This is a genomic window from Variovorax sp. 22077, from assembly GCF_052044195.1.
Taxonomy (GTDB): Bacteria; Pseudomonadota; Gammaproteobacteria; order Burkholderiales; family Burkholderiaceae_C; genus Variovorax; species Variovorax atrisoli.
Genome location: NZ_JBQEQC010000032.1, coordinates 1 through 55,844, shown reverse-complemented (window position 1 = coordinate 55,844; position 55,844 = coordinate 1). Strand labels below are relative to the sequence as shown.

The following is a 55,844-nucleotide window of genomic DNA, read 5'->3' as shown; positions in this document are numbered from 1 at the left end:
CGGGGCTCTCGGGCACGGGCGGCTCCTCGAGCATCACCGACCAGTGGGTACCGCTGCGCGAAGCCGGTGCGTCGGCGCGAACCATGCTGCTCGGCGCGGCCGCTGCGCTGTGGCAGGTGCCTGCTGCCGAATGCCGTGCCGAGGCCGGGCGTGTGCTGCACCAGGCCAGCGGCAGGAGCGCCACTTTCGGGGAGCTGGCCCCCAAGGCTGCGCAGCAGCCCCTGCCGACGCAGGTGGCGCTGAAGAAGCCGGCTGATTTCAAGCTCATCGGCCAGCCCGCGCGGCGAATGGACGGCGCCGCCAAGCTCGACGGCTCCGCCACCTTCGGGCTCGACGTGCTGCCGCCGGGCCTGCTGTACGCGAGCATCGCGATGTGCCCGACCACCGGCGGCCGCGTCGCGAGCTTCGACGCCACGGCCGCGCAGAAGCTGCCGGGCGTGCGCAAGGTGATGGCGCTGGAGCCGGTCGGCGCCACGCTCATCGGCACCGGCGCCACGCCGGGCGGGGTGGCCGTCATCGCCGACACCCCGTACCACGCGATGCGCGCCGTGAAGGCGCTCGCCATCGAATGGGACCACGGCCCGGCCGCCAGCCTGTCGAGCTCCGAGATGATCGAGCGCCTCTCGCAGACCCTGCGCACCAGGCCCGGCAACGCCCGGCTGGACGACGGCGACGTGGCCGGTGCGTTCCGCTCGGCCGCCAAGACCATCGAGGCCGAGTACCGTGTGCCCTTCCTGGCCCACGCGACCATGGAGCCGATGAATTGCACCGTGCAGTTCAAGGACGGCAAGGCGACCGTGTGGGCGCCCACCCAGGCGCCGGGTTTCACGCGCGGTGCGGCGGCCAAGGCGCTGGGCATCGACGCGGACAAGGTCGAGCTGCACGTGACCTACCTCGGCGGCGGCTTCGGCCGGCGCTACAGCACCGACTTCGTCACCCAGGCCGCCATGCTGGCGCGCGAGACCGGCGGCGCGCCGGTGCAGCTCTTCTGGTCGCGCGAGGAAGACATGGCGCACGACTTCTACCGCCCCGCCTACGTGGCGCGTTGCAGGGCGGGCTTCGACGCGGCCGGCGCGCTGGTCGCGTGGCAGACCGTCACGGCCGGATCGAGCATGGGCGCCCCCTCGCTCATGGACACCGCCACCGACGGCGCCTGGAACACGGCCTATGCCTTCCCCAACGCGCGCGTCGCCCACGTGCCGGTGGAGTCGGCCATGCCCACGGGCGTTTGGCGATCGGTCGCGCATTCGCAGAACGGCTTCTTCGTCGAGAGCTTCATCGACGAGTGCGCCGCCGCCGCGGGCAAGGACCCGGTGGCGTTCCGCGCCGCGCTGCTCGCAAAGGATGAGCGCCACCTGCGCGTGCTCAGGCGTGTGGCCGAACTCTCGAACTGGAGCCAGCCGCCGGCACCGGCGCCCGACGGCGCGAAGCGGGCGCGCGGCCTCGCGATCCACCGTTCCTTCGGCAGCATCGTCGCGCAGGTGGCGGAGGTGTCCGTCTCGCCGGACCGGCAGGTGCGGGTGCACCGGGTGACCTGCGTCGTCGATTGCGGCGTGGCCGTCAACCCGAACCTGATCCGCCAGCAGATGGAAGGCGCCATCGTCTACGGCCTCTCCGCCGCGCTGCATGGCGAGATCACGGTGGAGAAGGGCCGGGTGCAGCAGAGCAACTTCCACGACTACATGCCGCTGCGCATGAACGAGTGCCCGGCCATCGAGGTCGAGATCGCCGCCAGCGGCGAAGCGCCCGGCGGCGTGGGCGAGCCCGGCACGCCGCCGATCGCGCCGGCGGTGGCGAACGCGGTGTTCGCCCTCACGGGCCAGCGGCTGCGCAGCCTGCCGCTCCGGCTCGCCTGAACAGGGAAAAAGTAAAGAAGGAGCACCCCATGACCACCACGCTCACAGTCAACGGCAAGGCCGTCACCGTCAACGCCGAGCCCGACACGCCGCTGCTGTGGGTGCTGCGCGGCGAGATGCAGCTCGTCGGCACCAAGTTCGGCTGCGGCAAGGCGCTGTGCGGCGCCTGCACCGTGCACCTCGACGGCGAGCCGGTGCGCTCCTGCGTCACGCCGCTGGAGGCGGTCGGCAGCCGCGAGGTCACCACAATCGAAGGCCTCAAGGGCAGGGAGGCCGACGCCCTGCGCAACGCCTGGACCGAAGTCGACGTGGTGCAGTGCGGGTACTGCCAGAGCGGCCAGCTCATGTCGGCCTGCGCGCTGCTCAAAAAGACGCCGAATCCGAGCGATGACGACATTTCTGGCGCCATGAGCGGAAACATTTGTCGCTGTGGCACCTATCCGCGCATCCGCGCCGCGATCCATGTGGCTGCCCGGAAAGCTGCGGGCTGACAGCGAATGCAAAGGTTCTCGTCTTGACGGTCGGGGTGGGACGAGGTAAGGCCTAAGGTCCCAACTGGTTCACACAGGTTAATAAATTCTCCGCAATCATCGAAAAAGTCCAGGAATAAAAATTTTTACGGAAACTGGGGATATGAAGCTTTTGTACGCGGCCGTACCATCCGCGCGGCCCGCTTCCGGCCGTCCCCAGTTTCCACTTTCGATGACCCCCCCAGATCCTTCACGGACCCGAGCGTTGTCCGTGGCCGATACCCTGCGTGACCGCATCTTCGACGGCGAGATCGCACCCGGCTCCCACCTGATGGAAATCTCGCTGGCCAACGAGCTCGGCGTGTCGCGCACGCCCGTTCGCGGCGCCATGGCACGGCTGGCGGACGAGGGGCTGCTCGTCTACCTGCCCAACAAGGGCTTCCAGGTGCGCCGCTTCAACGCCAAGGACGTGTACGACGCCTTCAGCGTGCGCGCCACGCTGGAGGGCATGTGCTGCCGGCTGATCGCCGAGGTCGGGCTCGACGGCAAGGCGCTGTCGGAGCTGACGGCCATGCTCGACGAGCAGCACGAGCTGCTGCACCACACCGGCGAATGGTCCGACGGCCGCGCCGCGCGCTGGCAGGACCTCGACGTGGCCTTCCACCAGAAGCTGCTGGCGCTGGCGGACAACCGCTGGCTCACCGAGGCGGTGCAGCGCGCCAGCCAGCTGCCGATCATCTTCGACAGCAAGCTGCGCCCCCACAACCGGGATGCCTCGATGCTGCTGCACAAGCACGAGCAGGCCCTGCAGGCGTTCGCGGACCATTGCCGCATCGTCGAGGCGCTCGGCCGGCAGGAAGCCGGCGTCGCCGAGGCCGCCATGCGCGACCACATCAACGCCAACCGCGATCTTCTGGTGCTCTACCTGAGCCAGAAGAATCCGAGCCGCACCCGGGCGCTGGCCTGAGGATCCGAACGCCTGATCGCCCGGGCGGTCAGGCCTGCCCCTGTCCTCCGCGCGCGGCCGGCGCCGTGAGGTACGCCCCCGATTCGAAGAGCTGCGCCTCGGTCTCGTCGATGCGCCGGATCACCGGCTTGCCGGCGCGGCTGGCGAGAAGTTCGACCAGCGCCTCGGTCACCGCCACCCCGGCCGCGATCGACGGAAAGAACGACGGGCTGTGGATCGTGAAGAGCAGCGTCTCGTCCGCCAGCAGCGACAGCGGCGAGGCCACGCTGTCGGTGATCGCCACGATGCGGCAGCCCGCCGCCTTGGCCGCCTTCGCCACCTGCAGCGCCTCCCGCGAGTAGGGCGCGAAGCTCGCCACCACCACCGCGTCGCCCTTGGAGAAGGCGCGCTGCTGCATCTCCAGCGAGCCGCCCTGGCCATCGACCAGGTGCACGCTGGCGCGGAAGAGCCGGTACACGTACACGAACGAGAACGCGATCGGAAAGCAGGCCCTGAAGCCTGCCGCGTGCACGGCGGGCGCCTTCTCGATCAGTGCGCAGGCCTTCTGCAGCGCATAGCCGCTTTGCTGGTGCGTGGCTTCGAGGTTGCGGCGCTGCACCTCGAACATCTCACCGGTCAGCGTCTGGTCGCTGGCACGGCCGACTAGCTGCTTGGCGCGGCCGCCGTAGGTTTCGGAGCCCAGGCCCATCTCCGCGGCGAAGGCCTCCTTGAGCTGCGGCCAGCCTTCGAAACCCATGTGCTGCGCGAAGCGCACGAGCGTGGCGGGCGTGCTCTGCGAGCGAATGCCGACGCTGCGCATCGAGCCGGTGACCACCGCGTTGGGGTGGTCGAGCACGTAGCGCGCCACCTCTTGCAGTGCGGGGCTCAGTTCGTTGAAACGCTGGCGGATCTGCTCTTTGGCGCCCATGGCGGTGTGTCTCCTTGGCTGAGTTGGAACAAATGTACCGGAGCAGATGGAACACGGCAGTTGACGGAACAAATGTTCCAAACAATAATTCACCGGAAACGTTAGTTCCAACCACCGAGCCATGACGCACGTCTTCCACCGCCACCTCCGCCAGACCCCGCCCGTTGCCGCGAGCTCCCAGGGCATGTTCATCCGCGACGCCGAAGGCCGCGAGTACCTCGACGCCTCCGGCGGGGCCGCCGTGTCCTCGCTGGGCCATGCGCATCCCGAAGTCATGGCCGCCATGCATGCGCAGATCGACAGGCTGGCCTATGCCCACACCAGCTTCTTCACGAGCGAGGTGGCCGAGCAACTGGCCGACGAGCTGATCGGCTCCGCGCCCGAGGGCATGAGCCACGTCTATCTGGTGAGCGGCGGCTCCGAGGCGGTGGAGGCGGCGCTGAAGATGGCGCGGCAGTACTTCGTCGAGATCGGCCAGCCGCAGCGCACGCACTTCATCGCGCGCCGCCAGAGCTACCACGGCAACACGCTGGGCGCGCTGGCCGTGGGCGGCAACGCCTGGCGCCGCGAGCCCTTCGCGCCCATCCTCGTGCCGGCCACGCACGTGTCGCCGTGCTATCCCTATCGCGAGCAGCGCACCGACGAGAGCGCCGAGCAGTACGGCCAGCGCCTCGCAGCCGAGCTGGAGGCCGCCATCCTTGCCCAGGGCGCCGACCGCGTGATCGCCTTCGTCGCCGAGACCGTCGGCGGCGCCACGGCCGGCGTGCTCACGCCGGTGCCGGGCTACTTCAAGGCGGTGCGCGCGGTGTGCGACAAGTACGGCGTGCTGCTGATCCTCGACGAGGTGATGTGCGGCATGGGCCGCACCGGCTCGCTGCACGCCTGCGAGCAGGATGGCGTGGTGCCCGACCTGATGACCGTCGCCAAGGGCCTGGGCGGCGGCTACCAGCCGGTGGGCGCGGTTCTGGCGCAGCGCCGCATCGTCGATGCGATGTCCCGGGGCAGCGGCTTCTTCCAGCACGGCCACACCTACCTCGGCCACCCCATGGCCTGCGCCGCAGCGCTCGCGGTGCAGCAGGTGATCCGCCGCGACGGCCTGGTCGCCAAGGTGCGGGAAGACGGCATCGCCTTCGGCGCGATGCTGGCCGAGGCGCTGGGCTCGCATCCGCACGTGGGCGACATCCGCGGGCGCGGCTTCTTCTGGGGCATCGAACTGGTGGCCGACCGGGCGAGCAAGGCGCCGTTCGATCCGGCGCTGAAGGTCAACGCCGCCATCAAGAAGGACGCCATGTCGCGCGGCCTGTTGTGCTACCCCTTCGGCGGCACGGTCGACGGCCGCCAGGGCGACCACGTGCTGCTGGCGCCGCCTTTCATCGCCACCCGGCAAGACCTGCAGGAGATCGCCGCGCGGCTCGCGGCCTCCATCGACGCGGTCACGCGCGCCGCGGCGCGCTGAGCGCTCCTTTTTCCCCGCTCGTTTCCCCCCCAACCATCGTTCCGAGGAGCGTTCCATGCCCAAGCTTCGTCCGCTGTTTCCCTTCGCCGCCGTGCTCGTGGCCGCGTTCATGCCCTTCGCCGCGGCGCAGGCGCAGGAGAACGACACGCTCGCCAAGATCAAGGCCAGCGGCTCCATCACCTTCGGCTACCGGGAGTCGTCCTTCGGCTTCTCGTACCTCGACGGCAATCTCAAGCCCATCGGCTACAGCCTCGACATCTGCAACCGCATCGTCGAGGCGGTGAAGAGCGAGCTGAAGATGCCGGCCGTCGAGATCAAGTACCAGGCCGTCACCTCGGCCAACCGCATTCCGCTGGTTCAGAACGGCACGGTCGACATCGAGTGCGGCTCCACCACCAACCTCGTCGAGCGGCAGAAGCTGGTGGCGTTCTCGCCGGACATCTTCCGCTACAACGTACGCATGCTGGTGAAGGCCGATTCGGGCATCAGGAGCATCGCCGACCTGCAGGGCAAGACGGTGGCCACCACCAGCGGCACCACGTCGTTCCGCCTGCTGCGCGAGGCCGACCGCGGCCGCAGCCTGGAGGTGACCAACCTCGCGGGCAAGGACCACAGCGATTCCTTCCTGCTGGTGGAAAGCGGCCGCGCCCAGGCCTTCGTGCTCGACGACATCCTGCTGGCCGGGCAGATCGCGAACGCGCGCAACCCCAAGGACTTCATCATCACCGGCGAGAGCCTGCGCACCGAGAACCAGTCGCTGATGTTCCGCAAGGACGACCCGGCCTTCAAGGCGCTGGTGGATCGCGTGGTCTCGGGCATGATGAAGTCGGGCGAGATTGAGAAGCTCTATGCGAAGTGGTTCATGTCGCCCATTCCGCCCAAGAACATCAACATCAACTACCCGCTGAATGCCGAGACGAAGGAGGCCTTCGCCAATCCTTCCTCCAAGGGCATCTGAGCGCTTGCCGCCGAGTCCATGACCCTCATGCCACGCCTTGCCCTGATCCACGCGCTCTCGCACTCCGTCGCGCCCATCAACGAAGCCTTCGCGCGCGACTGGCCCGAGGCCGTGCGCATGAACCTGCTCGACGACAGCCTCTCGGCCGACCTGGCGCGCAACGGCAGGGGGCTCGACGACGCCATGCACGAGCGCTTCCAGCGCCTCGCGCAGTACGCGGTCGACACCGGCGCGCAGGGCATTCTCTTCACCTGCTCGGCCTTCGGGCCCTGCATCGAGGCGGTGGCGCGGCGGCACGCGGGCATCCCGGTGCTCAAGCCGAACGGGGCCATGATCGACGAGGCGCTGCAGGGGCTGCAGGGCCGGCTCGGCCTCATCGCCACCTTCGCGCCCACGCTGGCGTCGATGCCGCCGGAGTTTCCGCAGGGCACGGCGCTGGAGACCGCGCTGGCGGAGGGCGCGCTCGACGCGCTGAACGCCGGCGACACGCAGCGCCACGATGCACTCATCGCCGAGCAGGCCGCCGCACTGCGCGATCGCGGCTGCACGCGCATCGCGCTGGCGCAGTTCAGCATGGCGCGGGCGCGCGACGCCTGCGAGGCGGCCAGCGGGCTGCCGGTGCTCACCACGGTCGACAGTGCGGTGCGCGCGCTGCGCCGGCGCACTGGTGGCGGCGCTTCAGCGTAGGCGAGAGAACTCGATCACCGAGAACAGCGCGGTCATCGCGATCTGCGCCGCGTCGCTGCGCCCGAGGGTGCGGGTGAGGCCGGTTTCGCGGTCGGTGGCCTCCAGCCCCTGCGCCAGGCGGCGGTAGATGTCCGCCGAGGGCATGCTCGCCGAGGTGCCCAGCGCGTCGCAATACGTGTCGGCGAGCACGGCCGCGAGCTGCTCGCTCTGCGCGTTCGACAGCTTCATGGGATCGCCGGTGAACACCGAGGCGATGCAGTGCATGAGGTAGGCCTGCGTCTCGAGCGAGAACGACTGTTGCCGCACGTAGCACTCCACGGCCGACCAGAAGAGCGGCTCGGAGGTGCGGCGCCAGCTTTCGAGAACCTTTCGCGCCTTGGCCACGAGATCGGCGTGGGTGTCGCCGGGCTCGGTGGGGCGCAGCGCCAGCCCCTGCAGGGTGAGCGCGGCCTCGGCGTCGGCCGCGCCGAGGATGAAGCTCCAGAACTTCCAGCGGGCGTACCACTTCTTGTCGTGCGCGGGGTCCAGCGGTTCGAGCAGCCAGAAGTCGATGCTCTGCACCGCGTCGCCGCGCTGCTCGGCCACGTTGCCGTCGCCCAGGTCGAGCGCCGACATGCCCGACTGCATGCGGTCGGCCTCGATGTGGCCCTGCGCCACGATGCCCGCGCTCGAGCCCGAGCGGTCGATGTCGAGCAGCCGCTGCATCAGCTGCTGCAGCTCGTGGGCCGATGCGCCGGTGGCCTGCGAGACGCGGCGCATCGAGGCGTGCTGTTCGCGCTCCAGGTCCTGCGCGTTCTTGCGGCGGTCCTGGCCGTGATCGTCGAAAGTCGAGGCGTGTTCTTCGAGTCTGTCGCCGGGCGTGAACGTTCGCATTACCAATGACTCCTTCGGCATCGAATGCCTTCGCACACCCTCGACTGTGTGTCAACGCAATGCATCTGAACATCACCGGAACAGGGGAGGCTGAGCCCGAGCTGACCAGCCCCCTCGCGATAATGACCGCACTTGAAAGGAGTCCGCGTGGATATTGTTTTGCTGGCCAAGGCCGCCGTCATGGGCATCGTCGAAGGTCTCACCGAATTTCTCCCCATCTCTTCGACGGGCCACCTGATCCTTGCGGGCTCCCTGCTCGGCGGCTTCGGCGACAACCGGGGCAAGGTCTTCGAGATCGCCATCCAGACCGGCGCGATCTTCGCGGTGATCCTGGTGTACTGGCAGAAGATCCGCTCGACCGTCGTCGCGCTGCCCCGCCAGCCCAAGGCGCAGCGCCTGGCGCTGAACATCTTCATCGGCTTCCTGCCCGCGGTGGTGCTGGGCCTGCTGTTCGGCAAGGTCATCAAGGAGCACCTGTTCATCCCGACCGTGGTGGCCAGCACCTTCATCATCGGCGGCTTCATCATCCTGTGGGCCGAGAAGCGTCCGCCCGGATCGGTGCGCGTCGAGCACGTCGACGACATGACGCCGTGGGATGCGCTCAAGGTCGGCCTGGTGCAGTGCTTCGCGATGATCCCGGGCACCAGCCGCAGCGGCTCGACCATCATCGGCGGCATGCTGCTGGGCCTGTCGCGCCAGGCGGCGACCGATTTCTCCTTCTTCCTTGCCATTCCCACGCTGATCGGCGCGGGCGTCTACAGCATCTACAAGGAGCGCGCGGCGCTGTCGATGGCCGATGTGCCGCTGTTCGCCGTGGGCCTGGTGTTCTCGTTCATCAGCGCCTGGCTGTGCGTGCGCTGGCTGCTGAAGTACATCAGCAGCCACAGCTTCATTCCCTTCGCCTGGTACCGCATCGCCTTCGGCATCCTGGTGCTGGCCACGGCGTGGACCGGCACGGTGGTCTGGGCCGACTGACCCTGCTTCAGCTCGCGGCGCCCAGCAGGGCGCTCGCGGCCCTGGCTTCCTGCCGCACCGCAGCGGCAATGGGTCCGTCGATCGACGGATCGAAGCCGCCCGTGGCACCCAGCGCGGTGATCACGGCGCAGACCCTTCCCGCATAGTCGTACACCGGCGCCGCCACGGCGCTGATGCCGCGCAGGTAGGTGTCCTTCACGCCCGCGCAGCGCGCCTGGCGCACCTCGCGGCGCAACTCGCCGATCGGGTCCTTCGCGTCGAGCTGCGCGCGCATCTCCGGCGTGGCCTCGCCCAGCTCCTGTTCGGCCAGCGCGACCACGCGCGATTCGTCGAGCAGCCCCAGGAAGGCGCGTCCGGTGGCCGACCAGAGCATCGACATCACCGAGCCGGCGCGCACGTTCACCGTGACCGGCAGGCCCGGCTCCTCGAAGCGCACGATGGTCGGGCCCTTGTTGCCCATCACGGCCACGAAGCAGGTCACCTCCAGAGATTCGCGCAGGCGGATCAGGCAGGGCTCGGCCGCGCGGATCGGGTCGGCCTGGCGCATGGCTGCAAGGCCGATCTGGATGGCCTCGGTGCCCAGGTAGTAGTGCTGCGAGGCTGCGTCCTGCAGCACCAGGCCCGCTTCCATCAGGCTCGCGAGGTAGCGGTGCACCTTGGCCGGGCTCTCGGCGACGTGCGCCGACAGCGCGGTCAGGCTGCTGCGCCCGCCCAGGTGCGCCAGCCCCTTGAGCACCGACATGCCGGTCTCGGCGGACTGCACCCGCTGGCGGCGTTCGCGGGCGGGGGCGGCGGGGGAGACAGGCTCGGATTCGTTGGGCTGGGTCATGACGGCTGGATGTTAGGTGCTCGCCCGGTGAGGCCGGGTAAACCCGCGATCCGTGAATTACGCTATGCGTATGATAATTACGCAATACACAAAATCCCTCACGGAGACTCCCTCATGAAGAAGCACATCGCCCGCTGCCTCGCGGTCCTTTCGCTCGCTGCCGTCGCCGCAGGTGCCGGCGCACAGCAGGCCTATCCCGCCAAGCCGATCCGCTGGATCGTTCCTTACGCGGCCGGCGGCGGCTCCGACTTCCTGGCCCGCACGGTGGCGCAGACGCTGTCGACACAGGTCGCTCAGCCCGTGCTGGTGGACAACAAGCCCGGCGGCAACACCGCGCTGGCGGCGGCCGAGACCGCACGCGCGCCGGCCGACGGCTACACGGTGCTGTCGGCCGACAACGGCACGCTGGTGTTCAACCCCGCGCTCTACAAGTCGCTGAGCTACAACCCCACGAAGGACCTGGCGCCCGTCACGCTGATGGGCAAGTTCCCGATGATCCTGGTGGTCGGCGCCAACTCGGGCTTCAACTCGGCCAAGGACTTCATCGCCCAGGCCCGCGCCAAGCCGGGCGGCATCAACTACGCCTCGGCCGGCGCGGGCAGTCCGCACCACCTGGCGATGGAGCTGCTGAAGGTGGAGGCCAAGCTCTTCATGGTCCACGTGCCGTACCGCGGCGCGGCGCCCGCGCTGTCCGACGTGGTCGGCGGGCAGCTGCCGGCCATGATGGTCGACCTGGCCGCGGGCTCCGGCTTCATCAAGGGCGGCAAGGTCAAGGCGCTGGCGGTGGCCAACCCCACGCGCCTGCCGCAGCTGCCCGACGTGCCCACCTTCGCCGAGCTCGGCTACAAGAACGTCGAGGCCGCCGCGCTGGTCGGCGTGGTGGTGCCCTCGGCCACGCCGGCCGACGTGGTGAACACGCTCAACCGCCAGCTGGTCGCGGCCATCAACGAGCCCTCGGTGCGCACGCGCATGGTCGACTTCGGCGTGGAGCCGGTCGGCAACACGCCCGCGCAGTACGCCGCGCTGCTCAAGAGCGAGACCGAGCGCTGGCACAAGCTGATCCGCGACCTGAAGATCACCCTCGACTGAGCGCGCCGCCATGTCCGCAGACACCGCCTTGCCTCCACGAACCTCCGGCTGCCCCGTCGCGCACGGCCCGCTGTCCTCCGAGCGCACGCCCACCGGCTGCCCGGTGAGCCGGCGCGCCGCCGACTTCGACCCCTTCGAGGACGGCTACCAGCAGGACCCGCCCGAGTACGTGCGCTGGGCGCGCGAGCAGGAGCCCATCTTCTACAGCCCCAAGCTGGGCTACTGGGTGCTCACGCGCTACGAGGACATCAAGGCGGTGTTCCGCGACAACATCACCTTCAGCCCGTCGATCGCGCTCGAGAAGATCACGCCCACCGGCGAAGAGGCCAATGCGGTGCTCGCCTCCTACGGCTTCGCGCTCAACCGCACGCTGGTCAACGAGGACGAGCCCGCCCACATGCCGCGCCGCCGTGCGCTGATGGACCCCTTCACCCCCGAGGCGCTGAAGCACCACGAGCCCATGGTGCGCGAGTTGGCGCGCGAGTACGTCGACCGCTTCATCGACGACGGCCGCGCCGACCTCGTCGACCAGATGCTGTGGGAGATCCCGCTCACCGTGGCGCTGCACTTCCTCGGCGTGCCCGAGGAAGACATGGACACGCTGCGCAAGTACTCCATCGCGCACACCGTCAACACCTGGGGCCGCCCGAAGCCCGAGGAGCAGGTGGCGGTGGCGCATGCGGTGGGCAACTTCTGGCAGTACGCCGGCAAGGTGCTCGACAAGATGCGGCAGGACCCGGACGCGCCCGGCTGGATGCAGTACGGCATCCGCAAGCAGATGCAGCATCCCGAGGTGGTGACCGACTCGTACCTGCACTCGATGATGATGGCCGGCATCGTCGCCGCCCACGAGACCACCGCCAACGCCACCGCCAACGCGGTGAAGCTGCTGCTGCAGCACCCGCAGGTGTGGCGCGAGCTGTGCGAAGACCCCGGGCTCATTCCCAACGCGGTGGAGGAGTGCCTGCGCCACAACGGCTCGGTGGCCGCGTGGCGCCGCATGGTCACGAAAGACACGCAGGTCGGCGGCGTCGACCTGCCGGCGGGTTCGCGCCTGCTGATCGTCACCTCGTCGGCCAACCACGACGAGGGGCATTTCTCCGATGCCGACCTGTTCGACATCCGCCGCGACAACGCCAGCGACCATCTCACCTTCGGCTACGGCTCGCACCAGTGCATGGGCAAGAACCTGGCGCGCATGGAGATGCAGATCTTCCTGGAGGAGTTCACGCGCCGGCTGCCGCACATGCGGCTTGCGCAGCAGCGCTTCACCTACGTGCCGAACACCTCCTTCCGCGGGCCCGAGCACCTGTGGGTGGAATGGGACCCGGCGGCCAACCCCGAGCGCGCGAACCCCGGCCTGCGCGACGTGCGCGTGCCGGTGCGCATCGGCGAGCCCTCGGCGCATTCCATCGCGCGGCCGGTGGTGGTGCAGGGCGTGACGCAGGTGGCCGAGGGCATCGTCAAGCTGCGCCTCGTGTCGCCCGATGGCAAGCCGCTGCCGCGCTGGACGGCAGGCGCGCACATCGACGTCGAATGCGGCACGCCCGAACTCTCGCGCCAGTACTCGCTGTGCGGCGATCCCGACGACGCGGGCGCCTTCGAGATCGCCGTGCTCCACGAGCCCGAAGGCCGCGGCGGCTCCGCATGGGTGCATGCGAACGTGAAGGCCGGCGACCGGCTGCGCATCCGCGGACCGCGCAACCACTTCAGGCTCGACGAGTCGCTGCAGAAGGCGATCTTCATCGCCGGCGGCATCGGCATCACGCCGGTGAGCGCGATGGCGCGGCGCGCGAAGGCGCTGGGCATGGACTACGAGCTGCACTACAGCGGCCGAAGCCGCGCGAGCATGGCCTTCGTCGACGAACTGGCCGCGCTGCATGGCGAGCGCCTGCATGTGCACGCCGCCGACGAAGGCCGGCGCAACGACCTGCAGGCGCTGCTCGCGCTGCCGGTGCCCGGCGCGCAGGTCTACGCCTGCGGCCCGCTGCGCATGCTCGAAGCGCTGGAAGACTGCTGCGCCGTATGGCCCGAGGGCGCGCTGCGCGTGGAGCATTTCGAATCCACGCTGGCCACGCTCGATCCTTCGAAGGAGCATGCCTTCGAGGTGGAGCTGAAGGATTCGGGCCTCGTGCTCACCGTGCCGCCCGATCAGACCCTGCTGACCGCGCTGCGCGCCGCCAACGTCGACGTGCAGAGCGACTGCGAGGAGGGCCTGTGCGGCTCGTGCGAGGTGCGCGTGCTCGCCGGCAAGGTCGACCACCGCGACGTGGTGCTCACGCGCATGGAGCGCGACGCCAACACCAAGATGATGGCCTGCTGCTCGCGAGCCTGCGAGGGGCGGCTGGTGCTCGAGCTCTGAAGTCTCAGCCGGCGAGCGGCATCCGCAGTGCTACCCGGGTCTCGCCGGGGCGCGACTGCAGGTGCAGCTCGGCGCCGAGTCGGCGGGCCCGCGTGCGCAGGCTGCGCAGCCCCGCGCCGGCCGTCTGGTCCTCGACCGCGAAGCCGCGCCCGTCGTCGCGCACGCTGAGCTGGAGTTCGGCGCCCGCGCGCGCCACCTTCACGTCCACGCGCCGGCTCGCGCTGTGCTTGAGCGCGTTGGTCAGCGCCTCCTGCAGGAAGCGCATCAGGTCCAGGCTCTGCGAGGGCGGCAGCTCCAGCGTGTCGATGCCCGACACCTCCCAGCGGCAGTCGATGCCGTTGGCGTCCAGCAGCTGCGCGCTGCGGTGGCGCATCGGCACCAGCAGCTCGCCGAGCGCGCGGGCGCCGTGGTCGTCGCCGGTGGCGTCGATGATCAGCCGCAGGTCGTCGCGCAGGCGCTTGAGCATGGCGAGCAGTTCCGGCGCGCCGAGGTTGTCGGGCTTGTGTTCCAGCGTCGCGATGCTGCCCACCAGCATGCCGCCCAGCCCGTCGTGCAGGTCGCTCACCAGGTTCACGCGCTCGCCGATGCGTGCGTGCGCCAGCTCCAGCGCGTGCTGCTGGGCCAGCGTTGCGGCGAGTTCGGCCTTGGCCGCGTTCACCTCCTCGATCAGCTCGGTGTTGAAGTTCTCGATGCGCTTGAGGCTCTTCACGAATTGCGCGGCCAGCGTCAGCGCCATGCCCAGCAGCAGCACGTAGGACGACATCGTCGTGTAGTAGGTGTTGCTGTCGATCACCTGCGTGAACACCAGCAGGTCGTGCGCGCCCGTCAGGGCCGAGATGGCCATGAACGGCGCGAGCGGGCGCATCGGGCTGTCGCGGTGGCGCAGCGCATGAACGATGGAGATGCCGTTCACCGCGATGACGGTGAGGCCGCCCAGCATCGTCCAGATGGCGCGATGCTCGATGAGGTCCGCCACTGGCGCCAGCCACAGGTCGAGCACGCCCGCTGCCGCCAGCAGCAGCGCCGCAAGTTCCAGCCGGGGCATGCGCCGCCCGCAGAAGCGCAGCGCGAAGACGACGTACGACACGCTGAAGACCAGCAGGGTGGAGGTGTTCAGCGCCTGCCACGCGTGGTTGCTCGCAAAGGGCCAGGGGCTGGTCGCGATCTGGTTGTAGCCGAAGACCAGCCACAGCACCGACATCAGCGCGAACCAGCCATAGGCCGTCTCGCGCCGGCGCAGCAGCCACAGCGCGGCGAAGAAGGCCGAGGCCGCTGCGCTCACCGCGAGGCCCAGCACCTGCAGGTCGCGGCGCACCAGGCGCTCGCCGTCGAACTCCGCCTGCATCGCGGCCGGCGTGCCCAGGCTCACCGGCCCCAGCCCCGCCTGGTAGGCGAAGAGGCCGGAGACGCGCACCAGCAGCGTGTTGGTGCCGGGCTTCAGCATGGGCGGCGCCAGCAGCCAGTAGCGCGGCGTGTTCCAGGCGCGCGTGAGCGGCTCCACCAGGCTCTCGTCGCGCGAGATCGTCGTGCCGTTGAGCGAGACCTCGCCGGCCATGTTCAGGTAGTGCAGCAGCAGGCCGGCTTCACGCGCCTGTTCGGGCTGCTCCCATGTCAGGCGATACCAGACCACGCCGTCGAAGCCGGGCCAGCGGGTGGCCCAGCTGTCGGGCAGGGCGACGGGCGTCCAGCCCTCGGCGGGCGGGGCGGTGTCGTTCCAGCCGGTGCCGCGCACGGCCTCCGCGCGCAGCGTGGGAGGGGCGCTGCCTTCTGCGGCGAGGGCCGGGCAGGCCGCCAGGAGAAGCAGGGCGACTGCGCAGCTCAGCGCAGCAAGCCATGCCTGCGCGCCTCGAAGACTGCTTCGGTGCGCGAACTGACGGCGAGCTTGCGGTAGATGTTCTTGGTGTGGCATTCCACGGTCAGTTTCGAGATCGAGAGCGATTCGGCCATGTCGCGGTTGCTCAGGCCCTGCGAGACGAGCTCCAGTATCTTGCGCTCCCGCGGCGTGAGCGCTGCCGGTGCTTCCGCGGAGGACTGCGCCTGCGCGGGCGCATCGGCGGGCGCCTGGTGCGACGACAGCCAGGCGAGGATGTGGCGCGCGATGCTCGGATCGATCGGCGCGCCGCCCTGTTCGATGCTGCGCAGCGCGATGCCCAGTTCGACGTCGTCGCGCTCCTTCAGCAGGTAGCCGATGGCGCCGGCGCGCAGTGCCGCGAAGATGATCTCCTCGGTGCGCCAGGCCGAGATCACCACCGCAGGGATGGCCGGCCGGTTGGCCTGCAGCCAGCCGATGAGCTCGACCCCGCTGCCGTCGGGCAGGCCGATGTCCACCAGCACCACGCCGTAGCCGTGCCCCTCGAGCAGCTGCCGGGCGCCGGCGACGCTGTCGGTCACCGCGATGCGGTTCCTGTCGCAGCCGAGGGTGGACAGTACGTGGCGCAGGCGCTCCTGCATGGCCGGGTCGTCCTCGACGATCAGCGTGGGGCTCAGCGATACGGGTTCGGCGTCTTCGACGGGGAGGGAGGGCATGCGGCGGATTCTTCCGCCGACCTGACGCGGCGAGTGGAACGTATCTATTTATTTTCCCCGTTTGCCGCCGACTGCTGCCGCGCCGGCCGGCACATGATCAGATAGCCCGAATTCGTGACCGGCTCCAGGTGCTCCGCCTCGCCGCGGAAGCCCAGGCGCTCGTAGAACGCCACGCTGCGCGGCGTGAAGGTTTCCAGGAAGCAGGGCACGCCCGCTGCGTCGGCCTCGGCCAGCGTGGGCGCCAGCAGCCGGGCGCCCAGCCCGCGCCCCTGCGCGGCGGGCGAGATGCCGAGGATCGACAGGTACCACGCATGCGCCGGCACCACGGCCGGCGAACGCGCGGCCATGAAATCGACGATGCGGCGGTAGTTGTCGTGGCCCCTCGGGCCCAGCGTGGCGGCGAGGTATTCGCTCTTCGCGGCCGACTCGGCAGCGTCGATGGCCTCGCTGCGCGGCAGCAGCCAGGCCGCGGCGCCGAGCCGGACGTCCTCGGCGGCAAGGAAGCGGCCGGTGCGCGCGGCTTCGCCCAGCGAGTAGGCGAAGTAGTCGGCGAGCACCGCCTTGCGCCGCGGCATGTCGTGCGCGTGGTCGACGGAGATCGCGAGGTAGAACGGATCGACGATCAGTGCGTCGGCCAGCGCGGGCGCTGACGGGAAGTCGGGCTGCATGCGGAATCGGCGGGGTTCGAGGACGGTGCGGGCGATTCTAGGCAGCCGCATCGCACCCGGCTCTCGTCACGGGCCCGGCCGCCTGCTTGTCCTTCGCTCCCGCTCAGCCAAGCCGACCCCGCAGGCGCCGCGACTGCGCGCTCGGCAAAATCGGACGCACTTTCCTCGACGAACAAAGAAACGGAGCAATGCGAATGACGCTGGCAATGAGCTGGAGCGAATGGGCCGAGCACGACGGAATCGCCCTGGCCGAACGGGTGCGCAAGGGTGACGTGACCGCGGCCGAGCTGGCTGCGCAGGCGGCCGAGGGCATCGCGAAACTCGATCCGAAGCTCGACGCGGTGGTCGAGGTCTTCGACGACGTGGTGGCCGATCCGCTGAAGGACGGCATGAGCCCCGAAGGCGTCTTCGCCGGGCTGCCCTACCTGATGAAGGACCTTGGCCCCACGCTGAAGGGGCGGCTGCAGGAGTTCGGCTCGATGATGATGCAGGGCCACCGCCCGGCGGCCGACAGCTTCCTCACGCAGCAGCTGCGCAAGGCGGGCCTCAACATCATGGGCCGCAGCACCACGCCGGAGTTCGGCGTGTGCAGCTCGGCCGAGAACGCCTTCCACGTCACGCGCAACCCCTGGGACCTCGAATACACCACCTGCGGCTCGTCGGCCGGCACCGCGGCGATCGTGGCCGCGGGCGTGCTGCCCATGTCGCACGCCACCGACGGCGGCGGCTCGATCCGCATTCCGGCGGGCGTGAACGGCAACATCGGGCTGAAGGTGTCGCGCGGCGTGTTCTCGCTGGCGCCGGGGCTGTCGGACCTTTCGGGGCTGGTGTCGATCCAGGGCTGCCACAGCCGCACGGTGCGCGACACGGCCGCCTTCGTCGACCACTGCCGCGGCGGCGCGCCCGGCGAGTTCATGCCCTTCTGGTCGCCGGCCGAGCCGTACAGCGAGCTCATCAAGCGCGACCCGGGCCGCCTGCGCATCGCGCTGTCGCACGAGTGGGGCGATTTCCGCGCCACGCCGCATTTCGTGGCCGAGCTGGAGCGCGCGGGCAGATTCCTCGAAGGGCTGGGCCATCACGTCGAATGGGCGCTGCCGGAGGTGGACTTCCGCACCGCCTTCGACGCCCAGACCACCTGCTACATCAGCAACTTCGCGCAGGTGATCGACGGCCACCTGCACCGGCTGGGCCTGGAGCGACCGCCGGCCGAGCTGCTGGAGCCGATCAACATCAAGATCTGGGAAGCCGGGCTGCACACCTCGTACACCGAGCGCGCCAAGATGCAGGCGGTGTTCAACACCACCTCGCGCGCCTTCGGCGACTTCTTCCAGCGCTGGGACATCATCCTCACGCCCATCACCGCGCTGCCCACGCCCAAGGTGGGCACCAGCGAGTACCTCACGACCAGCACGAACCCCTCGGTCCACGACTGGTTCGCCAACCTCTGGCAGAACTTCGCCTACACGCCGCTGGCCAACCTGTGCGGCATGCCGGGCATCTCGCTGCCGATGGCGGCGCAGGAAAACGGCCTGCCGCTGGGCATTCAGGCGCAGGCGGCCCAGGCCAACGACGGGCTCTTGCTGCAGCTGGCCGCGCAGATCGAGCGGGCGCTGGGCGGCAAGTGGAACGCCGGGCGCCGGCCCGGGGTGCACGTCACGCAGGCGTGACGGGGAGCCGCCGGCTGGCGGCTCAGAGCAGATTGCGCAGCGCGGCCTCGATGGCCGCTGCGGTGGCCAGCGGCTTTTCCATCGGGAAGAGGTGCGTGCCGTCCAGCATGGCGATGCGGCCGCGGGTGACCTTCTGCGTCATCGCCATGCCCACGCGCTTCATCTCGGCCGACTGTCGCCCGCCGATGAAGGCCGCCTTGCACTTGAGCGGGTGCGCGCGCAGCAGGGCGCCCAGGTTGTGGGGCAGGGTGTTGTAGATGGCGGTCTCGACGTCGCGGTCGAAGCTCAGCGCGCGGGCGTCGTCTGCGTCGAAGGTGCCGTGGTCGATGTAGTCGTGCAGCACCTGCTCGTCCCACTTCGCGAAGGCCTTCTTGCTGCGGAAATGCTCGAACACGGCCTCGCGGTGCTCCCAGCTGTTCCTGCGCTTGCGGCTGACGGCGCCGGGCGACACGCTCTTCATGAGCGGCGTGCGCTTGACCACGTTGAGCGTGTTCGCGCGCCAGCCGCCGAGGATGGGCGAGTCGATCAGCACCACGCCGCGCGCCAGCTCGGGGTGCAGCGCTGCGCACATCAGGCTCAGGAAGCCGCCGAGCGAATGGCCGATCAGGAACACCGGAGCGCCGGCACGCTCGGCGCGCGGCTTGGCGAAGTCGGCCAGCTGCTGCACCAGGTGCGGCCAGTTGTCGGTGACGGGGTACTTCGGGTCGTGCCCGAATTTCTCGATGGCGTCGACCTCGAAGCCGCGGTTGCGCAGGCTGTCGAGGACGACGCGGTAGGTGCTCGCGGGAAAGCTGTTGCCGTGCGAGAAGACGACGGGGGGCATCACGGCCGTCGCCGGGCCGCCCCAAGGCGGCCGAGCCTCCCCCTCGGGGGGTGGAGAAGCACACGAAGTGGCACGCCGGGGGGCATCATTTCAGATCAGCTTTTCGTCAGGGGTCGAGATCTTGCGCAGCGGGCTGTGGCGCGTGGCCGGCATCTTCAGCGGATGCTCGGTCTGGCTGTCGTCCCACACCGGGTCCTCGATGCTGTCGAACACCTCGCGCAGCTTCTGGCCCCAGCTGTTGTGCACCATGCGGTAGTAGGGGTTGTCGGCGTCGATGCAGATCACGCGGTCGGTCTCGAGCTTGTTGGCCTCGTACACCACCAGGTCGAGCGGCAGGCCGACCGACAGGTTCGACTTCATGGTCGAGTCCATCGACACCAGCGCGCACTTGGCGGCCTCGTCCAGCGGGGTCTCGGGGGTGAGCACGCGGTCGAGCACGGGCTTGCCGTACTTCGATTCGCCGACCTGGAAGTAGGGCGTCTCGGTGGTGGCCTCGATGAAGTTGCCGGCCGCGTAGACCAGGAAGAGGCGCATGCCCTCGCCCTTGACCTGCCCGCCGAAGATGAAGGACACGTTGAAGTCGAGCCCCGCATGCTTGAGCGCCTCGGCGTCGCGGTCGTAGACGTGGCGCACCGCCGAGCCCAGCACGCGCGCGGCGTCGAACATGCTCTTGGCGTTCCAGATGGTGATGGGGGCGCCCTGGCTGCCGTCCTCGCGGGTTTCGCGCAGCTCCTCGATCTGGAGGATCTCGCGCACCGACTGCGAGATGCTCAGGTTGCCCGACGACAGCAGCACCATGACGCGGTCGCCCGGCTGCTCGTAGACGATCATCTTGCGGAAAGTGCTGATGTGGTCGACGCCCGCGTTGGTGCGCGAGTCGGACAGGAACACCAGGCCGGCGTTGAGTTTGATGCCTACGCAGTAAGTCATGGGTGCAGGTTCATCTCGCATGAACTGTGCCGGGTCATGCGGCGCCGAGTTCACGTTTGTTCAGTTTTTGAAGGGCATACAAGGCATCGAGGGCCTCGCGCGGACTCATCGTGTCGGGGTCGAGCGCGGCCAGCGCGGATTCTACGGCGCTGGCCATGGGCGTTTCGGCCACCGGGGGCGGTGCGAACAGGTCGACCTGTGCACGAGTTTGCGCATGCTGCGATTCAAGTGCCTCCAGCGCCTGCCGCGCATGGTTGACCACCGCCGCGGGCATGCCCGCCAGCCGTGCCACCTGGATGCCGTAGCTCTTGCTGGCCGGGCCGGGCTGCATCTCGTGCAGGAACACGATGTCGCGGCCCGCCTCGGTGGCGCTCACGTGCATGTTCACCGCACAGTGGTGCGTGGCCGGGAACTCGGTCAGCTCGAAGTAGTGCGTGGCGAACAGCGTGAAGGCCTTGCTGCGGTCGTGCAGCTGCGCCGCGATGCCGGCGGCCAGCGCCAGACCGTCGAAGGTGCTGGTGCCGCGGCCGATCTCGTCCATCAGCACCAGCGACTGCGCCGTGGCGCTGTGCAGGATCTGCGCCGCCTCCGTCATCTCGAGCATGAAGGTCGACTGCGCGTTGGCCAGGTCGTCCGCCGCGCCGATGCGGGTGTGGATCGCGTCGATCGGCCCGAGCCGGCAGGCGGCCGCCGGCACGTGCGAGCCGATGGAGGCCAGCAGCACGATGATCGCCACCTGCCGCATGTACGTCGACTTGCCGCCCATGTTGGGGCCGGTGATGACCTGCATGCGCTGCTGCGGCCCCAGCTGCGTGTCGTTGGCGATGAAGCCGCCCGACGACTTCTCGGCCAGCCGCGCCTCCACCACCGGATGGCGGCCCTGCTGGATCTCGATGCAGGGGTGCGACACGAAGCTGGGCGCGCGCCAGTGCAGCGTGTGCGAGCGCTCGGCCAGCGCGCACAGCGCATCGAGCGTCGCGAGGCCGCCGGCCAGCTGCGTGAGCGCGGGCACCGAGGGCTGCAGCGCGTCGAGCAGCTGCTCGTAGAGCCACTTCTCGCGGGCCAGGGCGCGGTCCTGTGCGCTCAGGGCCTTGTCCTCGAAGGCCTTCAGCTCGGGCGTGATGAAGCGCTCGGCGTTCTTCAGCGTCTGGCGGCGGCGGTAGTTGTCGGGCACCTTCGACAGGGCGCTCTGCGTCACCTCGATGTAGAAGCCGTGCACGCGGTTGAACTGCACCCGCAGGTTGCCGATGCCGGTGCGCTCGCGTTCGCTGATCTCCAGCTTCAGCAGGAAGTCGTCGCAGTTCTCGCTGATGGCGCGCAGCTCGTCGAGCTCGGCGTCGTGGCCGGTGGCGATCACGCCGCCGTCGCGCACCAGTGCGGACGGGTCGGGCTTGATGGCGCTGGTCAGCAGGGCGGCGCAGCCCGGCGGCGGCGCGAGCCGCTCGGCGATCTGGCCGAGCAGCGCGGACGAGCCCGGCAGCAGCGGCGCGAGCTGTTCCGCCTTCGAAAGCGCCAGCTGCAGCGCCAGCAGCTCGCGCGGGCGCACCTGGCGCAGCGCGATGCGCGCGGCGATGCGCTCCACGTCGCTGGTGTTCTTGAGCTGCTCGCGCAGCGTGCGCCAGGGCGCAGCGGTGGCGCCGAGCATGGTGGCCTGCAGCGCGGCGATGGCCTCGAGCCGGCCCTGCGCCTCGGAGCGGTCGCGCCGCGGCGAGAGCAGCCAGCGCTTGAGCAGGCGGCTGCCCATGCCGGTCATGCAGGTGTCGAGCAGCGAGAACAGCGTGGGCGAGTCTTCGCCGCGCAGCGTCTGCACCAGCTCGAGATTGCGCCGCGTGGTGGGCGGCAGCTCGATCAGGTCGCCATCGCGCTCCACCGACAGGCGCTGCACGTGCGAGAGCGCGCGGCCCTGGGTGTGTTCGGCATAGCCCAGCAGGGCGGCAGCCGCGGCATGCGCGTTGGAGATCGATTCGGCGCTCCACGCGGCCAGGCTGTTGCTGCCCATCTGCTCGGCCAGCTTGCGCTCGCCCAGTCCGCCGTCGAACTGCCATGCCGGACGCACCGACAGCGTGAAGGGCGTGGCGGCGCGCGCGGCCTTCAGGCGCTGCTCGAAGGCGGGCGTGACTTCGGCGCTGTAGAGCAACTCGCTGGGGCCGATGCGGGCGATCCAGGCTTCGAGCGCGTCGGCGGGGCACTCGGCCAGCCGCAGCTCGGCGCCGGTCACGCTGAGCCAGGCCAGGCCGCAGGTGTTGCGCGTGCCGGCGTGCACCGCGAGCAGCAGCGAATCGGCCTTGTCATTAAGCAGCTCGGAGTCGGTCAGCGTGCCGGGCGTGACCACGCGCACCACCTTGCGTTCGACCGGTCCCTTGGCCGCGCCCACTTCGCCCACCTGCTCGCAGATGGCGACCGATTCGCCCAGCTTGATGAGCCGGGCCAGGTAGGTGTCGACCGAGTGGAAGGGCACGCCGCACATCACCACCGGCTGGCCGGCCGACTGGCCGCGCTGGGTGAGCGTGATGTCGAGCAGGCGCGCGGCCTTCTCGGCGTCGGCCCAGAACAGTTCGTAGAAATCGCCCATCCGGTAGAACAGCAGGGTGTCCGGATGGTCGGCTTTCAGGCCTAAATATTGGGCCATCATGGGAGTGTGCCCAGAGGCGTCGATCTTGGTCATTTCAGTCAGTGGCTTGCGATCCGTGCCCCGGGCGTGCGGGGCAGGTGGGGGATGTTCCTCGGCATTTTCCGTGCGGCCCGCCGTTCATCCGGCGCGCCGGCCGCCCTCGAGCGGCCACTGCCTGGTCTTGAGCATGAACAGCTCGAAGAGGCCCGGCGCCATCGAGCGGTCGCCGGCCTCCCACTGCTGCCAGCCGCGCAGCGAGGCCTGCACCGTCTGAGCGGCTTCGGTCTGCGTGAGGCCGGCGGCAATGCGCGCGTCGCGGACGGCGGCGGGCGAGGGGCTCGAGGGCTTGTTCGGGGAGGGCATGGGAGACATGGCGCCTGGAGGTTGCGCGCACGGGTGGAAGTGCCGCGGGCATTCTACGTTCAATGCGCGTATCGCCGGCCCGCGCGCGACGACGGAACGGCCGGGCTTCGGAAGGCGGAAATCCGTTGAGCAGCGGCCGGGCAGCGCCCGCCGAGTGATCCGTCGCGCCCAGTCTTGCGTACGAGGGGATCAACCACATCCGACGACGACCGCCATGTCACGAGCCTCCAGCACCTCCGCAGCCATCCACTGGGTCGAACAGGGTCTGGTGCCCGACGCCGCCGTCCGCGTGGGCGTGCGCAGGCTGCTGCGGCAGCGCCTTGTCGAGCTCGACAGCGGCAATCCCGAAGCCGTGGCGCGCCACTCGCAGGCATTCTTCGAGGAGCTGTGCAAGGCGCCGCTGGCCCTGTTGCCCGAGAAGGCCAACGAGCAGCACTACGAACTGCCGGCCGCCTTCTTCGCCGCCGTGCTGGGGCCTCACCGCAAGTACAGCTGCTGCTGGTGGCCCGAAGGAGTCGAGACGCTGGAGCAGGCCGAGGCGGCCGCCCTGGCCGAAACCTGCGCCCGTGCGGGGCTGGCGGACGGGCAGCGCATCCTCGAACTCGGCTGCGGCTGGGGTTCGCTGAGCCTGTGGATGGCCGAGCGCTTTCCGGGCTCGCGCATCACGGCGGTATCGAACTCGAATTCGCAGCGCATGTTCATCACCGCCCAGGCCGCTGCGCGCGGCCTGCGCAACCTGGAAGTGATCACCTGCGACTTCAACGATTTCGAGACGACCGAGCGCTTCGACAGGGTGGTGTCGGTGGAGATGTTCGAACACCTGCGCAACTGGCCGCGCGCCTTCTCGAACGTCGCGCGCTGGCTCAATCCGCAGGGCCGCTTCTTCATGCACGTGTTCGTCCACCGCGAGGCGCCGTATCCCTTCGAGGTGCGCGATGCGAGCGACTGGATGAGCCGCTACTTCTTCTCGGGCGGCATGATGCCCAGCGACGACCTGGCCCTGCGCTGCCAGGACGACCTGCGCCTGCTGAACCAGTGGCGCTGGAACGGCCGCCACTACGCGAAGACCTCCGCCGCCTGGCTGTCGCGCATGGACGCCCGGCGCGAAGAACTCATGCCGCTGCTCGAATCCGTCTACGGCGAGCGCGACGCATCGATCTGGTGGACCCGCTGGCGCCTGTTCTTCATCTCGGTGGAGGAGCTGTTCGCCTACGCCGAGGGCGGCCAGTGGTGGGTCGGCCACTACCTGTTCGAGAAGCGCTGATGCCCGCGCGCGCCCCGGCCTTCGCCCTGGCGCCCGTGCTGGCGCCTCTCCTGGCGATCATGGCCTTCACGGCGGGAACGGCCTCGGCGCAGGGTAGCGGGAGCGAAGGTGCGATCGAGGAGGGCGAGTGGAACTTCACCGCCACGCTCGACGGCAAGCCGATCGGCACGCACCGCTTCGTGGTCGGCGGCAGCCCTGCGGCGCGCAGCGTCGACAGCCGCGCCGACTTCGTCGTGCGCATGCTCGGCGTGTCCCTCTACCGCTACCGCCATCACGCCGAGGAGCGCTGGGCCGGCGACTGCCTGCGCGAGTTGCGAGCCGACACCGACGACGACGGCGCCCGCCAGCAGGTCTCGCGCCGCTACGACGATGAATGCCTGATGAGCTTCGCCTACTGGAATCCCAGGCTGGTGAAGCAGCAGCGCCTGATCGATCCGCAGACCGGCAAGTCGGAGTCGGTGCGCTTCGAGCCGCTGCCTGCCGCCAACATCGAGGTTCGCGGCCAGGCGGTGCGCGCGCGCGGCTGGCGCCTGCAGGCCGCGCAGCAGCGCATCCGCATCTGGTATGCCGCCGACAGCGGCCGCTGGATCGGGCTCGACGCCGAGACCAAGGGCGACCGCCAGCTCAGCTACCGTTTGACTTCCCCCACCGGCGCACCATGAAACCTTCCGCCCGCACCTTGTCCATCGCCTACCTGTGGGCGCTCGTGAGCTTTCTGCTGCTCGATGCCGTGTGGCTGTCGCTCATGGGGCCGCGCCTGTACAAGCCGGCGCTCGGTGACCTGATGGCGCCCGACGTCGACTGGCTCGCGGCGGTGCTGTTCTATGCCATCTACCTGGCCGGCCTGCTGGTCTTTGCCATCGCACCGGCTCTGGCCGACGGAGCCGCGGGCGCGGCGCTGCGGCGGGGCGCCTTCTTCGGGCTGGTGGCCTATGCCACCTACGACCTCACCAACCAGGCCACGCTGCGCGGCTGGCCCTGGGCCATCACCGCTGCCGACCTGATGTGGGGCAGCTTCGTGAGCGGCGCGGCGGCCTGGGTGTCGACCCGCCTCACATCCCGACGAGCGAACCCAGCACGCGCGCGATAGCGCTGTCGAAGCGCAGGCGGCCGTCCAGCGAAGCGAGGCAGATGCACTCGCTGCCGTCCTGGACCACCGGCTGGTGGTGGATCTCGCCGTCGGCCGCATCGAAATCCCCGGGCCCGAACAGGGCGCGGCCGTCATGGAAGCGGCCGTGCAGCACCTGGGTGAGCTCCAGCCCCTTGTGCGTGTGCTGCGGCAGGTACTTGCCGGCCGCGATGCGCAGCAGGAAGACGTTGGCCTCGGGCGCCTCGGGCACGCTCACGCGGCTCCAGCGCATGCCGGGGCCGATCCAGCGCCAGGGCGTGGCGCTGCAGTGGGCGAGCGCGCGTGGCCAGCGTGCGCCGGGCGGCAGCGGCGGCGGTGCGCTCACGCGGACGGTCTCCGCAGGCGCGCTTTCGAGCGCATCGATAGCGGCCCAGGTGCGCGCCAGCGCGTCGTCGGCCATCGGCACGGGTTCCAGTTCGTCGAGCAGGATGCCGCCCAGGGCATCGAGCGTGCGCGCGCGCTCGCGGCACAGCGGGCACAGTTCCAGGTGGCTGGCCAGTACCAGCCGCGTGCCGGTCGGCAGCTGGCCGGAGGCCCGGGCCAGCAGCAGGCCATCGTCGGGGTGATGTCGGATGTCCATCGTCGTCAGCGTTCCATCAGGCGGCGCAGTTGCGCGACCGCCAGGCGCACGCGCGATTTCACCGTGCCCAGCGGAATGCTCAGCTGGGCCGCGATGCGGGCATGCGGCTCGTCTTCGAAATAGGAAAGGTGCAGCACCTGCTGCTGCTCGGGCGGCAGCAGCCGGAAGGCGCTGCGCAGGCGTTCGTTCAGGCGCGAGGCGTGCAGACCCTCGTCGAGTGCGGCGTCGTCGGCCTGGATCAGGTCGAAATCGAACTCTTCCTCGCCCGACTCCGCGCCCTGGCGGCGCCGAAGCGAGTCCACGCGCAGGTTCCGCGCAATGGTGAATATCCAGGTGGAGACGGCAGCCTGCGCCGGGTCGAACAGCGCGGCCTTGCGCCACACGCTCACCAGGGCTTCCTGGGCCAGCTCCTCGGCCTGCAGCTCCGGGCTGCCGATGTGCATCAGGTAGTGCTTGACGCGCGGCGCGAAGTGCGAGAACAGCCGTGCGAACGCTTCCCGGTCCTGCCGCTCGGCCACGGCCGCAAGGGCCTGCGCCCAGAGGTCTTCGGAGCGGCGCGGCTGCTTGAAATCGGTGGCAACAACGGTCAAGTTGGGCGCTCGGCGACCGCGGGGCAGGGGAATACCCGCAGGGTGGGTGGATGGGTCGGGTACGGCGGCCATGCTAACCCTTACGCAATCCGGCCGCGATCGGATCATCGCCGCAACGCGCCATGGTCCAAACGGTAGTTTCCTGCGTACAAGCTCCAAGACTTCGAGACGCACCATGCCGCCCTTCGACCCCCAGCCCGCCCAGCCCGCCGTCCCCGCGACACCCGACTCGCCGAGCCAGGGCCTGCGCATCGCCGTCGTCGGCACCGGCATCTCGGGCCTTTCCTGTGCCTGGCTGCTTTCCCAAGGCTCCCAAGGCCACGAGGTGACCGTGTTCGAGAGCGAGTCTCGCCTCGGCGGCCACAGCAATACTGTCGATGCGCCGGTGCGCGCAGGCTCGGTGCCGGTGGACACCGGCTTCATCGTCTACAACGAGCCCGCCTATCCGAACCTGACAGCGCTGTTCCGGCACCTGGAGGTGCCGACCGCGGCTTCCGACATGTCCTTCGCCGTCAGCCTCGATGCCGGCCGGCTCGAATACGCCGGCACCGACCTGCGCGGCCTGTTCGCGCAGAAGCGCAACCTGGCGAGCCCGAGGTTCTGGTCGATGCTGCGCGAGCTGCTGCGCTTCTACCGCGAGGCGCCGCGCGACGCCCGCAAGGCCGGCGACCAGGCGCTGGACGACTACCTCGACGCCCGCGGCTACGGCCGCGCATTCCGCGACGACCATCTCTATCCGATGGCCGCCGCCATCTGGTCCACGCCGGCGGCGCGGGTGGGGCGCTATCCCGTGGCGGCCTTCGTGCGCTTCTGCGAGAACCACGGCCTGCTGCAGATCAGCGACCGGCCGGTCTGGCGCACCGTGGCCGGCGGCAGCCGCGAATACGTGCGGCGCCTGAGCCAGCCTTTCGCCGACCGCGTCCACCTCGACCAGGCCGTGCTCGAGCTGCATCGCGAGCCCGACGGCGTGCGCATCCGCACCACCAGTGGCTGGTGGCCGCAGCGCTTCGACCACGTCGTGCTGGCGACCCACGCCGACCGGTCGCTGGCCCTGCTGCCCGACGCCTCCACCGCCGAGCGGGCCCTGCTGGGCGCCTTTCCCTACAGCCGCAACCTGGCCGTGCTGCACCGCGACCCGGCACTGATGCCCACGCGCCGCTCCGTCTGGTCGAGCTGGAACTACCTCGGAACGCGCGGCAGCGGCGCCGCGCCGATGGTGACCTACTGGATGAACCGGCTGCAGTCCCACCTGCCGCAGGGGCAGGGGGCCGAGCCGCTGTTCCTGACGCTCAACCCGGTCACCGGCCCGCGGCCCGAGCACCTGATCCGCACCGAGGTCTACGACCATCCGCTGTTCGACGGCGCCGCCATGGCCGCGCAGCGCCATCTCTGGAACCTGCAGGGCCAGCGCCGCACCTGGTTCTGCGGCGCCTACTTCGGCTCCGGCTTCCACGAGGACGGCCTGCAGGCCGGCCTGGCGGTGGCCGAGGCGCTGGGCGGCGTTCGCCGGCCCTGGAGCGTGCCGCAGGAGTCCGGGCGCATTCACCTGCCGCAGGCCGCGCAGGCAGCGCAGGCAGCGAGGGCGGTCGCCCCATGAACGGGCAGGGCGGCTCGGCGCTCTATGTCGGGCGCGTCATGCACCAGCGGCTGCGGCCCAGGCGCCACCGGCTCGCCTACCGCATCTACAGCGTGCTGGTCGACATCGACGAGCTGCCGCAGCTGCACGATCGGCTGCGCCTGTTCTCGGTGGACCGCTTCAACCTGTTCAGCTTCCACGCCGCCGACTACGGCGACGGCTCGGGCCGCGACCTGCGCGCCCAGGTTGAGGCGCGGCTGCGCGAGGCGAGGCTGCCCACCGGCGGCGCGATCCGGCTGCTGACCATGCCGCGGCTGCTCGGCCACGTCTTCAACCCGCTCAGCGTGTGGTTCTGCCATGCACCGGACGGCGCGCTGCAGGCGATGGTCTACGAGGTCAACAACACCTTCGGGCAGCGGCACAGCTACCTGATTCCGGTGGACCCGGCGGAAGACGGGGCCGCCGCGGTCATCGACCAGCGCTGCGACAAGCAGATGTACGTCTCACCGTTCAACGGCATGGACCTGCGCTACCGCTTCCGCATCGCGCCGCCGGGCGAGTCGGTGTCGATCGGCGTGAGCGTGCACGATGCCGATGGGGCCGTGCTCAACGCGCGCCAGGACGGCCAGCGCACTCCGCTGAGCGACCTCGCGCTGCTGCGCGTGTTCCTGACCCATCCGCTGCTGACCCTCAAGGTCGTCGCGGCCATCCACTGGCAGGCGCTGCGCCTGTGGATCAAGCGCGTGCCCCTGCATCCGCGTCCGGCGGCCCCGGAGCGCGACATCACCATCGTTTCCACGAGCAAGACTCCATGAGCCTGACCACGCCCTCCGCCCCAGTCACCGAACCCACGCTCGATGCGGTCCCGTCCTTCTCGCCGCTGCGGCGGCTGCTCGCCCGCACGCGCTTCGGCCGGCTGGCGCTGACGCTGCCCGGCGGGCGCAGCATCGAGGTGGCCGGCCGCGAGCCCGGCCCGCATGCCAGCCTGCGCCTGCTGAGCTGGCGGCCGATCGTGCGGCTGCTCATGCAGGGCGATCTCGGCCTGGCCCTGAGCTTCCGCGACGGCGAATGGGAAAGCCCCGACCTGCTGGCCCTGTTCGAGTTCGGCCTGGCCAACGAGGCCGCCTGGGGCTCGCTGCTCAAGGGCCGTGGCCCCTCGCGCTGGCTGGCCCGGCTGCTGCACCTGGCGCGCAGGAACAGCCGGCGCGGCAGCCGGCACAACATCTCTTTCCACTACGACCTGGGCAACGAGTTCTACCGGCTCTGGCTCGACGACAGCATGCTGTATTCGAGCGCGCTCTTCAGCGAGGAGGCCGACGACACGCTGGAGGCCGCCCAGGCGCGCCGCCTGGAGGCCATCCACCGCATGCTCGACACCCCGCAGGGCGGCGACGTGCTCGAGATCGGCTGCGGCTGGGGAACCCTGGCCGCGAGCCTGGCCCGCCGGCACGATGCGCGCGTGACCGGGCTCACGCTGTCCGCCGAGCAACTGGCCTTCGCCCGCGAGCGCGGCCAGGAATGGGGCGTGGCCGACAAGCTCGACCTGCGGCTGCAGGACTACCGCGACGTGCAGGGCCGGTTCGACCGCATCGTCTCCATCGAAATGATCGAGGCCGTCGGCGAGGCCTACTGGCCCGCCTACTTCGCGACCCTGCGCGACCGCCTAAAGCCCGGCGGCACGGTGGTGCTTCAGGCGATCACCATCGCCGACGAGCATTTCGAGAGCTACCGCCAGGGCGCCGATTTCATCCAGCACTGCATCTTCCCGGGCGGCATGCTGCCGAGCCCTGGCGTGCTGCAGGAGCAGGCGCGGCGCGCGGGGCTGGTGATCGAGTCCTCGCTCTGCTTCGGGCCGGACTACGGGCGCACGCTCGCCGAGTGGCGCAAGCGCTTCCTCGCGGCGTGGCCGCAGATCGAGCCGCTGGGCTTCGACGCGGCCTTCAAGCGGCTGTGGACCTACTACCTGTCGTATTGCGAGGCCGGCTTTCGCTCCGGGCGCATCGATGTGGGTCTGTACCGGCTGCGCGCTGCCGATGCCTGAACCGGGCGAAGGCGGCGGGCAGCCCGGCGCCTCAGGGCGTGTAGCCGCCCGCCTGTTCGAGCTCGGCCCTGATCGCAGCCGCCTGCGTCCTGATCGCCTCGGCCTGCTGCTCGGACAGCCGCGACAGGTTTCGGACCTGCGCGCCGATGCGCTGGTGGTTCGCGAAGCGCTCGCGGTGTCTGAGCAGGAAGTCCCAGTACAGCGTCGTGAAGGGGCAGGCCTCGGGCCCCTGGCCGAGGCCGGGCCGGTAGCGGCACCGGGCGCAATACTGCCCGCCGCTCATGCGCTCGATGTACTTGCCGCTGGCGATGTAGGGCTTGCTCGTCATCACGCCGCCGTCCGCGTACTGGCTCATGCCCGCGGTGTTGGGCAGCTCCACCCATTCCACCGCGTCGACGTAGATGGCGAGGTACCACTCGTGGACCTCGCGGGGCCGCACGCCGAGCAGCAGCGCGAACAGGCCCGTGACCATCAGCCGCTGGATGTGGTGGGCGTAGCCCAGGCGCAGCGTCTGCCGGATCGCATCAGACAGGCAGGCCATGGGCGTCTCGCCGGTCCAGTAGAAGGCCGGCAGCGGCGCCTGCGCATCCAGCGCGTTCGACTCCGCCAGGCCCGGCATGGAAGTCCAGTAGACGCCGCGGACATATTCGCGCCAGCCCAGCACCTGGCGGATGAACCCTTCGGCGCTCGCCAGCGGAACGCGGCCTTCCCGCCAGGCGCGTTCCGCCCGGGCGACCACTTCGCGCGGCTCGATCAGCTTGAAGTTCATCGCCGCCGAGAGATGGGCGTGCCAGAGCCAGGGCTGGCCGGGCCAGATCGCGTCCTGCCAGGGGCCGAAGCTGGGCAGCCGCTCGTCGATGAAGCGCTCCAGCGCCAGCAGCGCCTGCTCGCGCGTCACCGGCCAGGCGAAGCCGTCGAGGTCGCCCGGATGGCGCGCGAACTCCCGGTCCACCAGGGCGAGCACCTCCTGAGTGATCGCGTCGGGCTCGAAGCGGGCGGGCTCGGGCACGATGCCCGGTCCGTCGGCGCCGAAGGACTGGCGGTTGTCGACATCGAAATTCCAGCGCCCTCCAGCGGGCCCGTAGCCTTGCGTTCCTTCCTCGCCTTCCATCAGCACGCGGTGCTGGCGGCGCATCTGCCGGTAGAAGTTTTCCAGGCGCAGGGTGCGATGGCCGCGGGCATGGTCGGCGAACTCGCGCACGGTGCAGAAGAAGTGGCGGTCGTCGCGCAGCTCCAGCGCGAGCCCGGCCTCGGCGGCGGCGCGACGCAGCGCGCGCAGCACGCGCCAGTCGCCCGGCGCGGTCATCACCAGCCGCTCGGGCCGCAGCAGCCGGATCGCGCGCGCCAGTTCGCCGGCCAGGCTGCCGGTGTTCGCGGGATCGTCGAGGCGCACGTAGTGCAGCGGCCAGCCGCGCTCGCGCAGCAGCTGCGCGTGGTGGCGCATGGCCGACAGGAAGAGGGCGGTGCGGATGCGGCTGGAGGCGACGTGCGTGGACTCCTCGCGCACCTCGGCCATCCAGATGCCGTCCTGCGCGGGATCGAAGCCGTCGAAGGCCGAGGCCCGGCCGTCCAGCTGGTCGCCCAGCACCAGCACCAGCTGGCGGATCGGCGGCGTCATGAACGGCTCGCCCGCGCCACGGCGCTGGCACGAGGCACACGAGACGCGCGAGACGCACGGGGCGTGATCGAAGCTGGCATGGTTGTTCCCGGAAGCGCGGCGATCCGGACTGCACACCGCCGACCCCGCCACTTCCGTACGCCGCCGGGCCGCGCCCGGATCACTGCCGCCGCCTTCGTCGGACAGGGCCGATCCGCATGAAGACCCTGCTGCGCCAGTACGGCCCGACCGTTCTCAACCTCGTGGTCTTCCAGGCGGCCTGGTTCGCCTGCGTGCTGGGCGCCGCACGCGGCGCGCCCGGCTGGGGCGTGGCGGCCTGCATCGGCGCCGTGCTGCTGAACCTGTGGTTCAGCGATGCGCGCCGGGACGAACTGCTGCTGGCGCTGTGCGCAGTGCTTCTCGGACTGGCGTGGGACACCGGCATGGCGCGCGGCGGCGTGCTCGTCTATGCCTCGCCCGGGCCCTGGCCCGGCCTGGCGCCGGTGTGGATCCTGGGGCTGTGGGCCCTGTTCTCGACGACGTTGCGCGGACCGCTGCGCTGGCTGCACGGGCGCTGGCTGCTGTCGGCGGTGATCGGCGGCGTGGGCGGTGCCTTGTCCTATGCGGCTGCGGTGCGGATGGGGGCCGGACAGTTCCCCGACCCCACGCGGGCGATGCTGGTGCTGGGCGCCGGTTGGGCCGTGATGACGCCGCTGCTGGTGGAGCTGGCGCGCTGGCTGGGGCAGCGCGCGACCCGCCGCGTGGCGCGCTGACTCTGCCGGTCTTGCCGAGTCCTTGGGCTTTCGAGCGGCGCGAGGCTCAGCCGGCCACCCATTCTTCCTGGCTGACCCAGCAGTTGCGTCCGTTCTCCTTGGCCTTGTAGAGCGCGGCATCCGCCGCCTCGACGAGCTGCAGCTCCGGCGCATGCGACTGCGAGCCGCGAAAGGTCGCCACGCCGATGCTGACGGTGACCTGCCCATGGGGGCTCTCGCTGTGCGTGATGCCGAGCGAGCGCACCTGTTCGAGCATGAGTTCCGCGACCTTGCATGCGCCCTGAAGGCCGGTGCTGGGTAGGACGATCGCCAGCTCCTCTCCGCCGTAGCGCGCGACCAGGTCGCCCGGGCGCCTGATGCTGCGCCTGAGCGCCATGGCGACGGCCCTCAGGCACTGGTCGCCGGCGACGTGGCCGTAGGCATCGTTGAAGCCCTTAAAGTAGTCCAGGTCCAGCAGCAGCAGCGACAGGGCCGTGTTTTCTCTGGCTGCGCGGCGCGATTCCTGCGCCAGCACTTCGTCGAAGCTGCGGCGGTTGGCCAGCCCGGTCAGCTGGTCCTGCGTCGCCAGGATCTCCAGGCGGCGGTTGGCCTGCAGCAGGTCTTCGCGCGCGGCCATCAGCGAAGCCTCCGCCCTGATCCGCCGGCCGATATTGATGATCAGCCTCCAGCCCACCGCGGCCATGGCGGCCAGCAGGGCGCCGACGACGGCGATCGTCAGCAGCGCCTGGCGCCTCCAGGCCTGCAGCGCCTGTTCGCGGCCCACCGCCACAGAGGTCAGCACCGGGTAGCGGTCGCTCTTTCTGAAGGCATAGAGCCGCTTCATTCCGTCCACGCTGGAGCGGAACGACGCGGTGCCCGAGGTGCCCGAGAAGTGCCGCTGGAAATTGGCCGACTTCGAGAAGTCGAGGCCGATGTTCTTCTCGCTGTAGGGATAGAGCACCAGCATCTGCCCCGTATTGGTGCTCAGGCCGATGGTGCCGGTGTCGGGGAGGGCGATGGTGCCGAATGCGCGCAGGAAGTTCTGCAGGCCCAGGCCGATGACGACCACACCTGCGAACTCGCTCTTCTCGTCCTCGAGGCGGCGGCTGACCGTGATCCCCCATTCGCCGGAGAAAGGGTTGCGAACCGGCGGGCTGATGTGGACATCGTTCGAGCGCGTGTCGCGGTGGCGGATGAAGTAGGGCCGCTTGGCGCTGTTGGTGCCCCGCGGGGCCTCGCCCTTGGAGTAAATGAGCCAGTTGCCCCGGGCATCGAGGACCGCTACGCCGTCGAGAGGATCGAGCAGGCGCTTCTGCCGTTCGACCAGCGACTGCACGCGCTGCATGTGCTCGCGCGCATTGCCTTCGGCCTTCAACGTCTCGGCCACGCCCTGCAGCAGCATGTCGCTCTGGGTGAAGATGCCTTCGGCGTAGATGTTCAGCGCCTTGGCAAGGTTGAGGTTGTTGGTGTCTGCCGCGGCCAGCGTCTGTTCGCGCGATACCCAGAGCTGCCAGCCGGTGGCCGCCGATACCGAGACCATGACGGCCGCGAGCAGGGCCTTCGCAAGGCGAACGTCCCGCTTCACTTGAGCAGCTCCTCGAACGAGCCGGTTTCCATCCCTTTCCCCCTTTTCATCTTCTGCGTTGCGGCGTCTGTTTTTGCGCCGCTGTGCCGTCGGCCGGTCCTCGTGTAGGGCAGGCCACTGCGAACTCTATACGACCTGCCTGAAATGTTGGCGGCAGGCGCTGCGGAAGTCTCGTGGCACCATCGATGGTTTCCACGCATGTGAACTTCCCGGGGGGCATCGATGCTGATCAACTGCGTCGCCTACGAAAACGGCTCCAAGCTCGCCGACATATCGGTCGAGGACATCAGCGACTACATCGGCCGGCCCGGCTGCTTCGTCTGGGTGGCGCTCAGCGACGCCTCCGACGAGGAGCTCAGCGAGATGCAGAAGGAGTTCGGCCTGCATCCGCTGGCGGTGGAAGACGCCCATCACGGCCACCAGCGCCCGAAGATGGAGGAATACGGCAACTCGCTCTTCGTCGTCATGCACCTGGTGGAGCCCTCGGAAGATGGCGAGCACCGCATGAACGTGGGCGAGGTCGACGTCTTCGTCGGCGCCAACTACGTGCTGTCGGTGCGCAACCGCAGCAAGCAGGGCTTCCTGGGTGTGCGCGAGCGCTGCGAGCGCGAGCCCGAGCTGCTGCGCAACGGCGCGGGCTTCGTGCTGTATGCGCTGATGGACGCGGTGGTCGACCGCTACTTCCCGGTGATCGACGCGCTGGAGGTGGAGCTGGAATCCATCGAGCAGCAGATCTTCGGCCAGGGCGGCGCGGCGCGCGACAAGATCAAGCAGCTCTACGACCTGAAGCGGCGCAGCATGGTGCTCAAGCGTGCGGTGGCGCCGCTGGTGGAAGCGGCCGGCAAGATGCACGGCGGGCGCGTGCCGCAGATCTGCATCAGCTCGCAGGAATACTTCCGCGACGTCGGCGACCACCTCGCGCGCATCAACGCATCGATCGACGCGATGCGCGACACCATCGCCACGGCCATACAGGTGAACCTGTCGATGGTCACCATCGAGGAAAGCGAAGTCACCAAGCGCCTCGCGGCCTGGGCCAGCATCTTCGCGGTGTGCACCGCCTTCGCCGGCATCTGGGGCATGAACTTCGAGAACATGCCGGAGCTGAAATTCCGCTACGGCTATGGCGTCGCGCTCGGGCTGATCGTGAGCACCTGCGGCTATCTCTACTACCGGTTCAGGCGGGCAGGGTGGCTCTGAGCGATTCGACAAGCCCGGCCGGCTGGCATTGCTAATGCCCAACTAATAAACATGTAGACAATCAAGTCCCTTATGAAAAGGGACTTCACCCAGCGCTTCGGCTTTCTCGTCAAGAGCGTGGGCAAGCTCTACAGCGAGGAGTTCGACCGCCTCGCGCGCGAGCGCATCGGACTCACCAGCGCGCAGTGCCGCCTGCTGGGCGCGCTGGCGATGCACGGCGACGAGGAAGAGCCGCTCTCGCAGGCCGAACTCGCGCAGCGGCTCGACCTCACTCCTATGGCCGTCGCCGGCCTGTGCGACCGCATGGCGGCTGCCGGCTGGATACGCCGCGAGCCCAGCCCCACCGACCGTCGCGTCAACCGGATCCGCCTGGAACCCAGCGCCGAGAAGGCGCTCGACAGCGCCCTGAGCATCAGCGACGGGCTCAACGCCCGCGTGATGTCGGTGCTCTCTCAGGCCGAGCGGGCCCAGCTGCTGGGCCTGCTTTCCAGGGTGCAGGCGAGCCTCGTGGAGATCACCTCGCCGGGCGGCCGCAAGCCATCATGAGCGCCGCGCCCGGAACCACCGTGCCGCACCGCGGCATGATCACCATCTCGATCATGCTGGCCACCATCATGCAGGCGCTGGACACGACCATCGCCAACGTGGCGCTGCCGCACATGCAGGGCAGCCTGCAGGCCTCGCAGGACCAGATCACCTGGGTGCTCACCTCGTACATCGTGGCCTCGGCCATCGCGCTGCCGCTCACCGGCTGGCTGTGCGGCCACTGGGGGCGCCGGCGCGTGTTCATCATCTCGGTGATCGGCTTCACCGTGGCCTCGGCGCTGTGCGGGCTGGCGACCTCGCTGGTGGGCATCGTGGCGGCGCGGCTGCTGCAGGGCGTCTTCGGCGCGGCGCTGGTGCCGCTGTCGCAGGCGGTGCTGCTGGACATCAACCCTCGCGAGAAGGTCGGCCAGGCGATGGCCATCTGGGGCGCCGGCATCATGGTCGGGCCCATCCTCGGGCCGCTGCTGGGCGGCTGGCTCACCGAGAACTTCGACTGGCGCTGGGTGTTCTTCATCAACCTGCCGGTGGGCATCTTCGCCTTCTGGGGCATCGCGCGCTACCTGCCCGAGAGCCGGCCGCAGGGCGAGCGGCTCGACATCTTCGGCTTCGTCACGCTGAGCATCGCCATCGGCATGCTGCAGCTCTTCCTCGACCGCGGCGAGCAGCTCGACTGGTTCGAGTCGTGGGAGATCAAGCTCGAGGCCGCGGCCGCGCTGGTGGCGTTTTGCTTCTTCGTGGTCCACACATGGACGGTGCAGGGCGTCTCCTTCTTCGACCGCGACCTGCTGAAGGACCGCAACTTCGTCACCGGCCTGCTGTTCGCGTTCATCGTCGGCATGATCCTGTTCGCGACCATGGCGCTGCTGCCCAACTTCCTGCAGGGGCTGATGGGCTACCCGGTGGTCTACACCGGCGAGGTGACGGCGCCGCGCGGCGTGGGAACGATGATCGCGATGATCATCGTCGGGCGTCTGGTGCAGCGCGTCGACGTGCGCGCGATCATGGCGCTGGGCTTCGGCCTCACCGCCTTCTCGCTCTACCAGATGACCCGGCTCACGCTGCAGATGGACAGCACGCTCATCGTGGTCTCGGGCTTCATCCAGGGGCTGGGCATCGGCTTCACCTTCGTGCCGCTGTCCACCGCCACCTTCGCCACGCTGGCGCCGAGGCTGCGCAACCAGGGCACGCCCATCTTCAGCCTGCTGCGCAACATCGGCAGCAGCGTGGGCATCTCGATCGTGCAGGCGCTGCTTACCGAAGGCTCGAGCAAGGCGCACGCGCAGATCGCTTCAACCGTGGCGCCGGGCAACGCGGCGCTCGCGACCCTGCCGCAGATGATGTCGCCCGACACCGCCACGGGGCTCGCACTGCTGAACGCAGAGGTCACGCGGCAGGGCGCGCTGATCGGCTACCTGGACGACTTCGCCATCATGATGATCATCACGGTGCTGGCGATTCCGCTGCTGTTGCTGATCCGAAGCCCCAAGCGAAGCGGGGCGGCTTCAGGGCCTGCCGAAGTGCCGCATTGAGTTTCTCCCTCCCCCGCTGGGGGAGGGCAGGGGTGGGGGCAGGCGGCCTATGCAACTGCAGCGGCTTTTCAGGCGCCGCTGGCCCCCATCCCAACCTTCCCCCAGAGGGGGAAGGAGCAAAACCCGCTCACTCGTCGTGCGAATCGTGCGTGGCCACCGCACCGCGGCGCCAGTAGCCCGAGGCCCGCGTCCACTTCGGGTTCGCTCCGCGCTCGCCCACCAGGTGCGCACGCAGCGCCTTGGCGATGGCCGATTCGCAGCCCACCCATGCGTGGAAGTCGCCGGCCGGCAGTTCGATCGCCTTCAGCGCATCGAGCAGCACGTGGCTCAGGCCCGGCTCGGTGCCGCGGCGGTGCGCCCACTTCAGGATGAGTTCGGCCTGCGTGTCGAACGCGATCTCGTCCGCTTCGCTGTCGATCTCCGCCAGCACCACCGCGCGCGCGCCGGCCGGCAGCTCGGCCAGGCGCCGCGAGATGGCGGGCAGGGCGGTGTCGTCGCCGATCAGCAGGTGCCAGTCGAACTCCGTCGGCACGATGAACGAGCCGCGCGGGCCGCCCACGCCGAGGATGTCGCCGGCCTTGGCCTGCTCGGCCCATTGCGTGGCGGGGCCGGCCTCGTGCAGCGCGAAGTCGATCTCGAGCGTGCCGGCCTTCGCGTCGTGACGGCGCGGCGTGTAGTCGCGCATGGTGGGTCGGCCCTCGGGCCAGACCGGGCCTTCGGGGCCCATGGTGGGCAGGCTCAGCTTGCCGGTGGCGGGGTCGGGAAAGAACAGCTTCACGTGGTCGTCGAAGCCGGGGCTCTGGAAGCCCGCGAGGTCGTCGCCCGTGAGCGTGACGCGGATCAGGTGCGGCGTCACGCGCTGCACCGTCTTCACCGCGAGCTTGCGGAAGCGCAGTTCGTGGCGCACCCGGCGGGGCGTACGGTCGGGTGCCGTGGACGCTGGTGATGTACTGAAGTCAGTCATTGCGTAGATCCTGTTGCGAGACAGGGTTGGTTGGAATTCGTGTTGCGTCGGCGGCTCCTCAGATCTTCTCGATCTGCTGGGCCGCGGCGTCGAGCACCGCGGCGAACTCGTGCGCCTGCTGCTCGGTGAGTGGGGCGCCCGTGAGGCGCATGCGCATCGCCATCTTGAGGTTCTCGATCGCGCGGGTGACCTGCGGCGGCCTGCCGCCGCGCGGACCGGCACCATCGACGCCGCCGCCCATGCGGGCCATCATGGCGTCGGCCGTCTCGCGGTTGGCTTCGAGGAACTCGCGGCCGCTGTCGGTGATGCTGTAGCTCTTGCGCCCGCTGCCGTCGGCGGTCTCGACGCTGAGATAGCCCATCTCCTCCAGCAGCGTGAGCGTGGGATAGACCACGCCGGGGCTCGGCGCATAGCTGCCCCCCAGGCGGTCCTCGATCGCCTTGATGAGCTCATAGCCGTGCGAGGGCTTGTCGGCGATTAGGCGCAGCAGCACGAAGCGCAGGCCGCCATGGCCGAACACGCGTCCGCCGACTCCGCCGCGCGCGCCGCGATGTCCGCGTCCGCCGGAAAGACCGTCTTCATGCTCGCCGCGGGCCATGCGGCAGTGGTGCTGGTCGGAGTGGAAATGTCTCATGGTGGGTGTCCTTCTTGAGGTATGTCTGAATTATTTTAGATATATCTAAAATAATGTCAAACCGATACCCGCCGGGAGCACCCCGCCATAGAGATTCAGCCCGGCGAAACCTCTCCTGCAGCCACGAAGCGCCGCTGCCGCATCCACTTGGTCGCCACCCATTTCTCGCCGCGCACTACAGGCGCGCCCGCGTGCAGCGTGGCGTGGTCCACCTGGCCACGGCTGTTGCAGTACTCGAAGTACACGGCGCTTCCGGGTTGCGGCGACACCGACCAGCCGCTTTCGGGAAATACCGTCTCGCCGCCTTCCTCCACTTCATTGAGATAGGTCACCAGCGTGCTCACGCGCTGGCCACTGCGCGCGAGCGAGGCCCGATTGGCCTCGTTCGAGGGCACCAGGAAGTCGAAGTGCGGCATGCTCCTGGCGCCCGCCGGGTAGTGCAGCACCTGCAGACCTTCGCCGTTCTCCACCGGCATGTTCATGAGTTCCGACACCCGCTGGTCGAGCCGTGCGATGAAGGCGTTCTCGCGCAGCCGGAAGAACATGCCCAGGCTGCTGCGCTGGCTGCCTGCAAGGTCGCGCCCCGTCAGCGGGTCGACGGTGGTCGACGGCGCGAGCCGCGGCCTTGCGAGCGCGATGAGCTCCTCGCACTCCTGCGCGCTGAACACGTCGTTCAGCACGGCCAGCGCGGGTTGCGCCGCGCGGGCCGCCACCCGCACGAGCCTGTCGGCGGTGCGGATCGAGGTGCCCGGTGGCAACCTCGACGGCTCGTAGCTGTAGGGCGCCTGCACCGTCACTGAGTCGGTGGGCAGGGGGCTCCCGGTGCGCAGCGCGAAGACGAATGCATCGACGATGGCCCTTGCCGCTTCGGGCGGCATGGCCTGCTCGCGCATCGCATCGACCACGTCGGCGGCCGTGCAACCCTGGCGCAGGTTGTGCACCACCCAGTCGGCCAGCGCAGGCTGGAAGCGCAGCACGGTGTCCGTGGTCACGGTGCGCTCAGATCTGCGCCGGCACCCAGCCGGTGTCGGTGCGCCTGAAGCTCTGCTTGAGCTGCATCGTGCCGGCGCCGCGCACCACACGGTCGACCATCGGGAACACCCGCTGCACTTCGGCGTCGCCGGTCCAGGGCGCGGCATCGATCCTGTAGGTGTAGGTCACCACCACCTCCGAGGGCTCCTTCGCATCCTTGGGCGCTTCCCAGCCGACGACCTTGTCCAGCGTCAGGTGGGCCGCGCAGAAGTCGCCCTGCGGCTCGCGATCGATGAAGTACTTCCTGCCTTCCTCGGTCAGCGCGTAGCGCGTGACCTCGATCTCGCCGGCTTCCTGTTCCTTGTCGTCCTTGACCGTCGCCTTCGAGGCGCTCACCAGCCCCAGCCGCTCCAGCACCGGCATCTGCAGCGCGTTGCGGGCGCGCGTGCCGGCCTCGCGCTGCGGTACGTCGATGGGCCAGCGTGTCTTGCCCAGGCACAGGTCGCCCTTCTTTGCGAGGTAGGCGTTCATGGCCGCCGTGAGGTTCTGCAGATCGGCCTCGGGCGGCTTCGGACCGCAGCCGGCGAGGGCGGCGAGGAGCGCGGCACCCAGTACCGCAGGAAGAGTCTTCTTGTTCATGGATGTCGCAATCAATTGACGCAGGCTCCCGGCTTGACGGGCGTGGCCGGCTTGGTGTCGGCGTCGCTGAGGGTGTTCAGGAAGCAGATCAGGTCCGCGATGTCCTGCTCGGACATGGGCGGAGCCGAGCCGGCGGCGCGGCCGTCCATCGGCAGCTGCGTGTCGATGTTCGGCACGTAGGCTGGCGGCAGGTCGTCGAACTTCTTCACCTTGCCGCCCGTGTACTGCGTGGTGATGAGGCCGTAGGCCGGAAAGTCCGCGTCGTTCTTCTCCTTGGGCGTTCCGCCGACGGTGGGATACCAGAGCTCGGGCCGCGTGTCGCGCGTGTTGTAGAAGCGGATGACCTGCTCCAGCGAATGCATCACGCCGTTGTGGAAGAAGGCCTGCCGCGTCGCCACGTTGCGCATGGTCGGCGCCTTGAACATGCCGCAGAAGCTGTTCGCCGCGTTGGGTGCCGCGGGTGCGTGGTCTGTACGCAGCGGGCCGCACACACCCATGTCGAAATACTTCAGGTCGTTGTTGGCCGGAATGTTCGCGTTGCGCGGCACGCCGATGGCTTCGTACGAGAAGTCCGTGAAAAGCGCCGAGCTGCCGTTCAGTCCCGCGCCCTGGTAGTGACACGAGGCGCAGTTGCCCGTGGCCGGATTGGTGAACACCTTGAGCCCGCGCGTTTCGGCGGGCGTGAGGTTGCCGCCGATCTTGTTGGCCGCATAGAGGTCGAACTTGCTGCTGTACGGGTGGAAGCTCCTGTCTTCCAGCTGATAGGCCTGCAAGGCCTGCAGCGCCTTCGCGAAGGCGGCGTCGCTGTCGTCGAACACTTTCTCGCCGAAGGCCTTGGCGATGAGCGGGGCGTAGTCGGCGGCCTGGAGTTTCTTCACCACGTCGGCGCTGCTGGCGTTGGCCATCTCCAGCGGATCGAGCAGCGGAATGCGCGCCTGCGCGGCCAGCGTGTCGGCCCGGCCGTCCCATGCGAAGCCGCCGCCGGGGCCCGGCACGCTGATGCCGTCGGGGTTGTCCAGCAGATCGGCATAGGCCGGGGTGATGTCCTTGTAGCGCAGCGAGGGCACCGCGCGCAGGCCGGCCTTGTCCATGTGCACGCCGCCGAGTTGCACCGACAGGTCGTTGGCCGGCGCGTAGGCGTGGGCGGGGTCGTGGCAGCTCGCACACGACATCGCGCCCGAGCCGGAGAGGTTCTTGTCGAAGAACATCTTCTGGCCCACCTGCGCCGCGAGACTCAGCGTGCTGGCGGGAGTGGACGCAGCAGCGGCAGCAGGTGAGCTCGCCGCCGTGGCCGGAGCGGATGCCGGAGGCAGCGCGACGGCCGAGCCGCCGCCTCCGCTTCCGCCGCCGCAGGCGACGAGCACCGCGCCGGCCAGGCCGGCCACGGCCAGCGCCGCCAGCGCGAGCTGTCCGGTGCGCCTCACCGCCGGCCCTTTCGGGCCGAAACGGCGTTCCTCGCTCATTGCTTCAGGGACCAGACGTTCAACTGGTTCGCATCGGGTCCGACCTGCGCCGTGGTCGCCACGTCACCCGACTGCTTCTGCGTGTAGCCGGCCGGGATCACGAAGGCGTGATTGATCGGGCGCACGCTGTCGAAGTGGGTGTCGGCGCTGCCGGCGTACTCCGGCAGGTTCACGATGTTCTGGGCGATGAAGGCCTCGGTGTACTTCGAACGGTTCATGTACGAAGCGTCGTTGACCGGGTCCGCCAGCTGGAACATGTCCTGCAGCGTGCGTACGAACGAGAAGTGGCTGTAGGCATCGCTGTCGGACACGCCCTTGGGTGCATTGGGCTGGTTGGTGAGGATGCCGAAGATGCTCTCGCCGTGGCCGCGGTTGCCGTTGGTGTAGTTGGTGATCGTCGCATCGACGGACCACGTGCCGTCGGCGTTCTGCCGGATCGGGTTGGCCACGGCGCTGTTCGCCACGTTCCAGCCGCAGCAGGAGTTGAAGCCGCTGGTCGCATTGCCTTCGTCGAACATCAGCACGATGGCCACGCGCTTCTGCGTGTTCTTCCACAACGGCGATGCCTGGATTCGCTTGACCGTGTAGTCCACGTAGTTGTCGCCGCGCGTGATGATCGGCGAGACGGCCGTGTTCGACACGTTGTTCGCCACGCTGCTGCAATCGCTGGCGGTGCCGGCAGTGCCGCCGCTCGTGCCCTTCACGCTGATGCCGTGCATGTCGTCGCACTGGTCGGGCACCAGGAAGTTCAGGTTGCCCACGTTGCCGCTGGCCAGGTCGGTGCCGAGCTGGTCGTAGTCGTAGTTCGCGGGAATAGCGTAGTCGCTGCTGTTCTTCAACGCCGCGTCCCACTGGCCGCCGCCCATGGTGCGGTTGCTGTACTTCCACTCCGGCGCGCTGCGCACGTTCTGGTAGGCCATCCCCGGGTGGTGCTTGGTCTTGTACAGGCCACCCGGCAGCGGCAGCACGAGGTTGGGGTCGCCGATGGCCGCGGCGTTGCCGCCGAGCGTGCCCGGGGCGTACACGTTGTCCTTGGCGGTGACGGCGGTGTCGGCCACGCTGTCGGTGCGGAAGTCCTGTCCCGGGTTCATCGACTCGCTGTAGGTGCGCCATGTCAGGCCGGCGCTGGTCATGGCATTGAAGAGGTTCGGCTTGCCCACGATGTTGTGGTTGGTCCCCTTCTGCGTGCAGGTGGCCGCGAACGGCGACTTGGCGAGGCCCGGCTGTGTGTTGTCCGGCACGGGCAGGTCCTGCACTGCGTTGGCGCCGGTGGCGTCGCAGTTCCACTGGCTGTCGTCGGTAATGCCCCAGTCGTCGGCGCCGCCCAGTGCCGTGTAGTTCGGTTCGCTGGGGTTGCCGGTGGCGTAGTAGCTCACGAGCTGGTTGCCGGCCTTCAGGTAGCCGTTGATCTTGGGCGCGTAGGCCGAGTTCAGGATCGACGACGTGGCCTTGTTCTCCAGCATCACGATGAAGATGTTGTCGTAGCGCGGAATGCCTTCCAGGTTGAAGGCGGCCTGCTGCGACTGCAGGAAGGTGATCTTCTTGCGGGTGTCCACGGCGCCGGCGGTGGCGGCTGTCACGCCGACCAGGCTGCTCAGGCGCGGATCGCCACCGGGGTTGGCGAGGGCGTCGGGGTACATGTCGCCGCGGTCGAGCTTGGTGGTGGCGTAGGCGAAGCGGTTGTTCAACGCGTTCGCCTCGGCCAGCATCGCCGTCTGCGTGCTGCCCGCCGCGGCGTTGACGTCACCCAGCACGGCATCGGCCGACACGCCCAGGCGAGCTGCCAGATTTTGCTTCTCGACCGCATAGCTCGTGCCGTTGGCCTCGATCAGGCGCGCCACTTCGGACGACAGCGCGCTGACCACCACCGCGGTGCCTTGTTCCTTCACCTGGTCGAGCGTCACGCGCAGCACTTCGCGCGTGGGCACGCTGGCGCCGGTGGCGGTGTTCTTTGCGCTGGTGCCGATGTCGGCGATGAGCGCCGAGGGGCCGCTCAGTGACAGGCTGAACTTGCCGCTGGCGTCGGTCACTGCGGCAGGCTCGCCGCTGTCGCAGCGGCCGTTGCCGTTGCTGTCGACGCAGACCGTGGCGCCCGCGTAGTAGCCGGCGGCGATCACGGGGTCGGTGCTGCTGCCCGCCTTGAAGGCTGTGGCCGTTAGCACGCCGCTGAACGTGGTGTTGCCGGAGCTCGCGGGCGGCTGGCTCGTGGTGGGCGGCGGCAGGAAGGCGACAGGGCCCGAGCCACCGCCGCCACCGCCGCACGCGGCCAGCAGCGAGGCGGCGAGTGCAGTGAGGGTGGGGTAGAGCAAGCCGGATCTGATTTTTGGAGTGGCTTTCAATTTCTGCTTTCGAGCGTGGAGGGGAACACTTGCACAGCAGCTGGATGAGGCGACTTCATGGCCGATGGCCGATGCCGTTCGTCTCCCTCGCCACTGCGTATCGCGGGTGAATCTAGGTTTGCCCTGTGTCAGTCAAAAGGCAAAAGACTTAGCGGCGAATTAGGAGAAGTGGGTTGAACGCGGCTCGAAGACGAGAGTGGAAAAACAGGCGAAAAAACCCGCTGGCACGCCTGACCGAGGCCTGACTTTCCTGCATGTCGAACGCTCGAAATGCATCTGCCGGTTGCGAATGCGAAAGTTCTCGCGCTTCGAACCCGGGCATCTTCACGCGGCCGCGAGTGAAGAATTCGTCAGAGTTCCTGGCAGTCGTTCTGTGTAGCATCGCCCCTTTTTGGGCTGCGGAGTGCGACTCGCGCCGACCCGGCGTCAAGATGCGCGCCCGCTTCAATCAGGAGGGATTCCAATGGGGATGATGGATGCGCTCGGCCATGCGCTGATGGACAACCAGGAGCTTCACTTCGGCACCGCCAACGCTGCAGGTGCCGAAGGGCTCACCAGTGAAGAGCGGTGGCTGGTCACGCTCAGCGCACCGCTGTCGGCCTTCAACGGCGACTATGTGGATGCGGTGCTCACCGGCAAAGACGACGACGTGCTGCGCGAGGGCATCGCCGATGTCTGGAGCGTGCACGACCGGGCGAGCTTCGAGCAGACCGCGCGCTGGCTGGTCGATGAAGGGCAGCGCTCGACGTACGCGCCGCTGTGGGAGGCTGTCGGCGCGATCGACAAGGCCACGCAGGAGACGCCGATGCTGCTGCGCATGGTCATGGACGCCTTCTTCCCCGCGTTCTTCCAGATCAAGGCGCGCAAGAGCCTGGACTACCGCGAGCTGGGCCAGCGCAGCGGCAAGTCGACGCAGGAACTGGCCGCGCTGATGACGGGCAGCCCGAGCTGGGTCGAGGCACTGCGCAAGCACTTCCATGTCTCGCAGGCCGAGGTGCCCAGCCTTGTCGCCTGGGACGCCGTGCGCCTGGCGAGCCTCTCGCGCTGGGCGGTGCAGCTCGGCTACATCGAGCGCTCGGAGTTCGCGGGCTTTGCCGGCGGCCTTGCCAGGCAGGTGCGCGAGGCGTACGGCAACTGGTCGCAAGTGAGTGCGGCGTACATCGCGGGCGGATTGATCTGGAAGTACTCGGACGCGCGCGAAGAGAACCTGCTGCGCACCAACCGCCTGCTGCTGAGCGACGCCCGCAGCCCCTATCGCAGCGTGGCGTTCGCGGGCTGACCCAGTCCGGGGGCGGCTGGCTCGTTGCGTGCCATCGGTGCCGCCGGCACCGGCAGGTGCAGCAGCAGGCTGGTTTCGCCCGGCTGCGAGCGCACGGTGAACGTTCCTCCCAGCGCCACGGCCCGGGTACGCATGTTCGCCAGGCCCTTGCCTGCGAACGCGGCCTGGGCATCGAAGCCCCGCCCGTTGTCGCTCAGCTCGATGTCGATGGCGCGTTCTTCGGCAGCGCCTTCCACCAGCCGCGCGCTCAGGCTGGCCTGCGTCGCGTGCGCATGGGCCACCAGGTTGCCGAAGGCCTCGAACAGCAGCATCTGAAGCTGGTGCGATTCGCGCGCGGTCCAGCTCGTCATGGTGGGCAGGGAGCCCACGTCCCAGCGCAGGTCGATGCCGGCGGCCTGCAGGCGGGGGCCGAGGCGGTAGCGCACGCTGCCGAGTGCGGAGGCCACGTCGCCTTCGCAGCCGTGCATGGCGTCCACCGTGAGCTTGAGCTGGTCGACCGCGTCGCGCAGGTGCAGCGCCACGTCGTTCATGGCGGTGCCGGGCTGCTGCGCCATCTGCAGCAGCCCGACGAGCTGGCCGCCGAGGCCGTCGTGCAGGTCCTGCGTGAGGCGCTGGCGCTCCTCGAGCGCGCCGCGCGCCTTTTCGCCTTCGCGTTCGCGGGCGAAGACGGCCTCGAGTGCCGCGTTGCGCTCGGCCAGTTCGGCTTCGAGCGATGCGTTCATCTGCGCCACGGCGCGCACGTCCTTGCGAATGCGCTCGGCGATCACCCAGGCCAGCGAGATCGCGAAGCCCACCCATGCGAAGCGGATCCACGGCACCACCGCGTAGGCGTCGGGCGATGTGCGCATCACCCAGTTGTCGCGCGCGGCGCTGAGCACCACCAGCACCACCGCAACGCCCAGCACACGGTGCTCCAGCACCGAACTGCGCACCGCCACGCGCACGACCATCACCACCATGCCCAGGCCCGCCGTGAAGCACAGCAGGTTCCACGCCGGCATCAGCCACAGCAGCGGCACCGTGATGCCCAACGTGGCCGTCACCGGCGCGAAGAGCGCCAGCAGGCCCAGGAAGCGCGCGAGCCGCGTGTCACCCTTGCCCACCACCGACAGCGCGAAGCGGCAAAGCAGCGGCACTGCCGCCTGGAACGCCGCCAGCGGTACCACGCCCCACCACGGCCAGGGCAGCGGCGCATGCGTGAAGAGCACCCGCGCCGTCTGCACCGACCAGAAGAGCTCGCCCAGGCCGTAGTAGAGGTACAGCGATTCGCGCTGCCGCAGCCACACCAGCAGCGACAGCGCCCCGAGCACGCCGCTCACGATGGCGATGAAGCGTCCGCCGCTGATCTGCCAGAACAGCGCGTTCTCATACATCGGCTGGAGCTCGGCCTCCGTGCCCGCCACCACCGGCGAGAGCCCGCCCTGGCGTGCGGCCTGCGCGGCGACGACGATCTCCACGCGCCGCACCGCAGCCGAGGAGACCGGCAGCGCGAAGTACTGCGGCGTGAAGGAGGCATCGTCGTAAGGCCCCGGCGGAAAGGTGCCGAAGCGTGCCAGCTCGTGGCCGTCGACCAGCACCCTGAAGCTGTTGCCGATGCGCGGCACGAAGAGCGCCTGCGGCACGCTCGCGTCGGCGACGGGAACATCGAACGAGAACGCAGCCTCGCCGTCGACCGCGCCTTGCCGCTGGTCCCAGTTGTAGGGCAACTGCACCGCGTGCGGCTCCGGCGGCTGGGCGGGGGAATGAGGGCCATGCAGGGTCAGCGTGAGCTGCGCCTGTTCGACGAGCGTGACGGCCTGTGCGCGGAAGCTCCAGCCGGTGCCCAGCAACACGAGCACCAGCAGCGCCAGCAGGCGCAGTCCAAGCATTTCTTGTTGTTGTCGTCGCATGACGCGTACGACTTTAGCAATCTTTTTTCACAATTCGGAGCAGGGTTGCCCCGGCATCGCGAGAAACCAACGCCTCAGGTTCCCGCCGTGGTGCCTGCCGCCGTTCGGGCCGCGATGATCGGGTCGAGCTTGGCGCGCAGGCGCCTCACGGCCGTTTCGTGCTTCAGCGTCTGCGGCCCGCGCCCGTAGGTGGCGGCCTTGCGAATCAGCCGCAGCTGCTCGCGCTGCAGATGCGTCTTCAGGCGCCTCGCGCGCCAGCCGTAGGTCCAGCCCATTTCGCGGCGCACCTTGTAGCGCTGCATCGGCGCGCCCAGCCGCACCCATTCGTCGTCCTGGATCAGGTCGCGCTCGGGTACGAACCAGGCTGCCAGCGCGTGCAGGTAGGTGCCGTTCTCGCGCGCCGCGACGTGCCAGAAGAGGGCGGCCACGATGACCGCGGGCAGGCCCTTGATGACGAGCATCACCGCCATCTCCGCGTAGCCGCCGTCGAACAGGTCTTCGAGCAAGGGCGAGTTCCAGATGAAGTGCATGCCCCACGCGAGCAGGAAGCACAGCACCGCCACCGCGATGCGCGCCGCCATCGGCCGCCGCGGTTGCAGCAGGAACCAGGCGATGCCGAAAGACGCGATCGTCGTGTACGCCGCATGGCTCCACAGCCCGGCGAGCAGCCCGCGCGTGAACAGGTTCAGCAGCACCGGGTAGACCTGGTTCTCCAGCGGAAAGTGCACCGCCGACTTCACCGTGTAGCTCAGGTTCTCGACCACCTGGAAGCCCAGCCCCACCATCGCGCCGACGATCAGCACCGACAGGTACGTCTGGAACTGGTTGCGCGCCACCAGCACCATCAGGATCACGCCCGCGAGCTTCAGGAACTCTTCCGTCACCGGCCCCGCCACCGCCGCCCCCCAGGTCGCGACGAACTCCGGCGACACCAGCTTGGCGCACAGGCTCTGGATGGCCACGTTGGCCGGCGCCGCGAAGTACACCGCGCCCATGCCGCCCCATGCGAAGGCCAGCACGTAGGCCTCCGTCGGGTGCTGCTCCAGCAGGTCGAGCGTGCGGAAGGCCTGCACAAAAAGCATCGTGTAGATGCCCCACACCGTCAGCCCCAGGAAGGCCGTGACGGGCACCACCCGCACGCCCAGCCAGAACATGTAGCCCGTGTAGAACAGCCCGTTCAATATCAGCGCTGCCAGCACCCAGAAGGCTGCGCGCCGCGGCTGGAAGAAGGAATCGGTGCCCACGGGCCAGCCGGCCACTTCGGTCACCTGCTGCCCGCTCGGGGCCTCTTGGCCACCCTGGTCGAACACCGGCATGTTCATTGCGGCGCCTCCAGGTCCATCGAGTCGAGCATCGAGCGCGCCTCCTGCAGCGCCTCGTCCATGCCGTCGTCGGAGCCCCAGAAGTCGATCTGCACCAGCGACTTGCGCCGCACGTCCACCACCTGCCAGAAGCGGCCCGCCAGCTTCGAGCCGTAGTAGGCGAAGGTCTTGCCCTGCAGGCCCCAGGAGGTGATGAAGTCCGACACGTCGCCGTCGACCTGCAGGCGCTGGCCGCGCTCCATCAGCCGCTGCTGGCGCACCAGCGGGCCGTCGGGGCCGCCCGCCCAGGGGAAGGTGCTCACCAGGAACTTGTGGCCGCCCTTGAAGAGCATCAGCGACTGGCCCGCCCTGGAGCGAGAGACGTCCATCTCCCATCCCTCGGCCGGCACGAACCGGGCCTGGCCCGCCTCCACCGTCTCGCCCGGCGGCAGCGGCCGGTTGCCCGGGGTGTGGCGGTCCCAGAGGGTGAGGCCGCCCACGTAGGCGGCAATCGCGAGCAGCACTGCCAGCGCCCCCGGCCAGGTGCGATACGGTATGCGGCGGGAGGGCTCGTTCATCCTTCGATCGTGCCATACGATTGCCCGAGCCCGGGCGTCTGCGCCGGGCGATGCGGCATACTCCCCACCCCCTCAAACTCAGCAGAATTCCACTGAATGGACAAGGAAGTCGACCCCCGCGTACTCACTGTGATCGACGAGATGCGGCTCTCGGGACCGCGGCTCACGCCGGTCGAGATCGTCGCCAAGATGGGTGTGTTCGACGCGCGCGACAAGCCATTCGAGCACGCATGGCTCGCCACCGGCGACAACGTCATCGCCACCATCTGGGCCGAATGGGTCAACGTGGCCGCCAACGGCCGCTGGTTCTACCTCGAATCACTCGACGTCCACCACCGCGCCGGCGGCGGCGAGCGCAGCGCCCAGCAGGTTCAGCGCGCCAAGGACAGGCTCGCGCTGCTCAAGCGCAGCCACGACGCCGGCAACGGCTTCCGCGCCTTGCTGCAGACCAACCGCATCGCGATCCTCGAAGTCGAGAGCAACAAAGACGCCAAGGTGTCGACCCGCGTGCGCGACGACGACGAATGGCACGTCGCCAGCTGGGAGCCCGACCACAAGTTGGCCGTGCTCGTGCGCGGCCCGCGCGGCTGGTCGCCCAGCGAAGCCGAAGTGCAGACCGCCCGCGAACGCGGCAACGTGCCGCAGAAACTCTCCGCCGCCGCCAAGGCCGCCGATGACGAAAAGGCCACCCCCCAGGCCGTGCAGGCCGCCGCCCTCGAATACGTGGTGAAGCACTTCACCGGCTACGGCTACAAGGCCGAGAACATGACCGGCAAGGGCTTCGACCTCGAGGTGTCGAACGCCAAGGGCCAGACCCTGCTGCGCGTGACTGTCAAAGGCACAGCGCCCAGCGTGCCCAGCTTCAAGCTCAGCAAGGAAGAAAGCGACTGCTCCAAGCGCGAGCCGCTGTGGCGCCTGCTGGTGGTGACCGATGCGGGCAGCGGGGTGGCGCAGCACAAGATCTACAAGCCGACCGAGATCACGTCGGCGCCGGGGTTCGATCCTTCCTGATTCAACGGTGCGCGGCAATGCGTCGCGCTACTCACGTACCCGCGGTCATCGGCCCTGCTCGGAATTCGCATTCCGTTGTGCAAATTTCCGATAGGGAAGCCCGTCGATGCGCGCTGTGCGAGCAGTGGGTTTGCGCGCATGATCGTGCCAGGACCGCGCGGCATTCTTCGCGCCCTGGCGCAGTGCAGCCCAGGATTCGGACTGGGCCTCACCTTCCTAACGGAGCCTTCAACTGACGAACCAGGATTCCATGCACGCCAGCGACTCCAAAGTCACTCTGCGCTTGATGACCGAGCGTGACCTGCCGATGCTGCACGAATGGCTGAATCGGCCTCATATTGTCGAGTGGTGGGGTGGAGAGGACGAACGCCCGACTCTCGACGAGGTACTTCGGCACTACATGCCAAGAGTTTTATCTGAAGCGTCCGTCACTGCCTACATCGCGATGCTGGGAGACGAACCCATTGGCTACGCCCAGTCGTATGTCGCCCTTCGAAGTGGTGATGGATGGTGGGCCGACGAAACTGATCCTGGAGTTCGCGGGATTGATCAGTCTCTGGCTGACCCGGCGCAATTGAGCAAGGGGCTGGGAACAATGCTCGTCCGTGCCCTTACGACCATGCTCTTCTCGGACCCGACAGTGACAAAGATTCAAACCGACCCCGCGCCCCACAACCACAGGGCCATCCGTTGCTACGAGAAGGCGGGGTTTGTTCAGCAAAAGGTAGTCACCACGCCTGACGGTCCCGCTGTTTATATGGTTCAAACACGCGAGGCCTTCGAGAGGTCGTGCAGTGCCACCTAGCCCCGTGTCAAAAAGCGAGCGTCATTCGAGTCCGACGTGCAGGCCTTACGGGCACAGCTGAACTCGCTGCTGTGGTGCTGTCATGGCGACAGCAACGGTTGGTCCGAGGAGGTGGGGGAGAAGCCCGGCTACTCCCATCGAGGCAACTGCTCCAGCAAGAACTCGTAAAGGCACTTAGCCGCTCGTGGCAATTCACGATCCGCTCGCTCCAGCCACATTTCGGAAGAGGGCAGTGCGGGAAAGCCATCGTCCGGTCCCAGGCTGCGTAGTTCGGCCGCCTCGCTGATCGTCGCTTCCTGAAAAACGCCGACTGCCAGGCCGGCCAGCACGGAAGCCCTCAGCACTTCCACGCTCGAACTCTCCTGCAAGACCACCCAGCGCTTGCCGGCGGCCGTCAGCGTCTCTTCCGCCCATCGCCTGAGAAGCGAGCCCTGCGGAAGCAACGCCAGCGGGACGGGGTGCTTGAGGTGTGGCGCCGCCTTCCTCGAAACCGCCCAGACCACCGGGTCCTTGCGCAGCAGCACGCCGTTTCCTTCGCCTCCGCGGAAGGCGTTGATCGTGAGATCGAACGCAGGCCCGAGCTTTCGCTGCATCTCGTCTGCCACGCCGACTTGCAGGTCGATGTGAATGGCCGGATAGATCTCGGAGAACTCGGCCAGCAGCGAAGGAAGCACCCTGGTGGCGTAGAAGTTCGTCGCGCCCATCCGGACTTTGCCGCTGACGACTCCGGGCCGCAGCTTTTCCATGGCCTCGCTGTTCAGGGCCAGCAGGCGACGCGCGTAGTCGAGCAGCACCTTGCCTTGTTCCGTCAGCTGCAGTTGACGCTTGGGCTTCTCGAACAGGTCGAAGCCGATGCAGTCTTCCAGACGCGCGATCTGCTGGCTGATCGCGGCCTGAGTGCGATGCAGGTAGCGGGCCGCGGGCGTGTAGCCGTTGCACTCGACCACCGCGACCAAAGCGCGCAGCAACTCGGGCGCGAGCAAGCGGCCCCTGAGCATGCCTTTGCAATCCGCAAGCTCGTCATCTGCACCTAGGCGTGGTGCCGGGGTTGATTGGTCGTCCCGTTGCATTTGTCTTTCTTCCCCGGCAGCAGGCTGCTGATCCATGAAAGATCAGTTTACGTGAGCCAAAGACCACTGAAATGAGCCGCGATGGAGGCTCGATCAAGAGTCGTTATGCACCCCATAAGGACTATTTGTTTGCCCTCGCCGACACACGTCAAATAGCATTCCTCGCGAAATCTTGCAGCTGGGCTGCTTCTTCTAGGCGGTGGTGAATGATCAATAAAACGGTGATCCTGTGCGGCGGACTTTTCTGGACTTCGATTGCTTCGTCGGCAACAGCAACACCGCCAACACCGCTCGACAGATTCATCGCAGATCCAGAGTTCTGCGCCTACATGGCATCGCCGCCCGAGAACGAGTCCGAGGAGTTCCTGGCCCGATACCAGGCCGCAATGCATGCCGCAATTTCTTTCGTCAGCCAGAAGAAGAAAACGAAAACCCAGACGCAGGCAATATTTGAAGTCAGGGCCAAATGCGATGCGGCCTTGAATTCGCTGCTTCACTACAAATAGACCCATCCAAGCATTTCACCAAGGTAGGCCGGCTCCTATTCGAGGGCCGTCTACCAGTTTTCGGGTATGGCGCAATTGGTGGAGGCTCGACACACTTGTAAACGCCTCGTGCAAGTTCCGGCGTTCCAAGCAGATCACATACATGTTCGCACCTCTCCCGTCTCGTGGCTCTTTCAATCAGCGCCGGTGCTTTTTGCCCATGTCGGTGGATAGCGTGCAGTCCTTGTGGAGTTCTCGGCCGGCCCGCGTGAGCCGTGCCGCGCTGAGCGGCTTGTTGATCGTCGGCGTGGCCGCCTGCGGTGGGGGTGGAAACGGCGGTGGCTTTGTTCCGGCCTTCCCGGTGGCAACGACTGCCCCGGCACCCGCTCCGGCTCCTTCCTCATCGCCTGAAGCACCGCCACCCGTACCCCCGCCCACAGGCCCTGCGCCCACCTACAAGGTGAGCGGCACGGTCAGTGGCTTGCTGGGCACGGGCCTGGTGCTGCAGAACAACGCTGGCGACGACCTGAGCATCGCAGCCAACGGCAGCTTCAGCTTCGCCACCCAACTGGCCAGCGGCGCGGGCTATGCGGTCACAGTCAAGAGCCAATCCAGAATCCTGACCAGAGTCTGCACCGTCAGCAATGGCACCGGCACTGTGGCGAATGCGGCCGTCGTCAACGTGGACGTGGTCTGTGCCGCGCCCCCGGTGCGCTACGCCTATGCGACGAATGCGGGGTCCGACAACCTCTTTCCCTACACCGTCGACACCAGCACCGGCGTGTTGGGATCGATGGCCGCGCCCATGTTGGGCACAGGGAGCGCCCCAAGCGGCATCGTCGCGGACCCCGCGGGCCGCTTTGCCTACGTGGCGAATCGAGGCGACAACACCGTGGGGGCCTACTCCATTGGCGCAGGCACCGGCTTCCTGACTCGGGTGGCAGCCGTTGCCGCTGGGTTTGCACCCCTGTCCATCGTCGCGGACCCCACCGGTCGCTTTGTCTATGTGGTGAGTCATGGTGTCGACAGCGTGTCGGGCTTCATCATGGGCTACATCATCAATGCCAACACTGGCAAGCTGACCCAGATGGCCGGGCCACAGGCGGACGTGGGGCGCAGTCCCAGCGCCATTGCCCTGGACTCCATGGGCCGTTTTGCCTACGTGACGAATGGAGTCGACGCCACTGTGTCGGTTCTTTCCATTGATGAAAGCACCGGCGCCTTGACCCCGCTGCCAGTGCCGCCGGTGACCACAGGGAACTCCCCCAGCGCAATTGCCGTGAATCCCCTGGGCCGGTTCGTGTACGTGACGAACTCGGACGACAACACCGTGTCGACCTATTCCATCGATGCAGGCTCGGGCGTCCTGACCCCGTTGGCAACGTTCAACACGGGAGCGTTTCCCAAAGCCGTCGCCGTGGACCCCACCGGCCGCTTTGCCTATGTGGCGAATGCGCTCGAAGACACCGTCTCGGCCTACAACATCGATTCCAGCACCGGCATCTTGACGCCGATGACCGTTCCGAAGGTGCCCGCACGCGTTTTCCCCATCGCCATCGCCGTGGACCCCACGGGCCGCTTTGCCTACGTCACGAACGCCAGCTCCAAGGACATCTCTGCCTACACCATCGACTCAAACACAGGGGCTCTGACCCCCATGTCCGTGCCGACGGCCGCAACCGGGGGCAACGTCGCATCGTCTCTGGCCCTGTCTCGATAGCACCTGCAGACCAGCCGTTCACAAGCCTTCGAGATAGCGCTGCAGAACCGAGTTGAACCGCTGCGGCGCCTCGAGCGCAGGCAGGTGCGCAGTGCCCTGAAGCACGAAGCTCTCGGCCCCGGGTATGCGCTGCGCCAGCACGCTGCATCGCTCCTGCAGAAGCGGAAGGTCGAGATCGCCCCACAGCACGAGCGTGCGTGCCTGGATCGCTTCCACGCGTTCCCAGGCTGAAGGCTCCTCGGTTGCCGCACCGGGGTTGGCGGCACGCAGGGCCTTGTCGTTCATCGACAGGAAGAGCTGGCGAGCGTCGCCTCTCACTCGCCCTTCCGGGATCGAGGGGCCGTCCAGCCACAGGCGCGCGCGAAGCTCGTTCTTCGCTTCCAGATCGCCCAGCGCCTCGGCAGCGGTGATCGCGTCCATGATCGCCTTCACCGGCTCGCCATGCTGCGGGGCGGGCGCGCCGCTCACGCCCGGTGCAACAACGACGAGCCCGCTCACCCGGTCGGGCCGCGCCAATGCCGCATCGATGGCAACACGGCCTCCCAGCGAGCAGCCGACCAGCACCGCCTTGCGGTAGCCCAGCGAATCCATCACCGCCCAGAGATCGGCCACGTTGGAATGAGGCGTGGGGTGCAGCGTGCGCGAATCGCCGAAGCCCCGCCGGTCGTAGCTCGCTACCGGGTGCGCCGGCGCCAGTGCGCTCCATTGACCGTGCCACATGCGCCGGTCCGCAACGTTGGCGTGCAGAAAGAGAACAGGCATGCCGGTGGCGCTGGCGTCTGCCTGATGCTCGACAGCAAGCGATGCGCCTGGCACTTCAATCCATTCCAGTTTGCTCATGCCCGCGACGATAGTGACCTAGGGCCGTGTTGACCAGCGAACGAGGCCGCCTTCAGCCTCCAACTGTCAGAGCTTTGTGTCCCGCCGCAGCGCCCCGGCACATATCTCGCCGATTCGAGAATTTCTCGACGAAATCTTTTCTCTTGCGCGGCTTCGCTTCTCTAAAGTGAATGCCCCTGTCGCAAGACGCCCCTCCTGGTGGGCGACGACCACCGATCGTGAAAGGAGCTTCCCCAACCAGCTGACCCACCGACCTGATGAACCGCCCACCTCACGGCGGGTTGCCGGTGCTCCTCGGTGCACTGGTGCGAACGTGAGGCACAAAAGGCGACGGCCAGAGTGCGGAAACACCCTGACCGTCTGACCACATGACGTGCACAACCTTGGAAGGACAGCACACCAAATGGCTCATATGGTCGCTGCCGTCAACGAAGAGGATTTAAGTTTTT

Annotated in this window: 50 protein-coding genes (1 of these 50 running past the window's edge); 25 read left to right on the top strand and 25 right to left on the bottom strand. The window is 68.6% G+C overall.

All coding sequences use genetic code 11. From position 1 onward, the window contains the following. The 3 genes from ACTJLF_RS31480 to ACTJLF_RS31470 form a co-directional block, all read left to right on the top strand. Positions 1-1,856, top strand: partial view of a molybdopterin cofactor-binding domain-containing protein gene (locus ACTJLF_RS31480; RefSeq protein ID WP_440884630.1) — the 3' portion only. Its footprint begins 415 nt before the window's first position; only the last 1,856 of its 2,271 coding nucleotides appear in the window; its start codon lies off the left edge, out of view; the stop codon is at positions 1,854-1,856. Between the two features lie 29 nt (positions 1,857-1,885). Further along, entirely contained in the window at positions 1,886-2,347 is a 462-nt protein-coding gene (locus ACTJLF_RS31475; RefSeq protein ID WP_132750537.1) for a (2Fe-2S)-binding protein, read from the top strand. 250 nt (positions 2,348-2,597) lie between these two features. Next, the gene (locus ACTJLF_RS31470) at positions 2,598-3,293 is read left to right on the top strand and encodes a GntR family transcriptional regulator (RefSeq protein WP_164713586.1); all 696 of its coding nucleotides are present in this window, start codon (positions 2,598-2,600) and stop codon (positions 3,291-3,293) included. Between the two features lie 28 nt (positions 3,294-3,321). On the opposite strand, the gene ACTJLF_RS31465 is transcribed toward ACTJLF_RS31470, so the two are convergent. Further along, positions 3,322-4,200 (bottom strand): MurR/RpiR family transcriptional regulator, encoded by an 879-nt coding sequence (locus ACTJLF_RS31465; protein ID WP_019655010.1) that lies wholly within the window; start codon positions 4,198-4,200, stop codon positions 3,322-3,324. Between the two features lie 121 nt (positions 4,201-4,321). On the opposite strand from ACTJLF_RS31465, the gene ACTJLF_RS31460 reads away from it, so the two are divergent. From ACTJLF_RS31460 to ACTJLF_RS31450, 3 genes are read left to right on the top strand one after another with little or no spacing between them, the layout of a single operon-like run. After that, positions 4,322-5,656: an aspartate aminotransferase family protein gene (locus ACTJLF_RS31460; protein WP_440884629.1), complete on the top strand. Its 1,335-nt coding sequence runs from the start codon at positions 4,322-4,324 to the stop codon at positions 5,654-5,656. Between the two features lie 55 nt (positions 5,657-5,711). Continuing rightward, the gene (locus tag ACTJLF_RS31455; protein ID WP_440884628.1) at positions 5,712-6,614 is read left to right on the top strand and encodes a transporter substrate-binding domain-containing protein; all 903 of its coding nucleotides are present in this window, start codon (positions 5,712-5,714) and stop codon (positions 6,612-6,614) included. A 27-nt stretch (positions 6,615-6,641) separates the two neighbouring features. Beyond that, positions 6,642-7,301, top strand: a complete 660-nt coding sequence (locus ACTJLF_RS31450) for an aspartate/glutamate racemase family protein (protein WP_440884627.1) — start codon at positions 6,642-6,644, stop codon at positions 7,299-7,301. Here ACTJLF_RS31450 and ACTJLF_RS31445 read toward each other — a convergent pair. Then, a complete protein-coding gene (locus ACTJLF_RS31445) occupies positions 7,293-8,174 on the bottom strand; it encodes a hypothetical protein (RefSeq protein ID WP_019655014.1) in 882 nt (293 codons plus the stop codon). The two genes, ACTJLF_RS31450 and ACTJLF_RS31445, sit on opposite strands and share 9 nt — an antisense overlap. A gap of 147 nt (positions 8,175-8,321) precedes the next feature. Between ACTJLF_RS31445 and ACTJLF_RS31440 the strand changes: the two genes are divergently transcribed. After that, positions 8,322-9,149, top strand: a complete 828-nt coding sequence (locus ACTJLF_RS31440; protein WP_019655015.1) for an undecaprenyl-diphosphate phosphatase — start codon at positions 8,322-8,324, stop codon at positions 9,147-9,149. A 7-nt stretch (positions 9,150-9,156) separates the two neighbouring features. Here the strand turns inward: ACTJLF_RS31440 and ACTJLF_RS31435 are convergent, their stop codons facing one another. Continuing rightward, on the bottom strand, positions 9,157-9,978 hold the full coding sequence (locus tag ACTJLF_RS31435) for an IclR family transcriptional regulator (RefSeq protein ID WP_440884626.1): 822 nt from the start codon (positions 9,976-9,978) through the stop codon (positions 9,157-9,159). Positions 9,979-10,092: 114 nt separating this feature from the next. Here ACTJLF_RS31435 and ACTJLF_RS31430 point away from each other — a divergent pair, with 114 nt between their 5' ends. Both ACTJLF_RS31430 and ACTJLF_RS31425 read left to right on the top strand, forming a co-directional pair. Then, entirely contained in the window at positions 10,093-11,067 is a 975-nt protein-coding gene (locus tag ACTJLF_RS31430) for a Bug family tripartite tricarboxylate transporter substrate binding protein (RefSeq protein WP_019655017.1), read from the top strand. Between the two features lie 10 nt (positions 11,068-11,077). Further along, a complete protein-coding gene (locus ACTJLF_RS31425) occupies positions 11,078-13,429 on the top strand; it encodes a cytochrome P450/oxidoreductase (RefSeq protein ID WP_440884625.1) in 2,352 nt (783 codons plus the stop codon). Positions 13,430-13,433: 4 nt separating this feature from the next. Here ACTJLF_RS31425 and ACTJLF_RS31420 read toward each other — a convergent pair whose 3' ends face one another. The 3 genes from ACTJLF_RS31420 to ACTJLF_RS31410 form a co-directional block, all read right to left on the bottom strand. Beyond that, positions 13,434-15,161, bottom strand: a complete 1,728-nt coding sequence (locus ACTJLF_RS31420) for a sensor histidine kinase (protein ID WP_311733683.1) — start codon at positions 15,159-15,161, stop codon at positions 13,434-13,436. A gap of 86 nt (positions 15,162-15,247) precedes the next feature. Further along, positions 15,248-15,955, bottom strand: a complete 708-nt coding sequence (locus tag ACTJLF_RS31415; RefSeq protein WP_126185975.1) for a response regulator transcription factor — start codon at positions 15,953-15,955, stop codon at positions 15,248-15,250. 44 nt (positions 15,956-15,999) lie between these two features. Continuing rightward, positions 16,000-16,623 (bottom strand): GNAT family N-acetyltransferase, encoded by a 624-nt coding sequence (locus ACTJLF_RS31410; protein WP_184605662.1) that lies wholly within the window; start codon positions 16,621-16,623, stop codon positions 16,000-16,002. Positions 16,624-16,817: 194 nt separating this feature from the next. Here ACTJLF_RS31410 and ACTJLF_RS31405 point away from each other — a divergent pair, with 194 nt between their 5' ends. Beyond that, complete coding sequence (locus ACTJLF_RS31405) at positions 16,818-18,290, top strand: amidase (protein WP_184605259.1); 1,473 nt, start codon at positions 16,818-16,820, stop codon at positions 18,288-18,290. A 22-nt stretch (positions 18,291-18,312) separates the two neighbouring features. Here the strand turns inward: ACTJLF_RS31405 and ACTJLF_RS31400 are convergent, their stop codons facing one another. The 4 genes from ACTJLF_RS31400 to ACTJLF_RS31385 form a co-directional block, all read right to left on the bottom strand. After that, positions 18,313-19,113, bottom strand: coding sequence for an alpha/beta fold hydrolase (locus ACTJLF_RS31400; protein WP_019655023.1), 801 nt, complete (start codon positions 19,111-19,113; stop codon positions 18,313-18,315). A 90-nt stretch (positions 19,114-19,203) separates the two neighbouring features. Further along, complete coding sequence (locus ACTJLF_RS31395) at positions 19,204-20,043, bottom strand: proteasome-type protease (protein ID WP_019655024.1); 840 nt, start codon at positions 20,041-20,043, stop codon at positions 19,204-19,206. A 34-nt stretch (positions 20,044-20,077) separates the two neighbouring features. Further along, a complete protein-coding gene (gene mutS, locus ACTJLF_RS31390) occupies positions 20,078-22,708 on the bottom strand; it encodes a DNA mismatch repair protein MutS (protein ID WP_440884624.1) in 2,631 nt (876 codons plus the stop codon). 84 nt (positions 22,709-22,792) lie between these two features. Beyond that, positions 22,793-23,017, bottom strand: a complete 225-nt coding sequence (locus tag ACTJLF_RS31385) for a hypothetical protein (RefSeq protein ID WP_020723093.1) — start codon at positions 23,015-23,017, stop codon at positions 22,793-22,795. A gap of 214 nt (positions 23,018-23,231) precedes the next feature. On the opposite strand from ACTJLF_RS31385, the gene ACTJLF_RS31380 reads away from it, so the two are divergent. Genes ACTJLF_RS31380 through ACTJLF_RS31370 form a run of 3 tightly spaced genes read left to right on the top strand, consistent with a single transcriptional unit; the run spans position 23,232 to position 25,371 of the window. Continuing rightward, on the top strand, positions 23,232-24,281 hold the full coding sequence (locus ACTJLF_RS31380; RefSeq protein WP_019655027.1) for an SAM-dependent methyltransferase: 1,050 nt from the start codon (positions 23,232-23,234) through the stop codon (positions 24,279-24,281). Next, a complete protein-coding gene (locus tag ACTJLF_RS31375) occupies positions 24,281-24,943 on the top strand; it encodes a DUF6134 family protein (RefSeq protein ID WP_126185970.1) in 663 nt (220 codons plus the stop codon). Before ACTJLF_RS31380 ends, ACTJLF_RS31375 begins: the two co-directional genes overlap by 1 nt. Then, positions 24,940-25,371 carry a DUF2177 family protein gene (locus tag ACTJLF_RS31370; protein ID WP_440884623.1) on the top strand — a complete coding sequence of 144 codons (432 nt, stop codon included), beginning with the start codon at positions 24,940-24,942 and terminating at the stop codon, positions 25,369-25,371. Before ACTJLF_RS31375 ends, ACTJLF_RS31370 begins: the two co-directional genes overlap by 4 nt. Here ACTJLF_RS31370 and ACTJLF_RS31365 read toward each other — a convergent pair. Further along, positions 25,334-25,990: a ChrR family anti-sigma-E factor gene (locus tag ACTJLF_RS31365; RefSeq protein ID WP_126185968.1), complete on the bottom strand. Its 657-nt coding sequence runs from the start codon at positions 25,988-25,990 to the stop codon at positions 25,334-25,336. The genes ACTJLF_RS31370 and ACTJLF_RS31365 overlap by 38 nt on opposite strands. Before the next feature lie 5 nt (positions 25,991-25,995). Then, complete coding sequence (locus ACTJLF_RS31360) at positions 25,996-26,580, bottom strand: sigma-70 family RNA polymerase sigma factor (RefSeq protein ID WP_019655031.1); 585 nt, start codon at positions 26,578-26,580, stop codon at positions 25,996-25,998. Positions 26,581-26,755: 175 nt separating this feature from the next. Between ACTJLF_RS31360 and ACTJLF_RS31355 the strand changes: the two genes are divergently transcribed. Genes ACTJLF_RS31355 through ACTJLF_RS31345 form a run of 3 tightly spaced genes read left to right on the top strand, consistent with a single transcriptional unit; the run spans position 26,756 to position 30,197 of the window. Further along, positions 26,756-28,177 (top strand): NAD(P)/FAD-dependent oxidoreductase, encoded by a 1,422-nt coding sequence (locus tag ACTJLF_RS31355; protein ID WP_440884622.1) that lies wholly within the window; start codon positions 26,756-26,758, stop codon positions 28,175-28,177. Then, positions 28,174-28,971, top strand: coding sequence for a DUF1365 domain-containing protein (locus tag ACTJLF_RS31350; RefSeq protein ID WP_440884621.1), 798 nt, complete (start codon positions 28,174-28,176; stop codon positions 28,969-28,971). The genes ACTJLF_RS31355 and ACTJLF_RS31350 overlap by 4 nt, the downstream gene beginning before the upstream one ends. Then, positions 28,968-30,197, top strand: a complete 1,230-nt coding sequence (locus ACTJLF_RS31345; protein ID WP_132750550.1) for an SAM-dependent methyltransferase — start codon at positions 28,968-28,970, stop codon at positions 30,195-30,197. The genes ACTJLF_RS31350 and ACTJLF_RS31345 overlap by 4 nt, the downstream gene beginning before the upstream one ends. A gap of 31 nt (positions 30,198-30,228) precedes the next feature. On the opposite strand, the gene ACTJLF_RS31340 is transcribed toward ACTJLF_RS31345, so the two are convergent. Further along, on the bottom strand, positions 30,229-31,815 hold the full coding sequence (locus tag ACTJLF_RS31340; protein ID WP_440884620.1) for a cryptochrome/photolyase family protein: 1,587 nt from the start codon (positions 31,813-31,815) through the stop codon (positions 30,229-30,231). A 197-nt stretch (positions 31,816-32,012) separates the two neighbouring features. On the opposite strand from ACTJLF_RS31340, the gene ACTJLF_RS31335 reads away from it, so the two are divergent. Continuing rightward, positions 32,013-32,567 (top strand): DUF2878 domain-containing protein, encoded by a 555-nt coding sequence (locus ACTJLF_RS31335; protein ID WP_145760561.1) that lies wholly within the window; start codon positions 32,013-32,015, stop codon positions 32,565-32,567. A gap of 46 nt (positions 32,568-32,613) precedes the next feature. Here ACTJLF_RS31335 and ACTJLF_RS31330 read toward each other — a convergent pair whose 3' ends face one another. After that, positions 32,614-34,131 carry a sensor domain-containing diguanylate cyclase gene (locus tag ACTJLF_RS31330; protein WP_440884619.1) on the bottom strand — a complete coding sequence of 506 codons (1,518 nt, stop codon included), beginning with the start codon at positions 34,129-34,131 and terminating at the stop codon, positions 32,614-32,616. A 222-nt stretch (positions 34,132-34,353) separates the two neighbouring features. Between ACTJLF_RS31330 and ACTJLF_RS31325 the strand changes: the two genes are divergently transcribed. The 3 genes from ACTJLF_RS31325 (at position 34,354) to ACTJLF_RS31315 (ending at position 37,406) form a co-directional block, all read left to right on the top strand. Continuing rightward, a complete protein-coding gene (locus ACTJLF_RS31325; RefSeq protein ID WP_126185961.1) occupies positions 34,354-35,331 on the top strand; it encodes a magnesium and cobalt transport protein CorA in 978 nt (325 codons plus the stop codon). Between the two features lie 72 nt (positions 35,332-35,403). Next, complete coding sequence (locus ACTJLF_RS31320) at positions 35,404-35,877, top strand: MarR family winged helix-turn-helix transcriptional regulator (RefSeq protein ID WP_440884618.1); 474 nt, start codon at positions 35,404-35,406, stop codon at positions 35,875-35,877. After that, on the top strand, positions 35,874-37,406 hold the full coding sequence (locus ACTJLF_RS31315) for a DHA2 family efflux MFS transporter permease subunit (protein ID WP_019655040.1): 1,533 nt from the start codon (positions 35,874-35,876) through the stop codon (positions 37,404-37,406). The genes ACTJLF_RS31320 and ACTJLF_RS31315 overlap by 4 nt, the downstream gene beginning before the upstream one ends. A 127-nt stretch (positions 37,407-37,533) precedes the next feature. Here the strand turns inward: ACTJLF_RS31315 and ACTJLF_RS31310 are convergent, their stop codons facing one another. From ACTJLF_RS31310 to ACTJLF_RS31285, 6 genes are all read right to left on the bottom strand, one after another. After that, positions 37,534-38,370: a siderophore-interacting protein gene (locus tag ACTJLF_RS31310; protein ID WP_440884617.1), complete on the bottom strand. Its 837-nt coding sequence runs from the start codon at positions 38,368-38,370 to the stop codon at positions 37,534-37,536. Between the two features lie 58 nt (positions 38,371-38,428). After that, complete coding sequence (locus ACTJLF_RS31305; protein WP_440884616.1) at positions 38,429-39,004, bottom strand: PadR family transcriptional regulator; 576 nt, start codon at positions 39,002-39,004, stop codon at positions 38,429-38,431. Positions 39,005-39,099: 95 nt separating this feature from the next. Next, complete coding sequence (locus ACTJLF_RS31300; protein ID WP_440884615.1) at positions 39,100-39,996, bottom strand: 2OG-Fe(II) oxygenase; 897 nt, start codon at positions 39,994-39,996, stop codon at positions 39,100-39,102. Between the two features lie 7 nt (positions 39,997-40,003). Further along, entirely contained in the window at positions 40,004-40,615 is a 612-nt protein-coding gene (locus tag ACTJLF_RS31295; protein WP_440884614.1) for a hypothetical protein, read from the bottom strand. A gap of 11 nt (positions 40,616-40,626) precedes the next feature. Then, on the bottom strand, positions 40,627-42,078 hold the full coding sequence (locus tag ACTJLF_RS31290; RefSeq protein WP_440884613.1) for a cytochrome-c peroxidase: 1,452 nt from the start codon (positions 42,076-42,078) through the stop codon (positions 40,627-40,629). Continuing rightward, complete coding sequence (locus tag ACTJLF_RS31285; RefSeq protein ID WP_440884612.1) at positions 42,075-44,387, bottom strand: phosphoesterase; 2,313 nt, start codon at positions 44,385-44,387, stop codon at positions 42,075-42,077. Before ACTJLF_RS31285 ends, ACTJLF_RS31290 begins: the two co-directional genes overlap by 4 nt. Before the next feature lie 493 nt (positions 44,388-44,880). On the opposite strand from ACTJLF_RS31285, the gene ACTJLF_RS31280 reads away from it, so the two are divergent. Next, entirely contained in the window at positions 44,881-45,696 is an 816-nt protein-coding gene (locus tag ACTJLF_RS31280) for a DUF1266 domain-containing protein (RefSeq protein ID WP_440884611.1), read from the top strand. Here the strand turns inward: ACTJLF_RS31280 and ACTJLF_RS31275 are convergent. From ACTJLF_RS31275 to ACTJLF_RS31265, 3 genes are all read right to left on the bottom strand, one after another. Continuing rightward, complete coding sequence (locus ACTJLF_RS31275) at positions 45,669-47,564, bottom strand: sensor histidine kinase (protein ID WP_440884610.1); 1,896 nt, start codon at positions 47,562-47,564, stop codon at positions 45,669-45,671. The two genes, ACTJLF_RS31280 and ACTJLF_RS31275, sit on opposite strands and share 28 nt — an antisense overlap. 95 nt (positions 47,565-47,659) lie before the next feature. Continuing rightward, the gene (locus tag ACTJLF_RS31270) at positions 47,660-48,907 is read right to left on the bottom strand and encodes a PrsW family intramembrane metalloprotease (RefSeq protein ID WP_019655050.1); all 1,248 of its coding nucleotides are present in this window, start codon (positions 48,905-48,907) and stop codon (positions 47,660-47,662) included. Continuing rightward, a complete protein-coding gene (locus tag ACTJLF_RS31265) occupies positions 48,904-49,464 on the bottom strand; it encodes a hypothetical protein (protein ID WP_019655051.1) in 561 nt (186 codons plus the stop codon). The genes ACTJLF_RS31270 and ACTJLF_RS31265 overlap by 4 nt, the downstream gene beginning before the upstream one ends. Positions 49,465-49,560: 96 nt before the next feature. On the opposite strand from ACTJLF_RS31265, the gene ACTJLF_RS31260 reads away from it, so the two are divergent. Then, positions 49,561-50,475 (top strand): protein NO VEIN domain-containing protein, encoded by a 915-nt coding sequence (locus ACTJLF_RS31260; RefSeq protein ID WP_440884609.1) that lies wholly within the window; start codon positions 49,561-49,563, stop codon positions 50,473-50,475. A 250-nt stretch (positions 50,476-50,725) separates the two neighbouring features. After that, positions 50,726-51,280: an AacA4 family aminoglycoside N(6')-acetyltransferase gene (locus tag ACTJLF_RS31255; protein ID WP_440884608.1), complete on the top strand. Its 555-nt coding sequence runs from the start codon at positions 50,726-50,728 to the stop codon at positions 51,278-51,280. Positions 51,281-51,408: 128 nt separating this feature from the next. Here the strand turns inward: ACTJLF_RS31255 and ACTJLF_RS31250 are convergent, their stop codons facing one another. After that, positions 51,409-52,350: a LysR substrate-binding domain-containing protein gene (locus tag ACTJLF_RS31250; RefSeq protein WP_440884607.1), complete on the bottom strand. Its 942-nt coding sequence runs from the start codon at positions 52,348-52,350 to the stop codon at positions 51,409-51,411. A gap of 206 nt (positions 52,351-52,556) precedes the next feature. On the opposite strand from ACTJLF_RS31250, the gene ACTJLF_RS31245 reads away from it, so the two are divergent. Both ACTJLF_RS31245 and ACTJLF_RS31240 read left to right on the top strand, forming a co-directional pair. Beyond that, on the top strand, positions 52,557-52,856 hold the full coding sequence (locus ACTJLF_RS31245; RefSeq protein ID WP_440884606.1) for a hypothetical protein: 300 nt from the start codon (positions 52,557-52,559) through the stop codon (positions 52,854-52,856). Positions 52,857-53,295: 439 nt separating this feature from the next. Continuing rightward, positions 53,296-54,555 (top strand): lactonase family protein, encoded by a 1,260-nt coding sequence (locus ACTJLF_RS31240; RefSeq protein WP_440884605.1) that lies wholly within the window; start codon positions 53,296-53,298, stop codon positions 54,553-54,555. A gap of 18 nt (positions 54,556-54,573) precedes the next feature. Here the strand turns inward: ACTJLF_RS31240 and ACTJLF_RS31235 are convergent, their stop codons facing one another. Further along, the gene (locus tag ACTJLF_RS31235) at positions 54,574-55,395 is read right to left on the bottom strand and encodes an alpha/beta fold hydrolase (protein WP_440884604.1); all 822 of its coding nucleotides are present in this window, start codon (positions 55,393-55,395) and stop codon (positions 54,574-54,576) included. Positions 55,396-55,844 lie beyond the last annotated feature (449 nt).

Bases quoted from the DNA above. Each gene is read 5' to 3' on its own strand.
- ACTJLF_RS31475 (WP_132750537.1), top strand. From the start codon at position 1,886: ATGACCACCACGCTCACAGTCAACGGCAAGGCCGTCACCGTCAACGCC.
- ACTJLF_RS31465 (WP_019655010.1), bottom strand. From the start codon at position 4,200: ATGGGCGCCAAAGAGCAGATCCGCCAGCGTTTCAACGAACTGAGCCCC.
- ACTJLF_RS31460 (WP_440884629.1), top strand. From the start codon at position 4,322: ATGACGCACGTCTTCCACCGCCACCTCCGCCAGACCCCGCCCGTTGCC.
- ACTJLF_RS31455 (WP_440884628.1), top strand. From the start codon at position 5,712: ATGCCCAAGCTTCGTCCGCTGTTTCCCTTCGCCGCCGTGCTCGTGGCC.
- ACTJLF_RS31450 (WP_440884627.1), top strand. From the start codon at position 6,642: ATGCCACGCCTTGCCCTGATCCACGCGCTCTCGCACTCCGTCGCGCCC.
- ACTJLF_RS31445 (WP_019655014.1), bottom strand. From the start codon at position 8,174: ATGCGAACGTTCACGCCCGGCGACAGACTCGAAGAACACGCCTCGACT.
- ACTJLF_RS31435 (WP_440884626.1), bottom strand. From the start codon at position 9,978: ATGACCCAGCCCAACGAATCCGAGCCTGTCTCCCCCGCCGCCCCCGCC.
- ACTJLF_RS31430 (WP_019655017.1), top strand. From the start codon at position 10,093: ATGAAGAAGCACATCGCCCGCTGCCTCGCGGTCCTTTCGCTCGCTGCC.
- ACTJLF_RS31425 (WP_440884625.1), top strand. From the start codon at position 11,078: ATGTCCGCAGACACCGCCTTGCCTCCACGAACCTCCGGCTGCCCCGTC.
- ACTJLF_RS31415 (WP_126185975.1), bottom strand. From the start codon at position 15,955: ATGCCCTCCCTCCCCGTCGAAGACGCCGAACCCGTATCGCTGAGCCCC.
- ACTJLF_RS31410 (WP_184605662.1), bottom strand. From the start codon at position 16,623: ATGCAGCCCGACTTCCCGTCAGCGCCCGCGCTGGCCGACGCACTGATC.
- ACTJLF_RS31405 (WP_184605259.1), top strand. From the start codon at position 16,818: ATGACGCTGGCAATGAGCTGGAGCGAATGGGCCGAGCACGACGGAATC.
- ACTJLF_RS31400 (WP_019655023.1), bottom strand. From the start codon at position 19,113: ATGCCCCCCGTCGTCTTCTCGCACGGCAACAGCTTTCCCGCGAGCACC.
- ACTJLF_RS31395 (WP_019655024.1), bottom strand. From the start codon at position 20,043: ATGACTTACTGCGTAGGCATCAAACTCAACGCCGGCCTGGTGTTCCTG.
- mutS (WP_440884624.1), bottom strand. From the start codon at position 22,708: ATGACCAAGATCGACGCCTCTGGGCACACTCCCATGATGGCCCAATAT.
- ACTJLF_RS31385 (WP_020723093.1), bottom strand. From the start codon at position 23,017: ATGCCCTCCCCGAACAAGCCCTCGAGCCCCTCGCCCGCCGCCGTCCGC.
- ACTJLF_RS31380 (WP_019655027.1), top strand. From the start codon at position 23,232: ATGTCACGAGCCTCCAGCACCTCCGCAGCCATCCACTGGGTCGAACAG.
- ACTJLF_RS31375 (WP_126185970.1), top strand. From the start codon at position 24,281: ATGCCCGCGCGCGCCCCGGCCTTCGCCCTGGCGCCCGTGCTGGCGCCT.
- ACTJLF_RS31370 (WP_440884623.1), top strand. From the start codon at position 24,940: ATGAAACCTTCCGCCCGCACCTTGTCCATCGCCTACCTGTGGGCGCTC.
- ACTJLF_RS31365 (WP_126185968.1), bottom strand. From the start codon at position 25,990: ATGGACATCCGACATCACCCCGACGATGGCCTGCTGCTGGCCCGGGCC.
- ACTJLF_RS31355 (WP_440884622.1), top strand. From the start codon at position 26,756: ATGCCGCCCTTCGACCCCCAGCCCGCCCAGCCCGCCGTCCCCGCGACA.
- ACTJLF_RS31350 (WP_440884621.1), top strand. From the start codon at position 28,174: ATGAACGGGCAGGGCGGCTCGGCGCTCTATGTCGGGCGCGTCATGCAC.
- ACTJLF_RS31345 (WP_132750550.1), top strand. From the start codon at position 28,968: ATGAGCCTGACCACGCCCTCCGCCCCAGTCACCGAACCCACGCTCGAT.
- ACTJLF_RS31340 (WP_440884620.1), bottom strand. From the start codon at position 31,815: ATGACGCCGCCGATCCGCCAGCTGGTGCTGGTGCTGGGCGACCAGCTG.
- ACTJLF_RS31335 (WP_145760561.1), top strand. From the start codon at position 32,013: ATGAAGACCCTGCTGCGCCAGTACGGCCCGACCGTTCTCAACCTCGTG.
- ACTJLF_RS31325 (WP_126185961.1), top strand. From the start codon at position 34,354: ATGCTGATCAACTGCGTCGCCTACGAAAACGGCTCCAAGCTCGCCGAC.
- ACTJLF_RS31320 (WP_440884618.1), top strand. From the start codon at position 35,404: ATGAAAAGGGACTTCACCCAGCGCTTCGGCTTTCTCGTCAAGAGCGTG.
- ACTJLF_RS31315 (WP_019655040.1), top strand. From the start codon at position 35,874: ATGAGCGCCGCGCCCGGAACCACCGTGCCGCACCGCGGCATGATCACC.
- ACTJLF_RS31310 (WP_440884617.1), bottom strand. From the start codon at position 38,370: ATGACTGACTTCAGTACATCACCAGCGTCCACGGCACCCGACCGTACG.
- ACTJLF_RS31305 (WP_440884616.1), bottom strand. From the start codon at position 39,004: ATGAGACATTTCCACTCCGACCAGCACCACTGCCGCATGGCCCGCGGC.
- ACTJLF_RS31295 (WP_440884614.1), bottom strand. From the start codon at position 40,615: ATGAACAAGAAGACTCTTCCTGCGGTACTGGGTGCCGCGCTCCTCGCC.
- ACTJLF_RS31290 (WP_440884613.1), bottom strand. From the start codon at position 42,078: ATGAGCGAGGAACGCCGTTTCGGCCCGAAAGGGCCGGCGGTGAGGCGC.
- ACTJLF_RS31280 (WP_440884611.1), top strand. From the start codon at position 44,881: ATGGGGATGATGGATGCGCTCGGCCATGCGCTGATGGACAACCAGGAG.
- ACTJLF_RS31275 (WP_440884610.1), bottom strand. From the start codon at position 47,564: ATGCTTGGACTGCGCCTGCTGGCGCTGCTGGTGCTCGTGTTGCTGGGC.
- ACTJLF_RS31270 (WP_019655050.1), bottom strand. From the start codon at position 48,907: ATGAACATGCCGGTGTTCGACCAGGGTGGCCAAGAGGCCCCGAGCGGG.
- ACTJLF_RS31265 (WP_019655051.1), bottom strand. From the start codon at position 49,464: ATGAACGAGCCCTCCCGCCGCATACCGTATCGCACCTGGCCGGGGGCG.
- ACTJLF_RS31260 (WP_440884609.1), top strand. From the start codon at position 49,561: ATGGACAAGGAAGTCGACCCCCGCGTACTCACTGTGATCGACGAGATG.
- ACTJLF_RS31255 (WP_440884608.1), top strand. From the start codon at position 50,726: ATGCACGCCAGCGACTCCAAAGTCACTCTGCGCTTGATGACCGAGCGT.
- ACTJLF_RS31250 (WP_440884607.1), bottom strand. From the start codon at position 52,350: ATGCAACGGGACGACCAATCAACCCCGGCACCACGCCTAGGTGCAGAT.
- ACTJLF_RS31245 (WP_440884606.1), top strand. From the start codon at position 52,557: ATGATCAATAAAACGGTGATCCTGTGCGGCGGACTTTTCTGGACTTCG.
- ACTJLF_RS31235 (WP_440884604.1), bottom strand. From the start codon at position 55,395: ATGAGCAAACTGGAATGGATTGAAGTGCCAGGCGCATCGCTTGCTGTC.